General features: G+C 69.5%; 41 protein-coding genes, 1 tRNA gene and 3 pseudogenes. 20 read left to right on the top strand and 25 right to left on the bottom strand.

Features of this window, described 5'->3' with window-relative positions:
- Nucleotides 1–114: pseudogene (locus tag FL344_RS23655) on the bottom strand (isocitrate/isopropylmalate family dehydrogenase); the annotation flags it as partial.
- Nucleotides 115–138: 24 nt separating this feature from the next.
- On the opposite strand from FL344_RS23655, the gene FL344_RS23650 reads away from it, so the two are divergent.
- The 4 genes from FL344_RS23650 (at nucleotide 139) to FL344_RS23635 (ending at nucleotide 6,683) form a co-directional block, all read left to right on the top strand.
- Nucleotides 139–2,124, top strand: coding sequence for a response regulator (locus FL344_RS23650; protein ID WP_141620089.1), 1,986 nt, complete (start codon nucleotides 139–141; stop codon nucleotides 2,122–2,124).
- 279 nt (nucleotides 2,125–2,403) lie between these two features.
- A complete protein-coding gene (locus FL344_RS23645) occupies nucleotides 2,404–4,593 on the top strand; it encodes a serine protease (RefSeq protein WP_228565304.1) in 2,190 nt (729 codons plus the stop codon).
- A 142-nt stretch (nucleotides 4,594–4,735) separates the two neighbouring features.
- Nucleotides 4,736–6,334 carry a hypothetical protein gene (locus FL344_RS23640; protein ID WP_141620084.1) on the top strand — a complete coding sequence of 533 codons (1,599 nt, stop codon included), beginning with the start codon at nucleotides 4,736–4,738 and terminating at the stop codon, nucleotides 6,332–6,334.
- Nucleotides 6,335–6,440: 106 nt separating this feature from the next.
- Entirely contained in the window at nucleotides 6,441–6,683 is a 243-nt protein-coding gene (locus FL344_RS23635; protein WP_140867475.1) for a DUF1059 domain-containing protein, read from the top strand.
- A gap of 12 nt (nucleotides 6,684–6,695) precedes the next feature.
- Here FL344_RS23635 and FL344_RS23630 read toward each other — a convergent pair whose 3' ends face one another.
- Nucleotides 6,696–7,421 carry a double-CXXCG motif protein gene (locus FL344_RS23630; RefSeq protein ID WP_141620083.1) on the bottom strand — a complete coding sequence of 242 codons (726 nt, stop codon included), beginning with the start codon at nucleotides 7,419–7,421 and terminating at the stop codon, nucleotides 6,696–6,698.
- Between the two features lie 6 nt (nucleotides 7,422–7,427).
- On the bottom strand, nucleotides 7,428–8,099 hold the full coding sequence (locus FL344_RS23625) for a TIGR02269 family lipoprotein (RefSeq protein ID WP_141620082.1): 672 nt from the start codon (nucleotides 8,097–8,099) through the stop codon (nucleotides 7,428–7,430).
- A gap of 30 nt (nucleotides 8,100–8,129) precedes the next feature.
- Between FL344_RS23625 and FL344_RS23620 the strand changes: the two genes are divergently transcribed.
- Nucleotides 8,130–9,410: a tetratricopeptide repeat protein gene (locus FL344_RS23620; protein ID WP_228565303.1), complete on the top strand. Its 1,281-nt coding sequence runs from the start codon at nucleotides 8,130–8,132 to the stop codon at nucleotides 9,408–9,410.
- A gap of 7 nt (nucleotides 9,411–9,417) precedes the next feature.
- Here FL344_RS23620 and FL344_RS23615 read toward each other — a convergent pair whose 3' ends face one another.
- Together FL344_RS23615 and FL344_RS23610 are read right to left on the bottom strand one after the other, a co-directional pair.
- A complete protein-coding gene (locus FL344_RS23615) occupies nucleotides 9,418–10,032 on the bottom strand; it encodes a DUF4230 domain-containing protein (RefSeq protein ID WP_228565302.1) in 615 nt (204 codons plus the stop codon).
- 41 nt (nucleotides 10,033–10,073) lie between these two features.
- Nucleotides 10,074–10,631 carry a helix-turn-helix domain-containing protein gene (locus FL344_RS23610; protein WP_141592898.1) on the bottom strand — a complete coding sequence of 186 codons (558 nt, stop codon included), beginning with the start codon at nucleotides 10,629–10,631 and terminating at the stop codon, nucleotides 10,074–10,076.
- Between the two features lie 85 nt (nucleotides 10,632–10,716).
- Between FL344_RS23610 and FL344_RS23605 the strand changes: the two genes are divergently transcribed.
- Nucleotides 10,717–11,445: an SDR family oxidoreductase gene (locus FL344_RS23605; protein WP_141620079.1), complete on the top strand. Its 729-nt coding sequence runs from the start codon at nucleotides 10,717–10,719 to the stop codon at nucleotides 11,443–11,445.
- A complete protein-coding gene (locus FL344_RS23600) occupies nucleotides 11,442–12,467 on the top strand; it encodes an S-adenosylmethionine:tRNA ribosyltransferase-isomerase (protein ID WP_194863220.1) in 1,026 nt (341 codons plus the stop codon). Before FL344_RS23605 ends, FL344_RS23600 begins: the two co-directional genes overlap by 4 nt.
- Before the next feature lie 20 nt (nucleotides 12,468–12,487).
- Here the strand turns inward: FL344_RS23600 and FL344_RS23595 are convergent, their stop codons facing one another.
- The 6 genes from FL344_RS23595 to FL344_RS23570 form a co-directional block, all read right to left on the bottom strand.
- Nucleotides 12,488–13,708, bottom strand: coding sequence for a zinc-dependent alcohol dehydrogenase (locus FL344_RS23595; RefSeq protein ID WP_141592895.1), 1,221 nt, complete (start codon nucleotides 13,706–13,708; stop codon nucleotides 12,488–12,490).
- Nucleotides 13,709–13,855: 147 nt separating this feature from the next.
- The gene (locus FL344_RS23590) at nucleotides 13,856–15,373 is read right to left on the bottom strand and encodes a Ppx/GppA phosphatase family protein (protein WP_141620077.1); all 1,518 of its coding nucleotides are present in this window, start codon (nucleotides 15,371–15,373) and stop codon (nucleotides 13,856–13,858) included.
- Between the two features lie 106 nt (nucleotides 15,374–15,479).
- Nucleotides 15,480–16,382 carry a type VI immunity family protein gene (locus FL344_RS23585; protein ID WP_141620076.1) on the bottom strand — a complete coding sequence of 301 codons (903 nt, stop codon included), beginning with the start codon at nucleotides 16,380–16,382 and terminating at the stop codon, nucleotides 15,480–15,482.
- The gene (locus tag FL344_RS23580) at nucleotides 16,379–17,170 is read right to left on the bottom strand and encodes a hypothetical protein (RefSeq protein WP_228565301.1); all 792 of its coding nucleotides are present in this window, start codon (nucleotides 17,168–17,170) and stop codon (nucleotides 16,379–16,381) included. The genes FL344_RS23585 and FL344_RS23580 overlap by 4 nt, the downstream gene beginning before the upstream one ends.
- Nucleotides 17,171–17,219: 49 nt before the next feature.
- Nucleotides 17,220–18,353: a phosphatidylserine/phosphatidylglycerophosphate/cardiolipin synthase family protein gene (locus tag FL344_RS23575; RefSeq protein ID WP_141620075.1), complete on the bottom strand. Its 1,134-nt coding sequence runs from the start codon at nucleotides 18,351–18,353 to the stop codon at nucleotides 17,220–17,222.
- An 80-nt stretch (nucleotides 18,354–18,433) separates the two neighbouring features.
- The gene (locus tag FL344_RS23570; protein ID WP_225909537.1) at nucleotides 18,434–18,637 is read right to left on the bottom strand and encodes a hypothetical protein; all 204 of its coding nucleotides are present in this window, start codon (nucleotides 18,635–18,637) and stop codon (nucleotides 18,434–18,436) included.
- 177 nt (nucleotides 18,638–18,814) lie between these two features.
- On the opposite strand from FL344_RS23570, the gene FL344_RS23565 reads away from it, so the two are divergent.
- Nucleotides 18,815–19,828 carry a serine/threonine-protein kinase gene (locus FL344_RS23565; RefSeq protein WP_255508242.1) on the top strand — a complete coding sequence of 338 codons (1,014 nt, stop codon included), beginning with the start codon at nucleotides 18,815–18,817 and terminating at the stop codon, nucleotides 19,826–19,828.
- A 14-nt stretch (nucleotides 19,829–19,842) separates the two neighbouring features.
- On the opposite strand, the gene queF is transcribed toward FL344_RS23565, so the two are convergent.
- Nucleotides 19,843–20,211, bottom strand: coding sequence for a preQ(1) synthase (gene queF / locus FL344_RS23560; protein ID WP_026113840.1), 369 nt, complete (start codon nucleotides 20,209–20,211; stop codon nucleotides 19,843–19,845).
- Nucleotides 20,212–20,372: 161 nt separating this feature from the next.
- Here queF and FL344_RS23555 point away from each other — a divergent pair, with 161 nt between their 5' ends.
- Nucleotides 20,373–22,271, top strand: a complete 1,899-nt coding sequence (locus FL344_RS23555) for a hybrid sensor histidine kinase/response regulator (protein WP_141620074.1) — start codon at nucleotides 20,373–20,375, stop codon at nucleotides 22,269–22,271.
- On the opposite strand, the gene FL344_RS23550 is transcribed toward FL344_RS23555, so the two are convergent.
- Genes FL344_RS23550 through FL344_RS23540 form a run of 3 tightly spaced genes read right to left on the bottom strand, consistent with a single transcriptional unit; the run spans nucleotide 22,255 to nucleotide 26,174 of the window.
- Entirely contained in the window at nucleotides 22,255–23,004 is a 750-nt protein-coding gene (locus tag FL344_RS23550) for a carbohydrate deacetylase (RefSeq protein ID WP_141620073.1), read from the bottom strand. The two genes, FL344_RS23555 and FL344_RS23550, sit on opposite strands and share 17 nt — an antisense overlap.
- Before the next feature lie 24 nt (nucleotides 23,005–23,028).
- On the bottom strand, nucleotides 23,029–24,051 hold the full coding sequence (locus FL344_RS23545) for a PHB depolymerase family esterase (RefSeq protein ID WP_141620072.1): 1,023 nt from the start codon (nucleotides 24,049–24,051) through the stop codon (nucleotides 23,029–23,031).
- Between the two features lie 47 nt (nucleotides 24,052–24,098).
- Complete coding sequence (locus tag FL344_RS23540) at nucleotides 24,099–26,174, bottom strand: serine/threonine-protein kinase (RefSeq protein ID WP_255508241.1); 2,076 nt, start codon at nucleotides 26,172–26,174, stop codon at nucleotides 24,099–24,101.
- Nucleotides 26,175–26,380: 206 nt separating this feature from the next.
- Between FL344_RS23540 and FL344_RS23535 the strand changes: the two genes are divergently transcribed.
- The gene (locus tag FL344_RS23535) at nucleotides 26,381–27,673 is read left to right on the top strand and encodes an amidohydrolase family protein (protein WP_141620070.1); all 1,293 of its coding nucleotides are present in this window, start codon (nucleotides 26,381–26,383) and stop codon (nucleotides 27,671–27,673) included.
- 48 nt (nucleotides 27,674–27,721) lie between these two features.
- Nucleotides 27,722–28,252: a peroxiredoxin gene (locus tag FL344_RS23530; protein ID WP_141255587.1), complete on the top strand. Its 531-nt coding sequence runs from the start codon at nucleotides 27,722–27,724 to the stop codon at nucleotides 28,250–28,252.
- 17 nt (nucleotides 28,253–28,269) lie between these two features.
- Here FL344_RS23530 and FL344_RS23525 read toward each other — a convergent pair whose 3' ends face one another.
- A complete protein-coding gene (locus FL344_RS23525; RefSeq protein ID WP_141592885.1) occupies nucleotides 28,270–28,782 on the bottom strand; it encodes a GNAT family N-acetyltransferase in 513 nt (170 codons plus the stop codon).
- A gap of 240 nt (nucleotides 28,783–29,022) precedes the next feature.
- Between FL344_RS23525 and FL344_RS23520 the strand changes: the two genes are divergently transcribed.
- Nucleotides 29,023–30,231, top strand: coding sequence for a glycosyltransferase family 4 protein (locus FL344_RS23520; RefSeq protein WP_141620086.1), 1,209 nt, complete (start codon nucleotides 29,023–29,025; stop codon nucleotides 30,229–30,231).
- Between the two features lie 12 nt (nucleotides 30,232–30,243).
- Here FL344_RS23520 and FL344_RS23515 read toward each other — a convergent pair whose 3' ends face one another.
- The 3 genes from FL344_RS23515 to FL344_RS23505 form a co-directional block, all read right to left on the bottom strand.
- Nucleotides 30,244–32,277, bottom strand: a complete 2,034-nt coding sequence (locus tag FL344_RS23515; protein WP_141620085.1) for a chloride channel protein — start codon at nucleotides 32,275–32,277, stop codon at nucleotides 30,244–30,246.
- 197 nt (nucleotides 32,278–32,474) lie between these two features.
- On the bottom strand, nucleotides 32,475–33,539 hold the full coding sequence (locus FL344_RS23510) for an acyl-CoA desaturase (protein WP_141592884.1): 1,065 nt from the start codon (nucleotides 33,537–33,539) through the stop codon (nucleotides 32,475–32,477).
- A gap of 82 nt (nucleotides 33,540–33,621) precedes the next feature.
- A complete protein-coding gene (locus FL344_RS23505) occupies nucleotides 33,622–35,049 on the bottom strand; it encodes a M50 family metallopeptidase (protein ID WP_141592883.1) in 1,428 nt (475 codons plus the stop codon).
- Between the two features lie 95 nt (nucleotides 35,050–35,144).
- On the opposite strand from FL344_RS23505, the gene dusB reads away from it, so the two are divergent.
- On the top strand, nucleotides 35,145–36,158 hold the full coding sequence (gene dusB / locus FL344_RS23500; RefSeq protein ID WP_141592882.1) for a tRNA dihydrouridine synthase DusB: 1,014 nt from the start codon (nucleotides 35,145–35,147) through the stop codon (nucleotides 36,156–36,158).
- A 61-nt stretch (nucleotides 36,159–36,219) separates the two neighbouring features.
- On the opposite strand, the gene FL344_RS23495 is transcribed toward dusB, so the two are convergent.
- Nucleotides 36,220–37,527, bottom strand: coding sequence for a glycoside hydrolase family 1 protein (locus tag FL344_RS23495; RefSeq protein WP_141620069.1), 1,308 nt, complete (start codon nucleotides 37,525–37,527; stop codon nucleotides 36,220–36,222).
- A gap of 355 nt (nucleotides 37,528–37,882) precedes the next feature.
- Here FL344_RS23495 and FL344_RS23490 point away from each other — a divergent pair, with 355 nt between their 5' ends.
- The 4 genes from FL344_RS23490 to pyk all read left to right on the top strand — a co-directional run bounded on the left by FL344_RS23490 (nucleotide 37,883) and on the right by pyk (nucleotide 42,251).
- Nucleotides 37,883–38,122 (top strand): hypothetical protein, encoded by a 240-nt coding sequence (locus FL344_RS23490; protein ID WP_020478039.1) that lies wholly within the window; start codon nucleotides 37,883–37,885, stop codon nucleotides 38,120–38,122.
- Between the two features lie 97 nt (nucleotides 38,123–38,219).
- Nucleotides 38,220–39,677: an NFACT RNA binding domain-containing protein gene (locus tag FL344_RS23485; protein WP_141620068.1), complete on the top strand. Its 1,458-nt coding sequence runs from the start codon at nucleotides 38,220–38,222 to the stop codon at nucleotides 39,675–39,677.
- 118 nt (nucleotides 39,678–39,795) lie between these two features.
- Nucleotides 39,796–40,716: a hypothetical protein gene (locus tag FL344_RS23480; RefSeq protein ID WP_141620067.1), complete on the top strand. Its 921-nt coding sequence runs from the start codon at nucleotides 39,796–39,798 to the stop codon at nucleotides 40,714–40,716.
- A gap of 101 nt (nucleotides 40,717–40,817) precedes the next feature.
- Nucleotides 40,818–42,251: a pyruvate kinase gene (gene pyk / locus FL344_RS23475; RefSeq protein ID WP_141620066.1), complete on the top strand. Its 1,434-nt coding sequence runs from the start codon at nucleotides 40,818–40,820 to the stop codon at nucleotides 42,249–42,251.
- Between the two features lie 4 nt (nucleotides 42,252–42,255).
- Here the strand turns inward: pyk and FL344_RS23470 are convergent, their stop codons facing one another.
- Nucleotides 42,256–43,758, bottom strand: a complete 1,503-nt coding sequence (locus FL344_RS23470) for an HD family phosphohydrolase (RefSeq protein ID WP_141620065.1) — start codon at nucleotides 43,756–43,758, stop codon at nucleotides 42,256–42,258.
- 173 nt (nucleotides 43,759–43,931) lie between these two features.
- On the opposite strand from FL344_RS23470, the gene rpe reads away from it, so the two are divergent.
- Entirely contained in the window at nucleotides 43,932–44,591 is a 660-nt protein-coding gene (gene rpe, locus FL344_RS23465; RefSeq protein ID WP_141620064.1) for a ribulose-phosphate 3-epimerase, read from the top strand.
- Nucleotides 44,592–44,604: 13 nt separating this feature from the next.
- On the opposite strand, the gene FL344_RS23460 is transcribed toward rpe, so the two are convergent.
- Nucleotides 44,605–44,991, bottom strand: coding sequence for a two-component system response regulator (locus FL344_RS23460; RefSeq protein ID WP_044276566.1), 387 nt, complete (start codon nucleotides 44,989–44,991; stop codon nucleotides 44,605–44,607).
- Nucleotides 44,992–45,244: 253 nt separating this feature from the next.
- Between FL344_RS23460 and FL344_RS23455 the strand changes: the two genes are divergently transcribed.
- A tRNA-Pro gene (locus FL344_RS23455) sits at nucleotides 45,245–45,321 on the top strand.
- A gap of 206 nt (nucleotides 45,322–45,527) precedes the next feature.
- Here FL344_RS23455 and FL344_RS23450 read toward each other — a convergent pair.
- Both FL344_RS23450 and FL344_RS23445 read right to left on the bottom strand, forming a co-directional pair.
- A pseudogene (locus FL344_RS23450) lies at nucleotides 45,528–46,964 on the bottom strand (transposase).
- 221 nt (nucleotides 46,965–47,185) lie between these two features.
- Complete coding sequence (locus tag FL344_RS23445) at nucleotides 47,186–49,213, bottom strand: hypothetical protein (protein WP_194863219.1); 2,028 nt, start codon at nucleotides 49,211–49,213, stop codon at nucleotides 47,186–47,188.
- Between the two features lie 762 nt (nucleotides 49,214–49,975).
- On the opposite strand from FL344_RS23445, the pseudogene FL344_RS23435 reads away from it, so the two are divergent.
- A pseudogene (locus FL344_RS23435) lies at nucleotides 49,976–50,566 on the top strand (transposase); the annotation flags it as partial.
- A 97-nt stretch (nucleotides 50,567–50,663) separates the two neighbouring features.
- On the opposite strand, the gene FL344_RS23430 reads toward FL344_RS23435, so the two are convergent.
- Complete coding sequence (locus tag FL344_RS23430; protein WP_141620061.1) at nucleotides 50,664–51,194, bottom strand: toll/interleukin-1 receptor domain-containing protein; 531 nt, start codon at nucleotides 51,192–51,194, stop codon at nucleotides 50,664–50,666.
- Nucleotides 51,195–51,361 lie beyond the last annotated feature (167 nt).

Raw genomic sequence — 51,361 nt, 5'->3', positions numbered from 1 at the left:
GTTCGCCTTGTGCACGGCGGTGACCTTCTTGCGGCCGTGCTTGCGGGCGTACTCGAAGGCGAAGCGGGCAATCCGCGTGGAGGCCTTCTCGGTGATGATCTTCAGCGACTCCACCTCCTCCAGGAGGAGCGCGAGCGCCTGGCGCGCCTGTGGGCCAAGCGCCTGCGCGCGGAGACATACGACGTGGAGGTCCCCGGCAGGGACCTGCGCGCCCCGCTGCGCCGGTTGCTGGACGAGCTGGCCCGCCTGCTCAGGGACCGGCCCGACGACGTCGTCCGGCTCTGGCCGGAGGTGGTCCGCCCGCACGGCGCCTTCCGCTACACCCAGAACTTCGACCCCGAGGACCTGACGCGTGAGTTCAAGTCCCTGGAAGAGGTGATGCTCCACGTCTACGCGCGCCGCAACGGTGGCTTCATCGAGCCCCAGGTGGCGGAGCTCGTGGCGGAGCTGGTGTGGGAGGCAGACGCCGCGGCCCAGGCGTCCTATGCGCGCATCCTGAAGACGGAGGAGGTGCGCTTTCGTGAAGCGGCGGTGATGGAGTCGGTGCTCAACCAGGTGGACGTGGGCATCATGCTGGCGGAGGTGGACGGCACCGTCTCCTTCGCCACGCCGCCGGTGAGCCGCCTCATGGGGGTGCCCATGCGCGCGGTGGTGGGGGGGCGGGCGGCGAACACCATCAATCCCGTGCTGACGCAGGTGAACGCGCGCCACCTCACGGGTGAGCCCTTCAAGCTGGCCGACATGCCCTTCCTGCGGGCACTCAAGGAGAAGGGGCCTGTGCGTGGGGTGATGATGGTGGTGGAGCGCCCCGGCGGCGACACCGCGGCGCTGGAGCTGAGCGCCACGCCCGTCTGGGAAGAGGAGGGCGAGCTGGCTGGCGCCATCCAGACCTTCACCGACCGCACGGAAGCGGTGAACAAGACGAAGGCGCTCCAGAGCGCGCACGGGGAGCTGCGCAGGCTTCAGGGCCGCCTGCTCCAGCGTACCCGCCAGCAGGCGCTGGGACAGCTCGCCAGCGGCGCGGCGCATGCGCTCAACAACTTCCTCAACGTGCTGCGGCTGCGAATCACCCTGCTGCAACGCGAGTTCAAGCCCGAGCACCTGGAGGCGCTCGACAAGACGGTGCAGCAGATTGGCGAGCTGGTGGCCCGGCTCCAGGAGTTCAACATCCAGCGCACCCAGGAGCAGCCCACCGACGTCCCGGTGGACCAGACGGTGCGCGAGGCGCTGGAGCTGGCGCGCGGCGAGCTGGAGCAGCGCGAGCACCCGGTGTACGTCGACCTGGACCTGGGCGACCCCGGCAACGTGCGCGCGGATACGGGCTTCTTCCGCGAGCTGGTGGTGAACCTCTTGCTCGTCTCGCGCGACCGGATGGAGGCCGGAGGTCGGCTGCACGTCTCCACTCGCACGGATGGCGCCTCGTGGCTGACGCTGCGCATCGAGGACGAGGGCACGCCCTACGCGCCCGATGAGCTGGCGCGGCTGTTCGACCCGCTGCGCCGGGACGCGAGCGCGCCGCAGTTGTCCCTGTTCTTGGCGGTGGCGCGGGCACAGGTGGAGCGCTGGGGCGGCGAGCTGACAGCGGAGGTTCCTGCCTCGGGGACGGGCACGGCCTTCGTGGTGCGCCTGCCTCGCGTGCATGAAGGCGCCGTGTCCACCGCGCCACGTCCGGAGCCGTCGCGCGCGGAGCTGATGCGGCCGACGGGGCCCCGGCGCTTCCAGCAGACGCGCAGCGTGCTGGTGGTGGATGACGACCTCGACAACGCGCGGATGATGGCGGAGGTGCTGGGCGAGGAAGGCTATGAGGTCCAGGTGGCCCACAGCCCCGCGGTGGCGCTGGGGATGTGGGACCGGCGCCGCTACGACGCCGCGCTGCTGGACGCGGTGATGCCGGAGATGAGCGGCTGGGAGCTGGCGCGCGAGCTGCGCAAGAAGACCCCTCAGGCGCTGCTGGCCATCGTCACTGGCATGGACGTGCGTGGACAGAACCGCTCCAACCTCGCGCTGGTGGACGCCGTGTTCCGCAAGCCCATCGACGTGGGCGCGCTGGATGACTTCCTGGGGCAGTCCGACACCGTCGCTTCCGAGAACGGCTCTTCGACTGGTTCCGCGCCACCCGCCTGAGCGCAGCGGACAGGACGACGGGGTGCCTCAGGCGGGCCGGTAGCTCGCGGCGTTACACTTTTCACTCAAAGTGTTGCGGTGCGGGTCACACCGCGAAGCCCGTTCCGCCGGGATGGGCCCGTGTCCGAGGGGAGCGGGTGCTTCCCCATCGCAATCTCCTTGTGTGGATAGAACCGCGAGTGTGGCTCGCCGCTTGCTCCAGTCCGCGGGCCCGCCGGTGCCCGCGGTCCTGATTCGGGCGTCCACCCCCGGTGGTTGCCACCCCCCACGAGGTGCTGCGTGAGATTCAATCTGAGAGGCCTGTTGCTGGCCGGAATGATGCTGGCCGGCGGCGGTGCCATGGCGGAAGAGAGCGCGGTCTGCGAGGGCCGTACGTCACAACCTCCCCTTCAGCGGGATGCCCAGGGGCGCGTGAAGGTGGGCGAGGACGTCGTCGCCACCTTCAAGTCACGTCAGCCCAAGGCGCGGCCGGAGGGCATTCGCGCCAAGGCCGAGCTGGCCTGGACGGACCGCGTCAGCAGCCCGGGTGCCACGTACATCGCGCCGCACTTCAGCCAGTTCGCGCTCGCGTCGGGGGACTACGTCATCGTCCGCGCGCCGGACGGCTCGCGTGAGTACCGCTACGAGGGCTTCGGCAAGGGCGAGGGCAACGCGCCGGTGAGGGGCGGCTTCTGGAGTGGTCACATCTCCGGTGACGTCGCCATCGTCGAGCTGTGGAGCACGGGCGGCCACGCGAAGTCCGGCTACACCATCGACCGGTTCGCTCGCGGCTTCGCCAACCTGGCGGCGCTGGGCGAGGACCTGGACAACAAGGCCCTCTGCGGTCCGGACGACTCGCGCAACGCGCGCTGCTACCAGACATCGGACCCGCGTCAGTACAAGCACTCGCGCGCGGTGGCCCGTCTGCTCATCAACGGCAGCGGGGCCTGCACGGGCTGGCTCGTGGGCAACCAGGGCCACGTGATGACCAACGAGCACTGCATCGCCAACACCTCGGACGCGCTCAACACCGACTTCGAGTTCATGGCCGAGGGCGGCGCCTGTACCTCCGCTTGCAACAGCTGGTTCGGCTGTCCGGGCACGGTGGTTGCCACGAGCTCCACGCTCATCGCCGTGGACGCGCCCCGGGATTACGCCCTGGTGCGGCTGCCCACCAACCCCACGGCCACCTACGGCTACCTCCAGCTGCGCAACACCACCGCGTTCGTGGATGAGCGCATCTACATTCCCCAGCACCCCGCCGCCTGGGGCAAGCACATCGCCCGCAACTCCACGCACGCGTCGGACGCCTCGGGCTTCGCGGAAATCTTCGCCCTCAACCGGCCCGCGTGCTCGCCGGGTGGCCCGCTGGACATCGGCTACTACGCGGACACCCAGGGTGGCTCGTCCGGCTCTCCCGTCATCGCCAACTCCGACCACCGCGTCGTCGCGCTGCACCACTGCGCCAACTGCCCCAACCGTGGCGTGCCCATCACCTCCATCATCTCCCACCTGGGCTCGCTGTTGCCTCAGTGCGCGCTGCGCAGCGCCACCTGCCCGGACCCGTATGACGTCTGGATGCGCGACACCTGGTCCGACACCGGCCTGGAGCCGGACCCCGCAACCGCGGGTCAGGACATGTGGGCCAGCCCGTACATCTGGATTCGCCGCAACCCGGACGGCGTCGCCAACCCGCACGTCCACCAGAACCCCGAGCTGGGCGCGACGAACTACGCCTACGTGAAGCTGCACGGCGGGCCCCGTCCGGGCGCCTCGGGGCGCCTCAAGCTGTACTACGCCAACGCCTCCACCGGCCTGGCCTGGCCCACGGACTGGACGCAGTTCGGTGACGTCGCCGTCAACGGCTTCACGCCCGATACGCACATCGTCCAGGCGCCGTGGAGCAGCCTGCCCGGCGAGGGCCACTACTGCCTGGTGGCGCGCTGGGAGTCCGCATCCGACCCCATGTCGTTCACCGAGACGACGAACGTCGACGCCAACGTCCGTCAGAACAACAACATCATCTGGCGCAACGTGAACATCGTGGACCTGGAGTCTGGCAGCGAGGAGGTCCACTTCATCGTGCGCAACGTGCACGAGGGAATCCGGGCGCTGCGGCTGGCCGTGCGGGTGCCGGAAATGGACCGGCAGCGGCCCTTCCCGGGGAATGGCGGCCGTGTCGTCGTGCGTCTGCCGGACGAGCTGTTCAGGCGCTGGGTGGAGGCGGGCGGCAAGGCCGAGGGCATGAAGATGCTGCGCGAGGGCGAGTTCGAGGTCGTGTCTCCGGAAGGGGGCGTGTTCCACGAGCTGCCGCTGGCCTTCCGCGAGGAGCACCAACTGCGGATGTTCTTCGAGCGCTCGGCGGACGCCACGCCGGAGCCCTACCACCTGGAGGTCGTGCAGTTCGACCAGGACACGCCTGAGCGTGAGAGCCTGGGCGGCATCGGCTACGACATCTACACCCACGGCGAGCCGAAGCCGAAGCAGTAGCCGTCGCTTCGCCTGACGCGGCTTCGCTCGCGTGCCGTCCTGGCGCGGGCGGAGCCGTGACGTGTTTGCATCCGTCCGTCGCCGTGCTTTGTCTGGTCTCCGGCGCGGCGGTTCCCGCCGCGTCCTTTCCCGGAGGCAGTGCGTGCGGGTGGATGACCTTTGCCTGGTGCTGGTGTCCTCGCTGTTGCGGGAGGACCGTGCCCGGTGGCCTCAGCGGCTCGAGGCGCTGGAAGAGGAGCTGGGCGAGTCCTGGGCGCTGCGGCGGCTCGAGGTGCCGAGAGCGTACTCCCTGGGGGTGCGGCTCCTGGATGGGCGTGAGCTCCCGCTCGCCGCGTGGCTCGACTCGTTCAAGGAAGGTGGGGGGCGCTCCGTTCGCGTGGTGGACCTCGGCGCGTCCTCATCCGATGCGCTTCCCGCGCACATCGCCGCCGCGTTCGCCAACTCGGGAGGCGTGGTGCTGGAGGTGACCTCGGGTGGGGCGTCCTCGCTCTTCCTCCTGCGAATGCACTCCAGCCGCCCGCACCTGCTCACCGCGCGGCAGTTCGTGGACTTCGCCCGTGCGCAGTCGCACGCGGACCGCGTCTTCGAGGCCTGGGCGGAGTCCATCTCCGAGAACAACCAGCTCAACGACCGGCCCGCGGTGCCGGCCTCGGAGGTGCCGGACTACCTGGCCTCGCCGGACGGGTTCGTGCACTACGACTTGCGCGGCGGGGAGCTGGTGGAGGAACTCCAGGTCACCCTTCGCCGTCACGGCGCGGACGTGACGATTCCAGACGCGCTCCGGGCCTGCTTCTACACCAGCGACCCGGACGCACTGTTTCGCGAGATGCTGTCTCCCGAGCAGCAGGCGGAGTTCGTCCCGTCGGAGGAGCAGCTCCTCCTCACCGACACCACCACGCCCCAGCAGTTCGCTGACCTGGTGGCCGCGCAGCCCTTCGCCGCGGATGCCTGGACGCGCATCGCCCGGGACCAGAACGCGTTCCTGGCGGAGGGGGAGTCACCCGTGACGGCGGAGGGTTTCGAGGCCCGGCTCCGGACGATGGCGCCGGATGGGCTCCAGTCGATGCTGATCGGCAACCTGATGCTGGCGTTGCAGCAGGCGGCCCGGGCCCATGGCGCGGAGTTGGTCATCCCCGAGTCCTTGCGCGGATGTGTCCGGCCTGCGTTCTCTCGGGAAGAGGACCCGGGGCGGATTCCGGGCAAGGAGTTGCTGCGCCTGCAGCCCAATCCCGACGTGTACCAGATGTACCTGTTCCACGAACTGGCGGCCGGGCCCGCGCCCGTGTCCGAGGGGCCGTCCTGGGACGAGGCGCGGCGTGGCTTCACGAAGGCACTGCGGGAGGCAGTTGCCTTCTCGGCCGCGCAGGGCTCGAACTTCGCGGATGCGTTCAAGCTGGCGCTCTTCGCGCTCGAAGGGCAGGCGCCGCGCTACGACGAACTGTCACCGGAGCGGGTGCCGGATTACCTGGAGGCGGTGAAGGCCGCGGGCTTCGACGGGCGGCCGGTGCAGGTCTTCGAGGACAGGCTGGGCTCGCTGGGACTGCTCCAGTCGCTGGGGATGTCCGAGGAGAAGCTGCGTGGACTGCTCGCCTACCTGCTGTCTGATGTATTTGGCGGCATGGGCTCGTGGAACGACCAGTACTTCGAGACGCCCGAGGCGCAGCAGCAATTCGATGCGGTGTCAGCGCGGCTGTTCGGCGAGCGGAGTGTGTTCTTCGTGGCCACGCTCAACGCGCGCTGAGGCGGGAGGTGTGATGGTGGGCACGGCAGCCGGGCCCTGGCTGCCTGTCCCTCCCTTGTGGCGCTGGATGACGGTGTCCACCTCTGAGGGAGGAGGAGACACCACCATGTCACGCAAGACGATGGACTGCCGGAAGGCGCCCAGTGACACCCACTGCACGCTGACGATTTCGGGCGAGGAGGACGAGGTATTCCAGGCGGCCATCTCGCACGCCGTCTCCGCGCACGGCCACGAGGACTCCGGTGAGCTGCGCGAGATGATTCGCGGCATGCTCGAGGACGAGGCGCCCGAGGCCAGCATGGGCCGGCCCATGTCGATGCAGGAGCCGCAGCAGCCGAGCAGGCACTGAGGGACGCGCCTGTCAGCGCGTGGGCAGCTCGCGGAACGAGACTCCATCCAGTTCCAGGCGGCGCACCGTTTCCATGAATCGCTCGGTGCCGACAATCATCGTGGCGAAGTTGCCCACCCGGAACAGGTCCACGTCCGCTGGGAGCGAGGCCGCGTCGAGGATGGGCTCGTCGGGTCGACGGAACCCGAGGCGTCCGCAGGTGGCGCACCGAGGGGGCAGGTCGGGAGGCATGCAGTCCGCGTGCAGTTGGCCACGCGGGTCGAGCTGAAGCTCCAGGAGTTCGGGGGCGTCCTTCTGCCGGAACCGCAGCGCTGTTCGCGCGCAGAGCAGCCCGCGGATGCCTTCCTTCCGAAGTCGCTCCAGTTCTTCGTGGCGAATCAGCAGCAGACTGCTGCCCAGCCATGCGAAGGAACCGAACCGCCCGGAGGCGGTTCCCACCAACGGGCCGAACGTCGTCCCCGGGGGAAGCAGGGCACCTGGCGGTGCCAGGGGCCGTACCAGCTCCCGGAGCCGTGAGAACTCGGTGAATGGCTCAGGCCTGGCTTTCAAGAAGGCGCTCTGCTCGGGCAGGACGGACAAATCAACGGCGGGATACTGGTGTCCTGAACTGGCCCAGGTTTCACCGCAGCCCGGGCATCCCGCAAGGCCGGGCAGCCCCCATTTGTGCGCGGCGTTGAGGCTGCCGTTGGTGTGGGCTTGCACCGTCGAGTCTTCGCGCAGCCAGAAGAAACGCGTCATTCGTCCTCATGCTCCAGGGCGAGAATAGTAGGGCTGGATGGGACCGCCCATGAGCTCAAAGCGGTGAATCAGCTCCCCTGCGTGTCTGAAAATCTCGGTTGGGGTCGCACCCTCGTTCGCGTCTTTGAACTCACGCCAGGCCCTGTTCCACTCGCCGCCGCGTTCGCCGCCCCGGTGAATCCGCTGATGGACGTGGCGTGGAATGGGCATCGTGTAGTCGTGGATTTTCACTCCCTGCCGTTCGAACCAGCGGGCGAGGTCCTCTGCCTGCGGGAAGATGTGGTGTTTCTCCCAGCGCCCAGGCGTGAGTCGAGGTGGCGCTGAGAAGAAGCGCTCAGGGGTGCCATTCCAGTTGGGGAACACCATGACGGCGCCCCGAGGCAGGTGCTGTCCTCCGCCCCAGTGCCTCCGGGGGCCTCTGCCGGGAGCCGCGACCGCCGCGGGCGGGCGAGCCGGTGGGAAGCGCGCGAGCTCCACCGCGCCGTCCAGGTCCTGACACCGGTAGAAGCCACAGGCGTCTCCCATGCACAAGAGCGAGACGCACTGGTCCTCATCTGGCGTGGCGCACGCCTCCTCGGCGCCGTTCCATGCTGGCTGAGTGGACGCCTGTGGAGCCGACGCGCAGCCTGCCCACGGTGCCGTGAGCAGCAGTAGCCAGAGTGACAGGAGTGTTCGCATGGTTTGGGGAACCTATCGTCCAGCGCCGAGATGGTCGTTAGAGTCCCACCAGTGAGTGCCCCCCTGGACCTGGAGCGCGTCCGCCGCAAGGTGGAGGCGGGTGAGATTCTGAGCGACGCGGAGCTGGCCCTGCTCCGTGCCGAGGCGCAGCGTGGCACCGGCTCCGCCTTGCGCCTGGCCCTGGCGCACGCCCTCATCAACGCGGGCGCTGAACGTGAGGCGTTGCCCCTGCTGGAGAGCCTGCGGCGGGACTTCCCACGCGACCTGCCTGTGCGGCTGGGACTGGCGCGGGCCCTGCTCGGACTGGAGCGCCACGGCGACGCGGAGCGGCTGCTGACCGAGGTCCTGGCCCAATCGCCAGGAGACCCGGAGGTGCTCAAGGTGCTCGCGGTGCTGGGACTGCGGCGCGGTGAAGCGGACAAGGCGCGTGCCTATGTCGCGGATGCGCTGGCTCGCGACCCCTTCGACGCCGAGGCGCGGCTGCTGAAGGAGGAGCTGGAGTCCGTGGACCTGCCGCCTCCGTCCGTTCCTCAGGAGCAGGTGCTGCGCCCGGAATTCACCGCCGCGCTCACCGCTGCGCTGGGCCGCGCCCGGGTGGCGTTCCGACGGCAGGGAAAAGACCTGCTCGTGAAGCTCGCGACGGGCGGTGTTGGACGCGTGGACGTGGGCTCGCTGTACGCGGCCTATCAGGAGTCCCCGGGCACGCAGGGGCTCACTGCCTACGCGGATGCGCTGGCGGCGCGGCTCGGCGGGTTGTCCTCCGGCCTGAGCGCGGAGGTCGCGGCGTTGGAAGCGCGGCTGCGTCCGGTGCTGCGCCCAGCGGACTTCGCGGCGCGCGCCGTAGGCGCCTTGCACCGGCCCGGTCCCGCGGGTCTGGAAGTCTTCTACGTGCTGGAGGACGCGGAGTTCGTGCGCTACCTGCCCGAAGCCGCATTGGCCCCCGCAGGACTCACGCCGGAGTCGGCGGACGCGGCGGCGTGGCGCAACCTCGCCTCGCGTCTGGCTCCGGTGCGGCCCGTGCTCGTCGACCAGGGGGAAGTCCGGTTGGCGGGGGCCTTCTCCGGACTCTGGGCCGTCGCGGAGGGGGATGGCCACGACGCCGCGCGGCTGCTCCTGCCTTCGCAGCGCAAGGAGTTGGCGCTGCTCGCGGGAGAGGGCCCCCTGCGCGTGGCCCTCGGACGGCGGGAGCTGGTGCTGGTCTGCCGCGAGTCGGATGCCGCCGCGTGTGAGGCGCTGGCGCGACTCGTGCCCTCGCCGGATGGAATCCCGGGCACCTTCCGTCTGACGGAAGAGGGCCTGTTCGTGGTGTGAGGTGGTTTCAGCCCGCCGTGCCCCCGGGCAGGTGGTCCACGAACAGCACCTCGCGGTAGCCCAGCGTGAGCAGCAGCGCCCGCAGCGAACGCTCCGCTGACTCCCGCGCCCGCCGCTGGAGTTTCCCGTTCGAGCGGACCTCCTGCTCGAAGGCGAGGCGGGCCTTCTCCAGCAACTGCGCCGTCTGCTCGCTGTCCAGGTTGGAGTCGATGACCTCCGTCTCGCCGGGACGCAGCTCCACCTTGACCTCCATGGGCGGCAGCACCACGTAGACGCGCGTGCCCGTCACCTGGAGATGAGAGCGGTCGAAGCGCTGGAAGTCGAAGCCCAGGTGCGCGTTCGCGAAGACGATGGCGCGGCCATGCGGATTCTGGAGCGCGTAACGCGCCCAGTTCAGCACGTCCTTCCAGAGCGCATCCGTGGCCTGGGGCTCCGGCGTGAAGGTCACCTTCTTGTAGAGCGCGACCTCCAACGTCTCCAGCCGCGCCACATCCCGCATCTGCTGCACGACGGACGGAGTGTCCGGCAGCGACGGCGATGCGGGCTTCATCAACACCCAGGCTCCCAGCGCGCCGAGCGCGGCGCCCAGGACGACGGTGAGGACTCGCGAGAGGTGCGCCATGAGCCCCAGTGTACCTCCCCGGGCAGGCGCTTCCGGCGAACTCATATCGAAGGCGCCAGCAGGACGACCGAGTAACCCACGGCCGTTCGTGCTCCAGGATTCTCGTACGAGTGCTTCTGGTCCCCCCGGAAGACGACCACGTCCCCGGGCTGGAGGTGGAAGCGCTCCCCACTGGCGACGAGCACCAGCTCTCCCGACTCACACGCCAGGTACTCCCGAGTGCCGGGGGTGTGCGGAACGCCGGTGATGCGCACCTGCGGCGGCAGCTCCACGCGGTCGAACTCCATGCCCGGCAGTGGGTCCGGCAGCAGCTTGCGCAGAATGCCGCCACCACGCGTCCGGACGGGCAGGGTGGCGCGTGGGTAGTGCCGGGCACTGGCGCGGGGCTTCGCAATCAGCTCCTCCAGCGACACCTGGAGCGCGGCGGCCACGCGGTGCAGCACGGACAGTGTCGGGTTGGCCGCGCCGGACTCCAGATGGGCCCAGGTGGCGCGCGGCACGCCCGCAAGCCGGGACAGTTGCGCCTGTGTGGCGCCTCGCGCCTCGCGCAGGGAACGGATGTTGCGGGCCAGTCTGCCGGGCAGGTCATCGTCGTTCATGGATTGGCAATCTGCCAAGCCCTTGGACCATATGCCAACAGAATGGAGAGCGGCGTGTATCTCCCGTCACAAGGAGAACGCACGAATGATTCGCATCGACAAAAGCATCCTGATTACGGGCGCGAGCCGGGGACTGGGGCTGGCGCTGATGAATGGATTGGCTCGCCGAGGCGCGCGGGTGGTGGGTGTGGCGCGTCATGCCGCGGAGATGGAGGCCGCTGCGGAGGCGCTGCGCTGGGAGGGGCTGGAGGCGCACGCGCTGGCCTACGACGTGGGGGACAAGGAGGCCATCTACCCGATGGTGGGCGCGGCCACCGCGCTGGTGGGCCCACTGGACGTGCTGGTCCACAACGCGAGCACGCTGGGGCCCACGCCGCTGCCGCTGCTGCTGGACACCGCCTGCGAGGACCTGCAGCGCGTGCTGGAGGTCAACGTGGTGGGCCCCTTCCGCCTCACCAAGGCGGTGGCCGGGAACATGGCGGTGCGAGGCAAGGGGCTGGTCATGCACATCACCTCGGATGCGGCGGTGTCCGCCTATCCCCGCTGGGGCGCATACGGCGTGTCCAAGGCCGCGCTGGAGCACCTGGGGCGCGTCTGGGCCGCGGAGCTGGAGGGCACGGGCGTGCGCTTCGTCTCGGTGGACCCCGGGGAGATGGACACGCGGATGTACCGCGACGCGGTGCCGGATGGGGACTACTCGCAGTTGAGCCGCCCGGAGGCGGTGGCGGCCCGGCTCGTGGAGTGGGTGGCGTGGCAGTCGGAGTCGGTGCCCTCGGGCGCCCGCCTGGAGGCGGCGAAGCTGGAGGCTGCATGAAGCCCGCGCGCTGGCCTGCGGACCGCCCCGAGGAGGGCCGCCTGCTGCATGTGGAGCCGCGCGCCCGCCGCTATCGCGACACCCGCGTGGCGGACCTCCCGTCGCTGCTGCGCGCCGGGGACCTGCTGGTGGTGAACGACGCCGCCACGCTGCCCGCGTCGCTGGTGGGGCGAACGGAGTCCGGAGAGCGAATCGAGCTGCGCCTGTTGTCACGCGAGCCGGACGGCACCTGGACAGGGGTGCTCTTCGGCGCGGGGGACTGGCGACGGCGCACGGAGGACCGGCCACCGCCGCCGGTGCTGGCTGTGGGCGAGGGGCTCGTGGTGGGAGGCCTGAAGGCGCGGGTGGTGGCGGTGCTGCCACCGTCTCCCCGGTTGCTGCGCGTGGCCTTCGATGAGACGGGGGCGGCGCTCTGGTCCGGGCTCTACCGGAGCGGGCGTCCGGTGCAGTACGCGTACATGGAGGCGCCGCTGTCGCTGTGGCATGTGCAGACGGCGTATGGCGCGCGGCCCTGGTCCGTGGAGGCGCCCTCCGCGGGGCTGCCCCTCTCCTGGAGCGTGCTGCTGACGCTGCGCAAGCAGGGCGTGCGGCTGGCCTCGCTCACCCACGCGGCGGGGCTGTCCTCCACGGGAGACGCGGCGCTGGACGCGGCGTTGCCTCGGCCCGAGCGTTCCGACATTCCCGCCGCCACGGTGGAGGCCGTCCTGCACACGCGCGCTTCCGGGGGACGGGTGGTGGCGGTGGGCACCACCGTGGTGCGGGCCCTGGAGGGCCGCACGGCGCGGCACGGCGGCTGGCTGGTGGCGGGGGAAGAGGTGACGGACCTGCTGCTGGGGCCGGGCTTCGTCCCACGGCTGGTGCACGGCCTGCTCACCGGCGTGCACGAGCCGGGGAGCCACCACCATGCGTTGCTCCAGGCCTTCGCGCCGTTGCCGCTGCTCCAGGAGGTGGCCGCGCACGCGGAGGCGCGCGGCTACCTGGGGCACGAGTTCGGAGACTCGTGCCTGCTGCTGGACGCGTGAGCGGTGTGGGGCTCGGGGCCCTACTGGAGCTGCGTGGGCTCCAGCTCCACCTTCACCCAGCCGGGCTTGCGCGCGTCGAAGTTGCGGTACGCGTCGATGGCGCTGCCCATGGGCTCCACATGGGACAGGATGGCCGTGGGGTCCACCACGCCAGTGCGCACCAGCTCCAGCAGCTTGGGGATGTACTTGCGGTGGTTGCAGTTGCCCATCTTCATCGTGAGGTTCTTGTTCATCGCCATGCCGATGGGGAACGTGCGCACCTGCGCCGGATAGACGCCGATGATGGACAGGGTGCCGGCCTTGGCCAGTCCCTCCACGGCCCACATCAGGGCCTGCGCGGGCGCGTCACCGGGCACCCAGTTGTCACCCTTGGGGTTCGTCTTCGGGGCGGCTTCCTTCACCTCGCGTTTGAACTCGGCCTTCTCCTGGTGGGCCTTCTTCGCAGCCGGGCCGTGGTGCGGATGCATGGCGTCCACACCCACCGCGTCGATGGCGCGGTCCACGCCAATGCCGTTGGTGAGGCGCTTGAGCGTCTCCAGCGGGTCTTCCTCCTCGAAGTTGATGACCTCGGCGCCCTGGGCTCGCGCCAGGTCCAGCCGGTCCTCGTGGCAGTCGATGGCGAAGACGCGGCCGGCGCCCAGCAGCTTCGCGCTGACGATGGCGAAGAGGCCCACGGGCCCGCAGCCGAACACCGCCACGGTGTCCCCGGGTTTGATTTCCGCCAGCTCCGCGCCCATGTAGCCGGTGGGGAAGATGTCGGAGATGAGGATGGCCTGCTCGTCGCTGACGCCCTCGGGAATGCGCACCAGGCCCACGTTCGCGAAGGGCACCCGCACCTTCTCCGCCTGCATGCCGTGGAAGGGCCCCGTCTCCTGGGGACCGCCGAAGAAGGCCGTGCCCGCGCTGGGGCCGTTGGGGTTGGCGTCGTTGCACTGCGCGTGGTACCCGGCGCGGCAGTACGAGCAGTTGCCACAGGCGATGGTGGACGGGATGACCACCCGGTCGCCGATGTTGAGGTTGCGGACGTCATCGCCCAGCGCCTCGATGACGCCCACGCCTTCGTGGCCCAGGATGGTGCCCGGCTTCATGCCCGGCATGGTGCCGCGAATCATGTGGAGGTCCGTGCCGCAGATGGCGCTCGCCGTTAGGCGGACGATGGCATCCGTCGGCTTCTCGATTCGCGGCTCCTCCACGTCGTCGAGCCGGATGTCCCCAATCCCATGGAAAACGACAGCCTTCATTGCGCGCGCTCCTGCCCCCTCGGGGCCCCAAGACGAAAAGGGCCTGCGCGGACGCAGACCCGCGTGACTTGGAGCCTGGGCATCGCCCCGGGTGAGGGCAAAGCGAGCGCCGCCCCCTCTTCTGCCCGACGGCCGGGGGAGCGGGGGCTAGCGGCCGCTGGATGCTTGGTGGACGTGGAAGGTGAGCCGCTTGCCGAAGACGCGGCGGAAGTTCACGACCTCTCGGTCCGCGTTCCACAGCTCCAGGTCCACGGGGTGCCGGGTGTGCAGGTGCAGCGCCACGCCATCGCGGCCGTTGGTGGCCTTGAAGTCCTTGATGGGCTGGTGGTGGCTGACGTCCAGCGAGTTGGCCACGCGCAGCAAGGTGGCCAGCTTGCGCACCGTCCTCGCCTCGGCCGGGTTGAGGCCCGCCATGCCGGCGTGGGTCAGCTCCGGCGGGCTGCGCCGGTGGTAGCGGGCGACGCGCGCCACCAGCTCGCGCTCGCGGTCGGCGAGGCCCGGCAGGTCGGCGTGACGGATGAGGTAGTACGTGTGCTTGTGGTGCCGCTCGTAGCTGACGGCGTGGCCCACGTCGTGGAGGAGGGCGGCGACCTCCAGGTGGGAGCGCACCGACAGCGGCAACTGGTGCAGGGCGGCCAGGTTGTCGAACAGGGTGAGTGACAGCCGGGCGACCTGGCGGGCGTGCTTCTCGTCGAAGTAGAAGCGCTTGCCCAGGGCCAGGGCGGCGTCCGCGAGGCTGTGGTCCTGGCGGTGCTCATCCTGTCGGTAGAGCAGGTCCACGAGGATGCCGTCGCGCAGGCCGCGGTTGACGACGCTGACGGACTCGACGCCCAGGTGCCTGGCCACGCCTTCCAGGATGACAGCGCCGGAGACGATGATGTCCGCGCGGCGCGGGTCGAAGCGCTTGCGGCGGCGCTCGGGAGGCATCTGCGCCAGGGTGTCCACCGTCTGCGTGAGCTGCCGGACGGTGGCGTTGCCGCTGTTCTCCGCGGCGGCGAAGGACACCACGGCGTTGATGGTGCCGGACGAGCCGAGCGCCACGCGGGGGACGTTGGGCACCGTGGGGGGCAGCGTCTTTTGCAGCACGTCCGAGACGAAGCTGCGCATGAGGCGCAGCTGCCGGGGCGGCACGGTGCGCGAGGCGTCGAAGACCTCGGTGAGGCGCACGGAGCCCAGCGCGAGGCTCCAGAGGTTGTCGGGCTTCTCGCCCATGGCGGTGGCGATTTCGGTGCTGCCGCCGCCGATGTCGATGAGGAGCGAGCGCGTGTGGGACGGCTTGCGGTGGAGCACGCCCAGACAGATGAGGCGGGCCTCTTCCTTTCCGCTGACGACCTCCAGGTTGAGGCCGGCCTCCTCTCGCACGCGGCGGACGATGTCGGTGCTGTTCTTGGCCTCGCGCATGGCGCTGGTGGCCACGGCGCGCACCTGGGCCTTGTGGCGGCGGCAGAGGGCGGCGTAGCGGCGCAGGGTGGCCACCAGGCGCTCGGCCGTCTCCTCCGGCATGGAGCCGGTGGCGAAGACGCCCTCTCCCGGGCGGATGGCGTCGCGTTCCTGGTGCAGCGTTTCGAGCGCGCCGTCGGCGTCTGGCCGCGCCAGCTCCAGACGGACGGCGTTGGTGCCCACGTCAATGGCGGCGAGGACGGGCGGAGGGCGGCGAGAAGGCATGGGTGGTTCTCGCCGGAGTCTACGGGGCTCCGGTGGTAATCGCAGCGGGAACCGCACTGGCAGGTTGGCCCCTCGCTTCAGTGCGTGACAGCCCTGTATCGGTTGCTCAGTCGAGGAAGCGGCGTTCCCAGCGGCGCTGCGCTTCCGCTCCGAATCCGAGCAGGTGCTCCTCGCGATACATCCAAGGCTCCAGCGCACGGGCCAGTTCGCGATAGGCGGGGAGCCTGTCGCCCTGGTCCATATCTCCGGCTTCTGGCCGTTCCCCGAGCGTGACGACGGCTCGACCGTCATCCAGGGCCTGCACCGTGGTGCTCGCCGCGCCCAGGCGAGCCTGGAGGCCCATGGCACCGTTCAGTTCGTCCAGCACGGGCTGGCCCAGGAAGGTGAGCCAGGAAGGCCCTCGGAGTCGCGTGCCCAGCTTCCAGGAGAGCCCTCCCAGGTCGATGATGTCGAGCCCCGGGTAACGGAAGCGCCACGCATCGGTTTGCTGCTCGACGCCCACGAGGTCGAGCTCCCCATTGAACGAGAGGCCCGCGTGTCCGGAGCAGAAGGGCAGCGGTCGTGCCAGCTCGAGCGCGAGCTCGCGAATGCGTTGGGGACCCCAGGCCTCCATGCGTTCAGTGGGCAACCAGAATCCCAGCGCGGAGACGGCGCCTGGGGCTTCGGTGGCGGCGGTCTGGAGGTCCTTCCCGTGATACTCGAACGCGTGAATCGCTTCCTCGTGGGGACCGCTCTGGAGCCGGACCACGGCCCAGTCATCGGCCTGGAGGTCGCTCCGGACGTGCTGCCAGCCCGACGCATCCAGCGGGTGCCAATCCCCTTCTGAATCGGCATATCTGCCAAAGACGTCAGCGCCGACCGCCTCCCGAAAGGTCTCCAGGGCATGCAGGACATGCTGCGCCACGGCGGCATGCGGCCGATGCATGTAGAAGCAGATGTTCAGGCCTTCCCGAAGGACGAGGTGCCCATTGCGGGCATGGACGCGAAGGCGAGGGTAGTGCTCGGTCATGGCAGGACTCCCCACCGGGGAATGATGCGGAAGGCTCGCGCACCCACCGCCAGTTCGTACATGAACTTCTGCGTTCGGCCCGCGTGCGGATGTCCTCTGGGGTAGACCTTCCACTTCGATGGGTCATCGCCCAGGCAGGGGAACTTGAAGTCGTACACGACGAGTGCCTGATGGGGGCTTCCCGCGTGAATGACGACATCGGGGATGAGCGAGCCCTTCAGTTCGCTGCCGCGGCCCTGCTGCACGAGCGCCTGTACCTCTTTGTCGCTGAGTGTTTCCCAGGTCTGGGTTCGCGGATCGCGATGGTATCTCGGCTCCACGCTGAACCCTCCTGGGCGTTGCTTGCTCAGCTCCCGCCAGGCGCAGTCGAGCGCCATCCGGTGCATCTCGATTCCCAGCTTCATGGCTCGGGTGACGGGCTGGCCTTGGGCATCTCGGCCTACCTCTTCCCTGCATTCCTCCGAGGTCGGATTCCGGCCACCGAAGCGTTCGAGCAGGATGGTCGAGCGGGCGTCCTCGGCACAACGCGCGAGGGCCTCTTCCATGGCATCCCGCTCCTCCGCCTTCAGCAATCGCAGCGCCGCGTCGCCCGCGGTGCCAATGGAGGCCGCCACCCGCAGGGCCCGGGTGCCAGGGAGGACGGCCTCCTCGCCCGCCATTCGCGCGCACACCGCCGGATTCTGCCGGCACGCGCTGGTCGCTGAGTCGAAGCCGTAGCGCTCCGGCCGCGCCGCGCAACCGGCGACCAGGCCACTGACCACCAGCGCCATCCACGGACGTCGCGGCATGTCCCCTCCCGTGCAGGGCCATGGTGGCCGCGCACACACGGGGGACACGCTACCGCTTCCGCCGCCGGCCCATGAAGCTGGCGAAGCGCTCCGCGAGGCGGGCGACGGCCAGCCCCACGATGTCCAGCAGCCACTGCTGGAGCCCGGAGCGAGCGCAGTCCTCCAGGTACACCCGCCGCGAGCCGCGCAGGTGCTTGTCGAGCCACCGCTGCGCCTGCGCCGCCGCGCCGGGTTCCTCCACCTCCACCAGCGTCTCCAGGTTCACCAGCGACAGCGGGTCCAGATTGAAGCTACCCACCAGCAGCTTCTTTCCGTCCACCAGCGCGGCCTTCGCGTGCAGCGTGGAGTCGGTCCACTCGTGGATGCTCACCCCGGCGCGCAGGAAGTCGCGGTACAGCCGCATGGTCGCCGCGCGCGCGAACACCACGTCGCTGCGCCCGGCCAGCATCAGCCGCACCGTCACGCCTCGCCGCGAGGCGCGCTTGAGCGCCCGCATGAAGCCCTTGTCCGGCAGGAAGTACGCGTGCGCCAGCACCACCTCGCGCTGCGCGCCGTCAATCGCCTGGAGGTACCGCTTGCGCAGCCGGTGCCCACCCGCGAAGCCGGACAGGAACAACTTCACCGCGCCCGACTCCAGCGCGGAGGCCCCCGCGTGCAGCGTGGCCCCCAGCTGCTGGCAGATGTCACCTCGCAGCTCCAGCGCCAGGTCGGCCCAGCCGGGCTGATTCCCATTCGCCGCGTACGCGTCCCCGATGTTGATGCCTCCCAGGAACGCCACCGAGTCATCGACGAGGAGAATCTTCCGGTGGTTGCGCCAGGAGCGGCCGGTGCACAGCGAGGTGAGCGGGTTGTACACGCGCACCTTCGCCCCCGCGGCCTCCAGCGTCTGCGTGAGGTGCCGGCTGGCGCCAATGCTGCCCCAGCCGTCCACCACCACCTTCACCGCGACGCCCCGGTGCGCCGCGGCCACCAGCGCTTCGAGGAACCTCGCGCCAATGCCATCCCGCTCGAAGGTGTAGACCTCCAGGTGCACCCGCACCTGCGCGGTGGCAAAGGCCTCCAGCATCCGCGGGTACGCCTCCGTCCCGCCGTCGAGCAGGGTGACGCGCTCCTCACGAACCTCGTTGAGGGGAAGGCGGACGCCAGGAGCGGCCAACGGCGGCAGTGAGGCTTCGGCGCGCATGAGCGCCTTCCACCCTACCGCTCCCAGCGTCTCGACGGGACAGCCTCACCGTGACATGGGGGCCGTCCCGCCACGAGCCGTCAGCGCCCGTCGTGCTTCCGCGCGCCCTTGCCCTTGCCCTTGTGCTTGCACTCGGTGCCGTCCCAGTACTGGCTCGGGTGGCAGTGCTTGCTGCTCCGCTTGGACTTCTTCGACTTGGGCGGACGCGAGTCGTAGTGGTGATGGTGGAAGCAGCCACTGAAGGTGAAGAGCGCGAGAACGGGGAGGAGGAGACGGGCTTTCATCGTGCGGGGCCAGGACATGAATGCTCGGACCCGGCCCGGCGGCGCGCGGCCACATTCCCCCCATCGACGCTGTGCGCCTGCTTCGATAGCCTGCGCGCCGTGCCCCCTGCTGCGAAGCCCGTTCGTCATCGGAAGATTGGTGCCTACCGCGTACTCGGAGAGCTGGGACGTGGTGGCATGGCCCTGGTGTACCGAGGCCTGCACGAGATGCTGCAGCGCGAAGTCGCCATCAAGGAACTGCTCCCGGATGGCCAGCGCGACAGGGAGACGTTGTCGCGTTTCCGGCGCGAGGCGCTCGCGCTCGCGGCCTTCCGTCACCAGAACATCGTGACGCTCTACGACATGGTGGAGAAGGGTGAGAGCCTCTTCATGGTGATGGAGCTGGTGGACGGCCCCACCCTCCACACGCTCATCAAGGAAGGCCCGCTGCCAGCGGACGTCACCGGCGTCATCGCCGCGCGCATCGCCAGCGCGCTGGACCACGCGCACTTCCGCCACATCATCCACCGCGACCTCAAGCCCGCCAACGTCATGCTCACCAAGTCCGGTGAGGTGAAGCTGATGGACTTCGGCATCGCCAAGGACGTGGGCATGGAGGCGCTGACCCAGCAGGGCATGGCGGTGGGAACGCCGTCGTACATGTCCCCGGAGCAGGTGACGGGCGTGCCGGTGGATGGCCGCACCGACATCTTCTCGCTCGGCGTGCTGCTCTACGAAGCCCTCTCCGGCGCGCGGCCCTTCCATGGCAAGACGGCGGGCGAGGTCTTCGCGAAGATTCGCGACGGCAAGTACACGCCGCTCTCCAAGGTGGCGCCCAACGTCCCCGCGCCGCTGGTGCGCATCATCCAGCGCGCCATGGAGGTGAGGCCGGAGGACCGCTTCCCCGACGCCGCCGCCATGCGCCGTGAACTGGACGTCTTCCTCGCGCAGGAGGTGCAGGTGTCCCACGCGGCGCTGCTGGTGGCCTTCCTGCGCCACCGTCAGAAGCTGACGGAGACGGAGGCCCAGCAGCTCATGCGGCCGCACGAGCTGGACGCCGCGGTGGAGGTGTTCGACACGGGGCGCTCCCGCCAGGGCGGGAAGCTGAGGTGGGCCCTGGCCGCCGCCATCGCGTTGATGACGGCGGCGGGCACCGGGCTCTACTTCACCCAGGCCCAGTGGGCGCCGCTGGTGGAGCAGCTCACCCGCTGAGGCCGGCGGGTGGCTCAGGCCTGTTGCTTGGACTTGTCGTGCGTGACGGTGACGATGGTGCCGATGCCGCCGCGCACGAAGAAGTCGCCCACCACGGTGAGCTTGCGCGGCTGGATGGCCTTGATGATGTCGTCCGCGATGGTGTTGGTGACCTTCTCGTGGAAGGCCCCCTCATTGCGGTACGCCCACATGTAGAGCTTGAGGCTCTTGAGCTCGATGCAGCTCTGGTCCGGCACGTAGGTGATTTTGAAACGTGCGAAGTCCGGCTGACCGGTGAGCGGGCAGAGACAGGTGAACTCCGGGACGTCGAACACGATTTCGTAGTCGCGATCGGCGGCGGGGTTGGGGAAGGTCTGAAGTTCCTTGGACGGCTGCGAGGGCATGGCGCTGTCGTCTACCACACCAACGCCGCGTGTCATCCCTCCCTTCGATGTCCGCCTGCCAACGCGCCTGGCGTCCAGCAGGGGGGAATCCTGGGGAGGGCCCGGTTGCCGCGTGGGCAGGGGCCCATAATCAAGGGGAGCCTCTACCCCTGCCCGAGCACATGCCGCTTCCCTCCGACGTCGAAGATGCATTCTCGTGCCTGCCGCTGGCGCTGGTTCGCGTCGGTCCGGACCTGCGTGTGCAGTGGTGCGAGGAAGGATTCGCCCACAAGACGGGCGTGGCGCTGCACGCCGGTGGCGACCTGCGGGACGCCCTGGAGCGCACCCGGAGCCTGGACGCCCTGGAGCGCGCCATCCGGGACGGTGCGTCCCACACCGGCCACGTCATCACCCGCGCGCTGCGTCAGGTCCGGGTGCAGGTGAAGCCCGCCTCGGCGGGCGAGGCCGCGGGCGTCTGGTTGGTGGTGGAGCCCTCGGGCGTGGACGACGAGGGGGCCTTCTCCCAGGCGGTGCAGGAGATTGCCCGTTCGGTGGGGGAGACGCTGGAGGTGGACAGCGTCTGCGCCGCCGCCGTGGTGGCCCTGGTCCGCTGCGCGCACGTGCGCCGCGCCGAGGTCTTTCTCTGCGAAGAGGAGGGCGGGAGCCTGCGCCGGGTGGCGGTGTCGGACCTGGCCGGCTCGGAGTCCCCCGAGGCGACCTTCGACTCCCAGTCGGACCCGTTCCGGCAGGCACTGGCGCTGCGTCAGGCGCAGCTGGGCATCCAGCGGGGCTATGGGGATTCCATGGGCTCCATCTTCGCCGCGGTGCCGCTGTGCGCGCCGCGCCGGACGGTGGGTCTGCTGCTGCTCTACAAGGAACAGGGCACGTCCTTCTCCGTGCGGGAGCTGGACTTGTGGAGCGCCGCGGCGAACCAGTTGGCGGTGGCGGTGGAGAACGCGCGCCTGCTGCGCGAGGCCAAGGCGGCGCTCCAGGTGCGCGAGGAGTTCATCTCCATCGCCAGCCACGAGCTGAAGACGCCGCTCACGCCGCTGAAGCTGGGCCTCTTCACCATGGAGCGGCGCCTGTCGTCGGGCCAGCCGGTGGACCTGGCCACGGTGCTCAAGTCCAAGCGGCAGGTGGACCGGCTGGTGGGGCTGGTGGATGACCTGCTGGACGCGTCGCGCCTGGACGCGGGGAGGCTGGCCCTGGACCTGGCGCCGCTGGAGGTGGGGCAACTGGTGGCGGAGGTGGTGGACCACTTCCGCGCGGCCTTCGAGCGGCCCTTCGCCGTGGAAGTTCCCCGTGAGCGCGTCTGGGTGCGCGGGGACAGGGACAGGCTGGAGCAGGTGCTGGTGAACCTGCTGGAGAACGCGCACAAGTACAGCGCGCCGGAAGAGCCCATCGTCGTGACGGTGGAGCGCTCCCCGGGCGAGGCGCGCATCCACGTCCAGGACCACGGCATCGGCATTCCGGGCGCGGACCAGTCGCAGGTGTTCCAGCGCTTCTATCGGGCGCGCAACGTGTCGCACCGCCACTTCGGCGGACTGGGGCTGGGCCTCTTCATCAGCCACTCCATCGCCCGGCTTCACGGTGGCGCGCTGTCGATGCGCAGCGCGGAAGGGAAGGGCAGCACCTTCTCGCTGAGCCTGCCTCGCATGGCGCCGCACGACGTGAGACGGCTGCCCCAGCGGCTGTTGCTGCTGGACGAGGACCAGACCCAGGAGGCCGCGGCGGAGCAGGTGCTGCTCTCCGAGGGCTTCGAGGTGCTGACGGCGCGCGACGGGGCCGAGGCGCTGCGGCGAGCCACGCACCTGCCAGTGGACCTCATCGTCCTGTCCACCAGCGCCACGCAGGGACAGACGAGCGTCTTCCTGGAGACCTTCGCCACGCTGCCGCGCGCGCGGCCGGTGCCCATCCTGCTGGCTGGGGATGAGCGCCCCTGGTGGGCACATGAGGGCACGTCGTTGTGTACGCGCCCCTACCGGCCCGAGGACCTGGTGACCCGGGTGCGCAACGCGCTCGCCGTGGAGCGGCGGTCCACGGCCGAGGCGCCGCTGGACCTGCTCAGCTCCCGGACGTGAGCACGCGGAAGTCCACCGGGACGATTCCCGCCTGGGCCAGGAGCTCGCGCGCCTGGGGGTGGAGGAAGGTCTCCAGCTCGACCTCTCGCTGGGCCGCGTAGCCGCTCTTCAGCGTCTCCGGCCGGTAGCCCGGGTGGCACATCAGCTCGATGACGCCGTCCTGGGGCAGGGCGGCGAGCTCCGACGCGAAGCGCTCCAGCGTCCAGTACGCCTCCGCGCCCGCGTCCCCCACGAAGTGCGCGTTGGTGGCGACACCCTGGGCCCCCAGCGTGCGCCGCATCTCCGCGTCGATGGAGCGCACCGGGACGCCCACGCTCCGCGCCGCCCGGGCCAGGCCCTCCAGGACTCCCGCGTGCAGGTGCAGGTGCTTGTGTACGTCCACGTGCGTGGCCGGCTGGCCCAGCAGGCCCGCGAGCCGTGCGAGCTGGGCGAAGGACTCCGCCTCCACCACGTCCGCCGGCAGGCTGCCCGCGCGCGCCTCCACGAAGCCGCCGTCCTCGCCGAGCAGCTCGCGTGGGAAGCCACTCCACACGGGCGTGCCCCGGGCGAGGTTGAGGTGCAGGCCGATGGAGAGTCCCCGGGCCTCGCGCGCGGCGGCCTCGGAGAAGGGCGTGTTCACCATGAAGGTGGCCGACGAGACGACGCCCTCGCGCATGGAGCGGAGGATGCCGCGCGTGACGGCCGGGTCGTAGCCCAGGTCGTCGGCGTTGATGATGAGGGCGCGTGACGGCATGGCGGGGTTCTCCTCGCGGTGGGCTCAGGGCCGGGGGCGTGTCTGGAAGAACTTCCACGCTTCCCGCGTGGCGTCCAGGTGGGGTGTGCCGCCGTGGTTGAAGTCCGTGAAGCCGGGCCAGGTGTGCTGGCCGCCCTGCACCGTGCACAGGGACGCGGTGGCGGACTCCGGGCGGCACCCGGTGGCGGCGGTGCAGGTGCTGTCGCCCTGCTGGTACGTCTCCACGGTGGGGCCCGTACAGCCGTTGCGCTCGGCCCAGCGGCGCACGGACTCCTCGGCGGACGGGTAGGTGCCGCCGAAGGGGCCCAGGTTGCTGCCACCCTGGTAGCGGATGACCGGGTCGGCGGTGCCGTGCATGTGCAGCACCGGCACGGGGCGCGACGGGTTGCAGGGCGTGGCGCCCTCCATGCCCGCCACGGGGGCGATGGCGGCGAAGCGGCTCGCGCGCTGGCAGGCCAGTTGGTACGAGAAGAAGCCACCGTTGGAGAAGCCCGTGGCGAAGGTCCGGCGCGTGTCCACGCACACGCGCGTGTCCAGGTCCGCCAGCAACGTGTCCACGAAGCCTACGTCATCGACCTTGGCCGTCCAGGCGGGGCCGCAGCACGCGCCCGCGTTCCATCCCCGGTAGGGGCCGTCAGTCCCCTGGTGATTGATTTCGGAGGCGCCGAGGCCCCGGGGATACACGGCGAGGAAGCCCTCCGTGTCGGCCAGCGGGGACAGGCGCATCAGCCCCTCCATCTCCACCTCGTTGGAGCCGAGGCCATGGAAGGCCAGCACGGCGGCGGTGGGCCGGGTGGCGTCGTAGCCCGGGGGGACGTGGACGCGGTAGTGGCGGGTGCGCCCGTCGTGCTCCACCGTCCAGTCGTAGGTGCCGGGCCCTACCGTGAGGCCGGTGCAGGCCGTGCGCTCCGGCACCGCGGGCTCCTCACCCGTGGGAGGGACGATGCCGGCATCCTCCGTGGGCCGGCGCGAAGTGTCCGAGGACGAGCACGCCGTGGCACCAGCGAGCAGGACTCCGAGGGCGAGGCGAGTGCTGCGAAAGCGCATGGCCTCGAAGTTAATGGGCCGGAGCCGTGACGCACGAAGTGTCGGCGTCATTTCACCGCGACGCACTCCGCGGCCAGGGCCTCCGCGCGCGTCGGGAAGCGCTCGGACAAGGCGCGCTTCACCTCGGTGACCCCCGCCGTGTTGCCGGTGTGGGCGTGGAGCTGGCAACGGGAGGCCAGCGCCCGTGGGTCCTCGGGAGAGAGCCGGTCCGCTTCGACGTAGGCACGCTCGGCGCCCGCGGTGTCGCCTTGCCGGAAGAGCACGGCCCCCAGGTAGTAGTGCGCCACGGCGAGCTTGGGCGCCTTCCGAATCGCGCGCTTGAGCAGGGTGGCGGCCTCGTCCACGCGCTGCTGTCGGAAGCGCACGAAGCCGAGCTCGGCGAGGCTCGCGGCGTCATCGTGGGAGCGCGTCCACGCGGAGAGCACGCTGGCGGCCTCCTCCAGCCGGCCACTCTGCGAGAGCAGCAAGCCGTAGCGGGGCGTCACCTTCGCGGAGCCGGGCTTCCGGGCGTGGACCGTGGCCAGCGCGGCCAGCGCGCCCGGGATGTCCCCCTGACGCTCGCGCAGCTCGGCCAGCGCCAGCGGTGGGCGGAGGTCCTTGGGGGCCAGCGCGGTGGCCTCCTCGATGGCGCGCTCGGCCCGCTTGCCCAGTCGCAGCTCCGTGGCGGCGCGCGCGGCGATGAGGTGCGCCTCGATGTCCTTGGGAAAGCGCGCAGCGAAGCCATCCGCCAGGGCCAGGGCCTGCGCGTGCGCGCCGGCTTCCAGCAGCAGCGCGCCCGCCCGGCTCAGCTCCTCCGCGCTTGCCCGGTCATCCGACGCCAGTCCCTCCAGGGCAGCCGCCTTCGCATCCGCCGTGGAGGCGGACTCCGCCCGGGCCAGGCGCTCGGCGGGGGGCGCTGCGGGACGCGTGAGGAACCACGTCGCACCCGCGCCCGCTGCACCCAGCGCGAGCACGCCCGCGATGAGCGGGACCAGGCGCGAGCGTCGCCTGCTCGGGGTGTGTTCATCCGCGGCGGTGGAGGCGGCCGTGCTCGTGGGTGCCTTCCGCGTGGCGCCCGCCACCGTCGCCGCGTCGGGGTTCGTGGTCCGGGAGACCTGGGGCCACGCGGTGGGAGCGTCGACTACGCCCAGGATGGGCCGGGTGTGGGGCGCCGGCGTACTTCCGTGGGACGGGTCCGCGAGCCGCGCGCGCCGCAGGGCCAGTCGCTTGGGGTCGCGGTCCGGAGGGAAGAGTGAATCCACGTAGGCGGCCAACTGCTCGGGTGTGGCCATCTCCGCTGCGCCACCAATCGACTCGATGGCGGCGATGAAGTCTTCCAGGCTGTCGAAGCGCGCGGCCGGCTCTCGGGCCAGCGCGGTGAGGCACACCAGCTCCAGCGCGGTGGGCACGGACGGGTCGAAGGCGGTGGGCGGCTTGGGGCGTCCCTCCGCGATGCGGCCCAGCACCTCGTCGGCGGACAGTCCGGTGAAGGGCCGGCGGCCACAGAGCTGTTCGTAGAGCATGACGCCCGCGGCGAACAGGTCGGCGCGGTGGTCCACCGGCTTGCCGGCAATCATCTCCGGCGACATGTAGAAGAACTTGCCCTTGAGGGTGCCGGGCTCCGTGCCCGAGCCCAGCGCGTCCGCCTTGGCGATGCCGAAGTCGATGACCTTCACCGCGCCATTCACACCCACGTGGATGTTGTCGGGCGTGAAGTCGCGGTGGACGATGCGCAGCGGCCGGCCCGCTTCATCCACGGCGCGGTGCGCCGCGTCCAGGCCCCGGCAGGCCTCCACCAGCACGCGCAGGGTGATGCCCAGCGGCACGCGGTGTCCGTGCTCGGCGGCCTCCTGACGCAGCTCAGCGAACGAACGTCCCTCCAGCAGCTCCATGGCGATGAAGGGCTCGGTGCCCTCCATGCCCAGCTCGATGATGGTGACGACGTTGGGGTGTCTCACCTGCGCGGTGATGCGGGCCTCGTTGAGGAACATCTGCACCACGCGCCGGTCCGAGGCGAGGTGCGGCATCAACCGCTTCACCGCGACCGAGGGCCCACGGCTGCCGTCGTCCTCGATGCGGCGGCCCAGGTACACCTCCGCCATGCCGCCTGTCGCGATTCGCGCGGACAGTCGGTAGCGACCCACCTGATAGGGGTTCTGCTCCGGCTCCAAAGTGCGCGCAGTCTACGTGTAGGCGCCCGTCCGCGCACAGTGTTGTGGCCATTACGGCGGGTGGGGGTCCTCTACCTCCCCGCTCGCGCGAGGGAGCGGGAATGTTAACGTCCGTCCTGTCTCATGGGCCTGGCGGGAGGTGGCCCAGACACACGCACGCGCTGCGGCCGGAGGGATGGTTGGGCACAGTCCTCAAGGGTGGTTACGTCGTCGAACTGGAGCCGGCGCTGGTCGAGCGCGTGGACCTGCGCATCGAAGGAGAGCGAATCGTCGCCCGTGGGCCGGACCTGACGCCGGGCCCGGATGACGAAGTCGTGGCGCTGTCGGGCAAGCTCGTCTTCCCGGGGTTGGTGAGCGCGCACCACCGCCTGTACGCGGTGCTGGGCCGTGGCATGCCGCGCCCGCCGCTGGAGACCTACCAGGAAATCCTCGAGCAGGTGGCGTGGCCGTACGAGAACGCGCTCGACCTGGACGCCGTGCAGGTTGCGGGCTGTGCCGGAGGGCTGGAGGCGCTTCAGTGCGGCACCACCACCGTGTGCGATTTGCACTCCTCGCCCAAGGCGATTTCGGGCTCGCTGGTGCGGCTGGCGCGCGGGCTCCATGAGGTGGGGGTGCGCGGCGTGCTCTCCTACGCGGTGTCGGATCGCCAGGGTGCGCTCGGCCGCGAGGAGGGGCTGGAGGAGACGGTCAGCTTCGCGAAGAAGGCGAAGGGGCGCTTCCGGGGGCAGGTGGGCGCGGCGCCGTGCTTCACCATCGGGCCGGATGCGCTGTCAGGGCTCTCGGAGGCGCTGAAGGCGCTGGGCGATGGCGGCCTGCACCTGCCACTTGCGGAGGACCCGCTCGACGAGCGCCTGTCCAACGAGAACTACGGTGCCTCGCCCGTGTCACGGTTGCTGGAGGCGGGCCTGCTGTCGCCCAAGAGTCAGTTGGCGCACGTGGGCCATTTGGACTGGGCGGACCTGGCGCAGGTGATTGCCACCGGTGCGTGGCTGGTGCACACGCCGCGCGCCAACCAGGGGCTGGAGGTGGGGTACGCGCCGGCGCTGAAGTTCGGGGCCCGCGCCACGCTGGGCGCGGATGGCGTGTCGGCGGACCTGTTCGCGGAGGCGCAGGCTGCGTACCTGCGCTCACGTGAGGCGGGACAGCCCATCGATGTGCTGCGCTACCTGGCCAACGGGCACCGCATGGCGTCGCAGATTTTCGAAGCATCGGTGGGGCCCATGCGCGAGGGCTCGCTCGCGGACCTGCTCATCCTGGACTACCTGCCGGCCACGCCGCTGACGGCGGAGAACCTGGCCTGGCACGTGGTGTTCGGCCTGGGCAGCCGGCACGTGGAGGCGGTGATGGTGGATGGTGTGTGGCGCATGTGGGCGCGCCGGCCGCTGTCGGTGAGCCCCTCCGTGGTGGCGGAGCAGGCGCGCGAGGCCGCGTCGGCGGTGTGGGCGCGGATGGCGGAGGCGGCGAAGAAGTAGCCCGCCTCTGCCTTGTCCGGGGGCGGGATGTCCTGTCTAGTCCCGCCCATGCTCGTGCCATTGCTCGTTGCGGGATTCTTCAGCGGTGCCATTCCCCAGGCCGGAGAGACGGCGCCGGACTTCACGGCGAAGGACTCCGCGGGGAACGTCTACACGTTGTCGGAGATGGTGAAGAAGGGCCCCGTCATCCTGGCCTTCTTCCCCAAGGCCTTCACGGGCGGCTGCACCCGCGAGCTCAAGGCGTACCGGGACCGTTACGCGGACGTGGAGAAGGCGCAGGGGCAGGTGTTGGCCATCAGCATGGATGACGCGGAGACGCTCACGCGCTTCAAGACCGAGCTGAAGGCGCCGTTCCCGTTCATCCCCGACCCTGAAGGGAAGGTCGTCTCCGCCTATGACGTGAAGATGCCGCTGCTGTCGGTGCCGAAGCGGTACACGTTCGTCGTGGGGGAGGGCCTGAAGATTCTCAAGGTCGAGTCCGGCAACGACGCCATCAACCCGCACGGAGCGATTGTCGCGTGCCCGCTGCGCAAGCCGGCCGGCGCTGACGCGAAGACGCCGGATTCAGGCACGAAGTAGCCGCGCAAGGCACGTGGCTACCGTCCCTGTGCGGGCGCCACGCGCTGCCGGCTGTCGAAGACCTGTGCGGGGGAGCCATCGATGAAGGTGTCCTCGAAGGCGCCCCCCGTGTACTCGTCGATGACCCTGCGCCAGAAGGCGATGGCGGGGCGGTTGCGCGGCAGTTGGGACAGCTCCCAGATGCCGGGGAAGAGGTCGAACACGGCCCTGGCCGCGAGCCGTCCCAGGCCGATGCGCCGCTCGTTTCGCAGGATGAAGAACTCGCTCATCCGGAAGTCGCGTCCAGGCGTCATGTAGGGGAAGGGGGACTGGCCCACGAAGGCGAAGCCCACGACGCGGCCCTCCCAGCGCAGCAGCAGGGGGTGGACCTCGGGGGCTTGAATCAGCCACGTGGGCAGGAAGTCCGGCCGCCAGCGCCCCTGCTCGTCCAGGGCGTAGTCGACGCCGAACTCGCTCAGGTCGTGGAGGTAGAGTGGGTAGAGGTTTCGAAGCAGCGTGTGCTCGGACGGAGTCGCTCGGAGAATCTCCATGGAGGGCCTCTCGTGTTCCCAGCATGACCCTTCGGGCGTCTGTCGGCCAGGGTGTAGCGGAAGGTATCTGCCGGGCCCGGCGGACGGACGAGGAGGGGCCTGGGCGGGGCTTCGCCTCTTCATCCATCGGATGTCATGCAGGGAAGGGGCGCGGTGGGGCAATCCTCCCATGGAGGCGCTCGGCCTACGTTGCCCTCCACGAGTCCGGGGCTCTGCGGGGGGACCATGAACAGTCAGCGGATGCGCATGGCGAGTGGAATGGAAGGTCAGGAGACCCATGCCCCACCCCACGAGGGCAGGCATGCGCACGGCAATGACGTCACGTCGAGCCGGACGGTGCGGCGGGTGCTGATGACGGCCGACGCCGTGGGCGACGTCTGGACGTACGCGCTGGAGCTGACCCGGGCGCTCGCGCCGCACGGGGTGGAGGTGACGCTGGCGACCATGGGGGCGCCGCTCACCAGCGCGCAGTGGGCGGAGGCGCGGGGCATTCCCAATCTCACCGTGGAGGAGGGGCGCTTCCGGTTGGAGTGGATGGAGGACCCGTGGGACGACGTGCGCGCGGCGGGTGACTGGCTGCTCGCGCTGGAGCGCCGCGTGCGTCCGGACGTGGTGCACCTCAATGGCTACGTGCACGGGGCGCTGCCGTGGCTGCACCGGCCCCTGGTGGTGGGGCACGCCTGCCGCCTGTCGTGGTGGCGGGCGGTGAAGGGTGAGGACGCGCCCGCGAACCATGCGCGCTATCGCGAGGCCGTCACCGCGGGCCTCGGCGCCGCGGGCCGGGTGGTGACGCCGAGCCGGGACCTGCTCGAGTCCCTCCAGATGCACTATGGCCCGCTGCCCGCCGCGGAGGTCATCCCCCATGGGCGGCGCTCGGACCGGGTGCCGCCTCGCTCGGAGCGGGAGCCCTTCATCCTCGGCGTGGGCAGTCCGTGGGACGCCGCGAAGAATGTCGCCGTGCTGGACGCCGCCGCGCCCCGCCTGGGTTGGCCGGTACGGCTCGCGGGAGACGCGCGCCATCCCTCCGAGCGGAAGGCGGAGCCGCGCCACCTCCAGTGGATGGGGCACCTGGAGCCGCATGTCCTGGCGGAGTGGATGTCGCGCGCATCCATCTATGTGCTGCCGGCCCGCTACGCGCCCTTTGGCCTCACCGCGCTGGAGGCGGCCCTGTCCGGCTGCGCGCTGGTGCTGGGCGACATTCCGGCGCTGCGCGAGGTGTGGGGAGATGGAGCCGCGTGCTTCGTGCCCCCGGACGACGTGGATGCCCTGGTGGAGACGCTGGAGCGGCTGCGCGAGGACACCGGGCTGCGCACCCGGCTGGCCTTGCGCGCGCGGGCGTGGGCGCTGACGTACACGCCCCGGCGGATGGCCAGCCGCTACCTCTCCGCCTACGCCAGCCTCGTGGGCACGCAGGGGGTGCTGTCTCCAGCGGGCACCCCCACGCACTGAGCGGGTGGGGCGTCAGCTCGCCTCGGTGGGGCTGACCGGGTAGTTGCCCGACGCGTGGGCCTGGGCATGTTTCGAGAAGAGGAACCTGCGCACCGCGGCGCGGGTGAGCAGCCCGCAGGTGGGGCTGCCCACCGGGACGCTGACGGGCAGGGCATCCACGTCCTCGTGGTCCATGACGTGGAGGGCATGGGACAGGTTCGCGTCGGGGGAGAGCGCGGGCAGCTTGCGCGCCAGGTCACTGGCCACCAGCAGCGGGTACACGGATTCATCGCGCCACACTTCGCGCAGTTGCTCCACCTGCACGGTGCCGTAGATGCGGCCCACGGTGTCCAGGACGGGCAGGGTGCCCGCCTCGGAGGTGAGCAGCAGGTCCGTCAGCGCCCGCAGCGGCGTGCCCGCGGGCACGGGTGTCAGGTGGGTCATCAGCGAGCGGACGGGGGTGGCCTCCAGCAGGTCCGTGTCGCTCTGGACCTTCGGCGTCTTCCGCTCGGTGAGGTAGTGACAGAGCGCCGAGGCGATGGTGCACGTCACCATCAGCGGCAGGATGATGTCGTGGTTCCCGCTCAGCTCGTACAGCATCATCATTCCCGTGAGCGGCCCGCGGGTGAGCGCCGCCACCGCGCCGCCCATGCCCACCAGGGCATACGCGCCACTGGGGCCGGTGCTCTCCGGGAAGAAGTAGTGCACCAGGGTGCCGAAGGCGCCGCCCGCCATGGCGCCAATGAGCGCCGCCGGGAAGAACGTCCCGCCAGAGCCACCCGAGCCGATGGTGAGGGCCGTGGCCACCAGCTTCAGCAGACACGCGGTGATGAGGAACAGGAAGGGCAGCCGTCCCAGCGCGGCCAGGTTGATGTAGTCGTGCCCGCTGCCCCAGACAGTGGGGCTGGCGAAGGCCAGGATGCCGGCGCACAGACCGCCCAGCCCCGCGCGCAGGGGCAGCGGCTTGCTGCCCAGCCACGGGGACAGCCGGTCCTTCACATGGCCATGGAAGTAGTGCTCCACGCCGTGCAGCAACTGCACGAAGGTGAAGGCGAGCAGCCCACAGGCGATGCCCAGGCCCGCGTAGGCCAGCACCTCGCCGCCACTGACCAGCTCGTAGGGAACGTGCCGGAGCATGGCGGACTCACCCATGACGCCCTGGCTCACCAGGGTGCCGGCCACGCTGGCCAGGATGATGGGGGAGAAGACGCGCAGCTCGAACTCGCGAAGGATGATTTCCATCGCGAACACGGCGCCGGCGATGGGGGCGTTGAAGGACGCGGAGATGCCCGCGCCCGCGCCGCACGCCAGGAGGATGGACAGCTCCTTGCGGCTGAAGCCCAGGACCCGGCCCACGGTGGAAGCGAACGCCGCGCCGCCGTAGACAATGGGCCCCTCGCGGCCCGCCGAGCCGCCGCTGCCAATGGTGATGGCGGACGCCACCAGCTTCAGCAGGCCCCGGTCCGCCGGCAGGGCGTTGGCGCCACTCTTCACCGCCCGCACCACCTCGGGGACGCCGTGGCCATGCGTCTCCGGCTTGTCCCGCAGCAGCCGGCCCACCACCACGCCGCCCAGCGTGGGCGCCAGCAGCATCAGCCACCACGGAAGGTGGGGCAGCGCCTCGGGCAGGTTGTGGCTGTGGCCGAACACGCTATTGAGCGCGGACAGCGCCACCAGCGGGTAGTAGAGCGACAGCCCGCCCAGGGCCAGCAGGGCCAGCAGGCGCAGCCGGCGCTTCACCTCGTCACGGGGCCCGCCAGGCTCGATGATGCGCGCCAGCAGCAGCGCGCCGGATGCCAGGGGCACGCCGATGAAGGCGTACTCCGGATGCCAGCGGGCCGCGGCGAACGCCTCCATGAGCGACTGGAACTGGTCCTGGCGAAGCGTGTGCTTCAGCGAGGCTGCCCCGAAGGTGAGCCCGCTCACCAACCCGATGAGGTTGGAGAAGATGCCGGCCGCCAGCCCGCTGTACAGACCGACCACCGCGCCCGCTACCGGTAGGACGGAGGGGCCGGGCAGCCGCAGGCGGTTGGACGCTCTCAGCGCGGCGTGGACGAAGCGGCCCATCGCCGCGCGCAGTTGTGCCCAGAGGGCGCGCTGGGCCGCCGCGCTTGATGCGGGTACATCCCCTGCATTCATTGCAGGTCCCACTAACAGTGGGTCAGGCGCCACTCAAGGTTCGTGACGCGGACGTGTGCAGGGCGGCCAGCCGTCGGGTCGCGCCCATGACAGGCGCGTCACGGTTTCGCTTCAGCTTCGAACGGCTACCGCCGCTTGAGCATGGCGGAGGGGGGCGGCGCGGAGGTGGGCAGGTGGTCCGCAGCGGTCGTCAGGGCCTCTCGCACCTTGTCGCCCGCGGCCTTCGCGGCATCACTGGCGGCCCGGGCCGCATCCCCCGCGGCCTTCGTGGCCACGAACTGGGCCCGCGCGCCCGAAGCACCCCAGAAGCGGGTGGGGGCCGCCAGCGCCGCGCGCTCCTCGTCGGTGTACTTCTGGAACGCGAACTTCGTGGCCTCGGAGGGAAGCCGCAGCCCCTCCACCACCTTGAACCAGGAGAGCACCTTCAGCGAGTAGTAGCTGAGGTCCACCTCCCACCAGAACCAGCCCTGGTTGGCGGTGTTCTGATGGAAGTGGTGGTTGTTGTGCCAACCCTCGCCCAGGGTGACGAGCGCCAGCAGCCAGTTGTTCCGGCTGGTGTCCGTCGTCTTGTAGCGGCGCTTGCCGAAGATGTGGCTGAGCGAGTTGATGGTGAAGGTGCCGTGCCACAGCAGGGTGGTGCTGACGAAGAAGCCCCACACCAGCATGGAGAAGCCGCCGATGAAGTAGAGCGCCACGGCCAGCAGGACGGGCGGCACCAGGTGGAAGCGGTTGAGCCACACCAGCTCCGGGAAGCGGGCGAAGTCCTTGATGCCCTCCATGCGGGTGTCGTTGTACTTGTCGGAGAGAATCCACCCCGCGTGGCTCCACCAGAAGCCCTTCTGCAGGGGCGAGTGGATGTCCTCCGCCTGGTCCGAATAGCGGTGGTGGTGGCGGTGGTGCGCCGCCCACCACAGCACGCCCTTCTGCGCGGACATGCTGCCCACGAAGGCGAGGATGAACTGGAAGACGCGTCCCGTCTTGAAGGCCCGGTGGGAGAAGTACCGGTGGAAGCCCGCGGTGATGCCCCACATGCGCACGACGTAGAGGCCGACGCACACGGCCACGTCCACCGGCTTCGCGCCGACGGCGAAGACGAACAGGCACATCAGGTGGACCGCGAAGAAGGGGATGGAGGAGAGCCAGTTGAGGCGCTCATCCGCCGCGGGCAGGGCTGGGGACGGTGTCTGCAAGGGAGCCTCGTGCGCTGGGTGGGCCGAGCTGGAACGTGCTCAGCCTCACCCCGCATCAACACCCCCGCCTGTCATCCCTCTGTCAGGAGGCGGCGGATTGCCGCAGCTCCGTCAACCACTCCTCGAATGCGGGGTACCCATGGAGCGGCGCCAGGTCCTCGTCCGAGGCGGCATAGGCCCCATCGGTGAAGCCCAGCTCCGTGGCGCGGCGCAGCAGCCGCATCGCGTCAGGCACGTTGCGCGCGCGGGCATGGGCGCAGGCCGCGTCATAGGCCAGCGTGGCGCTGGGCGCGTGATGCAGCGCCGCCTCGCCCACGGCCGCGGCTTCCGAGTACGCGCCCCGGATGAAGAGCACCCGCTCCGCGCAGGAGAACGCGGCCTCCGGGTCCAGGCCCGGGAGCTTCAGGGCCTCCGACTCGCGGCCCATGCGGATGAGCGTGCCGGCGTACTCGTGCATCACGGTCCGGTCCGACGAGGACTGCCAGGCCTGCTTCCACCACTCCACCGCGCGGGCGTCATCGCCCACCAGGGAGAAGGACGCCGCGACCGCGTGCGGCTCCACGGGCAGGCCCTGCACCTGCGAGAAGTGGTCCAGCGCCTGGCGGCCCTGGCCCTCCTTCAGGGCAATCCAGCCCATCAGGTGGTGGGCATGGCTGGCCACTCGCGGCGTCAGGCCCTCGTTGGCCTCCAGCACGGACGCGCCCAGCCGCCGCGCCTCGTCCATGCGGCCCGCGTCGAGCGCGGCCCGGGCCTCGCGCAGCTTCTCCGCCAGCGGCCCTTCCAGTGGGACGCTCTGCGCCTGTCCGTTGCGCAGCGCCTCCGCCACCACGCGGAAGGACTGCATGCCGTACATGGCGAAGATGAGGGTGAGCAGGAGCCAACCCGACCGCAGGCCGTACACCACGGCCCCCACGCACACCAGCAGCGCCAGCCCCTGCGCCAGCACGAAGCCGCGCCGTGGACCGAACACCCGCGTGGCCAGGGTGGTGGTGATGCGCCCCCCATCCAGCGGGAGCACGGGCAGCATGTTCAGGAACGCCCAGAAGAAGTTGGCGATCATGAAGGTGAGCAGGAAGAAGTCGAGCGCGGGCGAGCGGCCCTCGAGCAGGAGGTAGCCCACCCCGCTCGTCACCCCCAGCATCAGCCCGAAGAAGGGGCCGGCCGCGGTGATGAGCAGGTCCCGCTTCCACGGGAGGGGGCCAGGCGCGTCGGTGGGGAGCGTGTGGCCACCCATCCAGACGAGCGCGATGCTTGGCCGGTAGCCGAACAGGCGGCTGGCCAGCGCATGCCCCATCTCATGGATGAGCACGGACACGAAGACGATGAGCATCCACGACAGGATGTAGACCACCATCGCGCTGGCGTGGCCCAGGGGGGGGGCTCCATCCACCTGGCGGAACGGCCAGCCGTTCTGGGCCGCGGGGACGGAGCTCCAGGCCAGCATGCCGGACACCAGCAGGTGGCTGGGGTGGACTTCGACGGGAATGCTCCCGAGGCGAAAGCGGAACATGGGGACGGACCTTAACCGTTAGGACCTCCGGGCGCAGGCACTTGCTCACCGTCTCCGCCATGTCCCGGGCAAATCCGCTAGGTTCCCCGCCCTTCATGCCGCAGCTTGGTCCTTACACCCTGCCGAATCCGTACATCCTGGCCCCCATGGCCGGGGTGAGCGAGATGCCCTTCCGTGTGCTCGCCTTCCGTCTGGGCGCGGCGCTCTGTCCCACCGAGCTCGTCAGCTCGCAGGGGCTGATGCGCGCCAACCAGCGGACGTTGAAGTACCTGCGCTACGACGCCGAGGTGGAGCGGCCCTACTCGCTCCAAATCTACGGTGGCGAGCCGGACGCCATGGCTCGGGCCGCGGTGGTGGGGCGCGAGGCGGGCGCGCAAATCATCGACATCAACATGGGCTGCCCGGTGAAGAAGGTGGTGAAGAACGGGGCGGGCAGCGGCCTGCTCTGTGACGTGCCCCGCGCGGCGGACATCGTCCGGCGCATCCGCGAGGCCACCGGCCTGCCCGTCACCTGCAAGATTCGCTCGGGCTGGGACGCCCGCAGCCTGAACTATCTTCAGGTGGCTGGCGCGCTCCAGGAGGCGGGCTGCGCGGGGCTGGCCATCCACCCCCGCACGCGCGAGCAGGGCTATTCGGGGCAGGCGGACTGGAGCGTCATCGCCGACCTCAAGCGCCACTTCCCGGAGCTGCCCATCATCGGCAACGGGGACGTGAAGACGCCCGCGGACGCGGTGCGCATGCTGGAGACCACCGGCTGTGACTTCGTGATGATTGGCCGCGCCGCGCTGGGCAACCCGTGGATCTTCCGCGAGCTGCTCGGAGGCCCGCCCGCCACGCCGCGCGAGCGCTGCGAGCTGGTGCTGGAGCACTTCCGGGCGCACCTGGACTTCATGGGGGACCCGCTGGGCGCCGTGCGCTCCTTCCGCAAGCAGTTGGCGTGGTACGCCCACGGCCTGTACGGCGCCGCGGCCTTCCGTGCGGAGGTGAACGGCCTGGACCTGCCGTCAGCGGTGGAGGACTGCGTGCGCCGCTTCTTCGCCGCGGCCCAGGTGGACCTGGCGGGCCCCGGTGAGGAGCAGGACGTGGACTACCGGGCGGCCCTGGGCTGAGGGCACGGCGCTTCTCTATATATAAGGAGGGAGCGCGTGCCCTTCGTGGGCGGCGCGCCGCTCAATTGCCCGAGGGGCGGACGGCGTCTGGCGGTACCAGCTTCCGTCCGGTGGCCACGGCGCGGAAGTAGTCACACGCGGGCGTGGGGCTGCGGCGGAGCGTGTCGAAGTCGACGTGGTAGAGGCCGAAGCGCGGGCCCCAGCCCTCCAGCCACTCGAAGTTGTCGAGCAGGCTCCAATAGAGGTAGCCGCGCACGTCCACGCCCTGCGCGCGCGCGGCCAGCACCTGGGCCAGGTGGGAATGGAGGTAGTGGGGGCGGCGGGCGCCGGCGCGGTCATCGATGCCGTTCTCCGTAATCCACACCGGCTTCCCGTAGCGCTTCACGTCGCGCAGCGTCTGGAGGAAGCCCTCCGGCCAGTCCTCCCAGCCGATGTCGGTGAGGCCCCGGCCATGGACGTCCCGGTACTTGAACTCGATGAAGGGCGGGCGCGGCACGAAGCGCAGGTGCGCGCGGGTGTAGTAGTTCACCCCGATGAACTCCACGGAGTCGCGCGCGCCAGGGATGTCCACGCGCGTGGAGGCCACGCCCGGCATGGTGACGCGCAGCTTGCCGGTGGCCAGCGCCTCGTGGAACGCATGGTTGTAGGCCTGGGCCCCGAGCCTCACCAGCGCGCGGTCCAGCGGGTGCCACCAGCGGTCCGGCGCGAAGGCGAGCATGTTCTGGGAGATGCCCAGCTCCACGCGGCCCAGCCGGGACAACAGCTCCTCCCGGGCGGCCACGTGCGAGCGCACCAGGTTCTCCATGGCCCGCATGGTGGTGGGGCCATCCGCGAGGCCCGGAGGAATGGCGCCCTGCAGATACCCCCCCAACAGCAGCACCATGGGCTCGTTGAAGGAGATGACCAGCGCGTCCAGCCCCTCCAGCAGCGCCGCGCACCGCTTCGCGTACCGCCGGAAGACGTCCACGCTGGCCGGCTGGTGCCACGGCGTCTCCCGGTGGAACCAGGTGGGGTGCGTGAAGTGGTGGAGCGTCACCACCGGCCGCAGGCCATGGGCCTTCATCTTCAGGAGCCGCTCCCGGTAGGCCTCCAGCGCCGCCTCGTCGAAGCGCCCGCGCTCCGGCTCGATGCGCGCCCACTCCAGGGAGATGCGGAACGCGGTGGCGCCCACCGCCCGGGCCAGGGCGTAGTCCTCCTCGTAGCGGTTCCAGTGGTCCACCGCGGGGCCGCAGCGAGCGTCCGGCTCCTTCAGCTTCCCGGCGCGTTCCCACTCGGCCCAGTCGTTCTCGATGCCGCCCTCCACCTGGTACGCGGCGGTCGCGACGCCGAAGGTGAAGTCCGCGGGGAAGGTCTGCTCGGTGGCGCTCATGTGGTGGTGAACCGTAGACGCCGCACCCCACGACGAAAAGCGCCGCGTCGCTCGCGCGCATGCGCCGCGGCATGCGCCGACGTCGTGCTCGAAAGTGGCCGAAACGTGTCCGGAGCCGGAAACTCGGCCTCGCGCGCGACACCTCGGATGCGCTCGCGAGTGTCCGCGAGGTGGCGTTCGGCACCTCCGGACGCGCTCGATGCCGAAAAATCGGCCTCGCACGCGATGCAATACATCACCATGCGTTGACACACTGGCATGTCGCCCGTACCATTCACTTCAAGCACTCACTCCCATCAAGAAGAGTGCAGGGCCTCGGTTGACCTGGGGCCAACCACTGAACTGGAGGATTCTGATGGCCGCTAAGAAGAAGACCGCTGCGAAGTCCGCGACCAAGAAGGCTGCCAAGACCGCGAAGGCCACGAAGGCGGCGAAGTCGGCGAAGAAGACGACCGCTCGCAAGACGGCTGGCAAGACCGCGACCAAGAAGGCGGCCGCCAAGAAGACCACCCGCAAGGCGGCCAAGAAGGCCCCGGCTCGCAAGCGCACCACCAAGGCCAAGACGGTGGCGGCCCCGGTTACGCCGGAGTCCTGAGCAGTCCCGTCGTCATGAGCGGACGGTAGTTGACGTCCGGTGAACGGCTCGGCGAAACCCGCCGGGCCGTTTTCATTTTCAGGACCCGGAGTGCCCCATGTCGCTGCGTCCCGTGGAGCTGGAGCAGGTGGTGGCGGAGCTGGCGGAGCGCCTCACTGGCGCGGTGGCGCAGAAGGCCTGGTGTCCCCTTCCCAGGCTCGCCTACGTGGAGCTTCGCGTCCCGGGCAAATCCATCCTGTTGTGCCTGTGCGCGGAAGGCGACCTGGCCCGGGTATCCGTGGCGGATGATCGCTTCCCCACGCCGGGCGAGCCCGCCCCCTTCCAGCGGTGGCTGCGTCAGGAGCTGACAGGCTTCAAGCTCCTGGGCGCCCGCTTCATGGAAGCCGAGCGCGTGGTGGCCTTCGACTTCGAGCGCGAGGACGTGCGCCGGCGCCTCCTCCTGGAGGTGGGCGCGCCCGGTGGTCTGCTGCTGCTCAGCGACACTGGCCGCGTGCTGATGCTCTCCGGTGAGGGCTTCGCGCAGCGCCGGGGCCTGCATCCGGGCGCGGCGTGGACGCCGCCGGAGCCGCCGCCGCCCGAGGCCCGCGAGAAGGCTCGGAGCCAACCCTCGCGGCTCGCTCCCCAGGACTCGGATGCGCTGCCGTATTCCCAGGCCGCGGAGCGGCTGCTCGGAGCGCGCGACAAGGCCAGCCGCTCGGAGACCATCCGCCGCCGGTTGGCGCAGCCGTACCGCGCGCGCCTCAAGCGCGCCTCCCGCACGTTGGAGAAGGTGCGCGCCGAGGCGGCCCGCGGCCCGGACGCGGAGAAGCACCGCGAGGTGGGCGAGCTGCTGGCGCAGAACCTCTACCGCCTCAAGCGGGGCGCCACCGAGGCGGTGCTCACCGCCTATACAGAGGAGGGCGCGAAGGAGGTCCGGGTGACGTTGGACCCGAAGCGCACCCCGAAGGAGGAGGCGGACTGGCACTTCCACCAGTACCGGCGGCTGCTGCGGGGCGTGGAGCAGGCGCGTCACCGCGAGGCGGAGCTGGCGCGCGAGGTGGCGCACGCGCAGCAGGCGCTCACGCAGATTGAGCGGATGGAGGACGCTGCGCTGCTGTCGCAGGCGGAGGTGCTGCAGCTCCCCAGTGGGGGCGAGGGCGCGCGGGAGGGCCGGCCCTTCAAGGAGTACGTGGGCCATGGCGGGGCGCGCATCTGGGTGGGGCGCGGCTCGGAGGACAACGACGCGCTCACCTTCAAGGTGGCCAGGCCCTGGCATCTGTGGCTCCACGCGCGCGGTGTCCCGGGCAGCCACGTGGTGCTGCCGCTGGAGAAGGGGCAGGAGGTGGCGCAGGAGGTGTTACTGGATGCGGCGCACCTGGCGCTGCACCACTCCGGGGCCAAGGGCGAGCCGCGCGGTGAGGTGAGCTACGTGCCCGCGAAGTTCGTGCGCAAGGTGAAGGGCGGCGCGCCGGGGCAGGTGACCTTCACGCGCGAGAAGACCTTCGTGGTGCGCATGGAGACCGAGCGCCTGGAGCGGCTCCTCAAGTCCCGGCACGCGGAGCCGCCCGCACCGTGAGGGCGCGTCGTACGCTCGCCTGCCTTTCCCTCCTGTTAGTGGACGCTGCGTGCGAGCGCGGTTGACGGGCTGACGGTGAGGAGGCGGGCAGGGGACCGCCGCCCTTGAGTCCCCGGAAGTGCGGGGTACGATGCGCAGCCGCGTGTCCCCCGAGCAATTTCGCCAGACGTCGCTCTTCCCTCGAGGTCTCTCTGCCGCCAGCCGCGCGACGGAGGGAACGGCCGCACTCCGGCCCGAGGAGGGACCTGCCGCGCCCGTGGCGCCCTCGCCGCGGCCCGTCGCGCCGCCCGTGCCCATGCCGCAGCGCAACCTCCTGCCCGACGAGGCACCCCGCATCGCCACGCGTCCGCCCACGCGGGAGGAGCTGTGGTCCCGGGCTGAATCGCTGGCCTGGCGGCTGAGCGCCGAGCTGGGCATGCCGGTGCGCCTGTCGGTGACGGACAACCGCTCCACCATGGTGTCCTTCCGCCGGGGCTCCGCGGTGCTGGCGCTGCGGCTGCACCACATGTTCCTGGACGCGCCGGAGCCGGTGGTGCGCGCGGTGGCGGACTACGCGGGCCGGGGACACCGCACCGCGGGCGCCATCCTGGACGAGTACATCCGCGGTCAGCAGCCGCGCATCCGCCAGATGCGCCGCGAATCCGACGCGGACCTCAACCCGCGCGGGCGCTGTTTCGACCTCCAGGCGCTTTACGACGCCACCAACCGAGATTTTTTCCAGGGCCTCATCCAGGCCCGGATTGGCTGGGGGCGCATGCCTCCGCGCCGCCGTCGCAAGTCCATCCGCCTGGGCGTCTACGACCACCAGACGCGTGAGATTCGCATCCACCCGGCGCTGGACACCCCCGAGGTGCCTTCCTTCTTCGTGGAGTTCATCATCTTCCACGAGATGCTCCACCAGCTCTTCCCGAGCACGGGCCGGGGTGGCCGCCGCGTGCATCACCCGCGTGCCTTCCGCGAACGCGAGCGAACATTCCCGCATTACGCCGCCGCACTGCGTTGGGAGCGGGAGAACCTGGGCGTGCTGTTGCGCGGCTGAGCGCCGCGTCGTTCGCTGGCTCATTTACCGTTTTACCGAGCGAAGCGGCCCATGCAGCGTGCTTGACGCTGCCGTGAGGGAAACCCATCCTCACGAGCTCTATGCGAAGAGCGAAGATTGTCTGCACCCTCGGTCCCGCCAGCCAGAGCCAGGAGATGCTCGAAGCGCTCCTGGAGAACGGCATGGACGTGGCTCGCCTGAACTTCTCCCACGGCAGCCACGAGCAGCACGCGGAGAACATCGCGAAGCTGCGCGCCGCGTCGCTGAAGGTTCGCAAGGCGGTGGGCATCCTCGGCGACCTGCAAGGCCCGAAGATTCGCACCGGCCGTTTCGTGAAGGGCAGCACCGAGTTGAAGGAAGGCGGCACCTTCCACATCACCACGGACGAAACGGTTCCGGGCACGGACGAAATCGTGTCCACGACGTACCCGTTCCTGGCCGCGGACGTGAATCCGGGGGACCGCATCCTTCTGGATGACGGCCTGCTGGAGCTGAAGGTCCTGGAGACGGACAAGCAGAAGCTCATCCGCACGGAGGTCATCCACGGCGGCACGCTGAAGAACAACAAAGGCATCAACCTGCCCGGCGTGGCGGTGCGAGCGGAGGCGCTGACGCCGAAGGACCGTGAGGACCTGGTGTTCGGCATCAAGGCCGGCGTGGACTACATCGCGCTGTCCTTCGTGCGCCAGCCGTCCGACCTGGACACCGCGCGCCAGGCCATGGCCGAGGTGGGCCGCACGGTGCCCATCATCGCCAAGCTGGAGAAGCCGGAGGCCATTGCCCGGCTGGACGCCATCCTGGACAAGACGGACGGCGTGATGGTGGCGCGCGGCGACCTGGGCGTGGAGATTCCCCCCGAGGAAGTGCCGGCCGTCCAGAAGGACATCATCCGGCGCTCCAACCTGCGCGGCCTGCCCGTCATCGTGGCCACGCAGATGCTGAACTCCATGATTGATAACCCGCGCCCCACGCGCGCCGAGGCCAGCGACGTGGCCAACGCCGTGTTCGACGGCGCGGACGCGGTGATGCTGTCGGGCGAGACGGCCAGCGGCAAGTTCCCCATCGAGTCCGTGCAGATGATGGAGCGCATCATCCTGGCGGCCGAGTCCTCCGCGCGCACGACGCAGTCGCTGATGCGCGTGCTGGAGACGCCGCTGGGGCTGCCCAACCACTTCCCGGACGTCATCGCGCGCGTGGCCTGCGAGGCGGCCAAGGCGAGCAACGCCTCGCTCATCGCGGCCTTCACGCTGTCGGGTGTGACGGCACGCCTGCTGTCGCACTACCGGCCCACGGTGCCGATTGTCGCCTTCAGCCCCAACCAGGAAGTGCGCCGCCGGCTGTCGCTGCTGTGGGGCGTGGTGCCGCGCGTGCTGGAGCCCACCCAGGACACGGAGGCCATGGTGAAGCGCGTGGAGGAAGAGCTCCTGGCGCGAGGCCTGGGCCGCAAGGGCGACCGCATCGTCATCGTGTTCGGCGCGCCGGTGGGGCAGCCGGGCAAGATCAACAGCCTGCGCCTGCACACCATCCAGGGCTGAGCGGCTACTTGATTCCCTGGAGGACCTTCCGGGGGATGTCGGCCTCGATGAAGACGGCATAGAGCGCCGGGTCCAACTGCCCGGCGTCGGACTCGCGCCGGAGGATGTCGAGCGCGAGCGTGTGCGGCACGGCCTTCTTGTAGGGCCGGTCGCTGGCGGTGAGCGCGTCGTAGATGTCGCAGATGGACATCATCCGTGACTGGACGGGGATGTCCTTCTCCGCGCGGGGGTAGCCGGTGCCATCCAGCTTCTCGTGGTGGGCGTAGGCAATCTCCGGCACCCGGCGCAGCGTGCGCGTCCACGGAATCTGGGACAGGAAGCGGTAGGTGTGTTCGACGTGGCTCTCGATTTCGCGGCGCTCCTCGGGAGAGAGCGTGCCGCGTGCGATGGAGAGCGACTGGATTTCCCCCGGCAGCAGCAGCGGCTGGGCCTTGTCGTGGGCATCCAGGAAGCGCAGCGCGCCCAGCTCGTGGAGCCGCTCGAAGTTGCCCTGCGCGAGCACGGTGGGGCGGTTGCAGGAGAGGATGAACTCCAGCACCTCGTCCAGCTGCCACGACTCGCGGGCGAGCCGCTCCTCTTCCTCGGCCTCGATTTCCGCCAGGTTCGCCTGGCCGCGAATCTTCACCGCCTCCAGGCGGCGGCGGTAGCTCTGGAGCTGCAAGTCCTTCCGGGCGAGCTGGAAGCGGGCGCGCAGGCCTTCGAGCTCATGGGGGTAGAGCTTCTCCGCCTTCACCAGCACGGGCTCACGCACGCCCACCTTGCCGAAGTCGTGCAGCAGTGAGGCGTAGCGCAGCTCCTGAATCTCCCCGGCGGAGAAGCGCGTGTGGGCGTAGGGGCCGGTGGACAGGTGCTCGAGCGCCTGGGCCATGGCCACGGTGAGGTCGGCCACGCGGCCGGAGTGGCCGGCGGTGGTCGGGTCTCTGGATTCGATGGCGACGACGGAGGCGGAGACGAAGCCCTCGAAGAGGCGGTTGATGTCCTCGTGGAGGAGGGCGTTCTCGATGGCGCCCGCGGCCTGGGCGCCCAGGGCGAGCAGCAGCTCCTCGTCCTCGGCGTTGAAGCTGGCGCCGTCCAGCTTGTTGAGGGCCTGGATGACGCCCGTCACCTCGCCGCCGGCGTCGCGCATGGGGACGCAGAGGATGGTCTTCGTCTGGTAGCCGCTGGAGACGTCGAACGAGCGGTTGAAGCGAGCGTCGGCGTAGGCGTCAGGGATGTTGATGACGGCGCCCGTCTGGGCCACCTGTCCGGCGACGCCGCTGCCCACCGGGAGGCGGATTTCGCTCTTGGAGCCCTGGGCCACCTTGCTCCACAGCTCGTTGCGCTCGCGGTCCAGGATGAAGAGCGAGCAGCGGTCCGCCTCCACCACCTTGGTGGCCTCGAAGAGGATGAGCGGCAGGAGCAGGTCGAGGTCGCGCTCGGCGCTCATCGCCTTCGCGACATCCAGGATGGACGTGAGCTTCGCCAGGCGGCGGTTCAGCTCGGGCTGTGGGGCGGGTTGAGCGAGCACCAGGCGGCTCCGTGAGAAGCGGCCAGCGGCCGCGAAGGGCTACAAAGTTCTAGCACGGGTAGACAGCACGCTGCCTCGGGGGACCCACCTGGCAGGTCCCTGGCTGTCTGGTGGACGTCGCCGCGTTGCGTTCGGCCTTAGCCAGCGCGCGGGTTGCGGTTATGAAGCGCGGCATGAGCCGACGCCCCGTTCGCATCTCTCCTTCGCTTTTGTCCTGTGACTTCGGCCGTTTGGCCGAAGAGGTCCGCGCCATCGAAGCCGCTGGTGCGGATTGGATTCACGTGGATGTCATGGATGGCCGCTTTGTGCCGAACATCACGATTGGCCCCGTGGTGGTGGAGGCCATCAATCGGGTGGCGACGAAGCCGTTGGACGTGCACCTGATGATTGTGGAGCCGGAGCGCTACGTGGAGGCCTTCGTGAAGGCGGGGGCGGACGTGCTGACGGTGCACGTGGAGGCCAGTCCGCACCTGCACCGGACGCTTCAGCAGATTCGCAATGCCGGGGCGAAGCCGGCGGTGGTGTTGAACCCGGGCACGCCGCTGTCGGCCATCGAGGAGGTGCTGGGCGACGTGGACATGGTGCTGCTGATGAGTGTGAACCCGGGCTTCGGTGGGCAGGGCTTCATCGAGTCCACGGTGGAGAAGGTGCGCCGGCTGCGCGGGATGTTGGATGCGCGCGGGCTGAAGGACGTGGACATCGAGGTGGACGGCGGCATCAACGCCACCACGGCGAAGCGGGTGGTGGAGGCCGGGGCCACGGTGCTGGTGGCGGGCAGCTACGTCTTCGGCGCGAAGGACTACGCGGAGGCCATCCGCTCGCTGCGCTCGTGAGGCGCGGCGGACTTCAGGTGCGAGGGCGCGCCACGGAGGAGGCGAGCCGGGCGACGCGGGTCATGAAGGTGGGGTCGAAGGGCTTCACCTCGTAGTCGTCGGCGCCGAGCTCGAAGCAGACGTGGCGGGTGAACTGGTCCTCGACGGCGCTGAGGATGATGACCTTGCAGTCACGGGTGTTGGGGTCCTGCTTGAGCTGGGCGAGCAAGTCCCGGCCGTCCTGGTGCTGGTTGATGTCCAGGATGATGACGGCCGGCCGGTGTTCGCGGGCGAGCTCCAGGACGCGCTCGGACGTGGTGTCCGAGATGCAGTTCAGCCCGGACCGTTTCCCCTCGCGGGCGAGGGCGGAGACGATGAGGGGCTCGTCATCGGAGATGAGGACGACGGGGGGCGGCGTCATGGCATCGCGGTGCAACAATGCAGGCTGCCTCGTGAGTGTAGCAGGGGGGGAAACTGTCCGGGAGTACAGGAAATTCGTGGTCTTGGGAAGCGGAGTCGGGGGCCACCCGGGCATCGCCCGGCTGCCCGCTCCCTCTGGGCGGGGAGGGGCGGAAGAAAAGGTGATCCGAGGACGTTGACTCGGCTGGGCGGCTCGGGTACTACCGCCCGCACTTCGCCGGTCCCGAGAAGGACCGTCCGGCGAGGCGACATATCGGGGAGTGGCTCAGCCTGGTAGAGCACTTGGTTCGGGACCAAGGGGTCGCAGGTTCAAATCCTGTCTCCCCGACCACGTCATGAAGCGGGCTGGAGATCGCAAGGTCTCCAGCCCGTTTCGTTTTGGGGTTTTTCGGTTTCGTGCCTTCCGGCATCTGGATGGCCGCTGACTTGGCCGCCGGGCTCAGGTGCATGAGTTTCGCCCGCTTCCGTGGCTCTCCCGCACTTTGTGTGGTGAGGCCACTCACGGTGAGCCTCAAGGTAGATGTCGCGTGAGAGGGGTCAGCCGATGCGCATCAACTCCTGCGCTGCTGGGGGGAGGTTCGAAGCGGGACCGAGACGGACGGAGCCCGCCGGAGTCCAGTCGCGAGTGTGGCGACTCCAGCGCTCGGGTGACGGGCTTTTGCACGCTGGTACACTTGGTGGCGTCGGGCCAGCAGCGCTGCTTCCCGGCCGAAGTGCCTGTCCTTGGGCGTGACGAAGCGGATGGCGGAGTGGCGGTGCTCGGTGTTGCACTAGGCCACGAAATGCCTCACCCAGGCGCTCGGGTCTTCAGCGGACGCGAAGGGGGGCTGCGGGAATGAGGGGCGGTACTTCAGCGTACGGAAAAGGGCCTCGGAAAAAGCGTTGTCGTCCGAGACACGGGGCCGGCTGAAGGAAGGCGTCACGCCCAGCCACTGCAGGGTGGCTCCCTGTATGGGGCCGCCATTGTCTGAATGCAGCACCAGCCCCTCGGGGCAGCCGGCCTGCTGCCAAATGCGGCGGATGAGGGCCGCGGCATTTTCGGACGGCTCCTCTTCGTGCACCTCGAAGCCCATGATGCGGCGGCTGAAGACGTCCACCATCAGGTACAGGTAGAGGAAGGCCCCCTTCACCGGGCCCTTCAGGTAGGTGATGTCTCAGCTCCAGACTTGGTTGGGGCCGGATAGCGGTGTGCTCGACGCGGGGCCTGGGCGTGGGCGCCTTGGTGCGGCCTCGGTGGGCCAATTGCCCATCTTCGCGCAGCACTCGGTAGAGACTCGCCTCGCTGGCGACGTACTCACCCAGGTCGGCTAGCCGGGGGACAATCTGCTTGGGCGAGGCGTCGCGAAACTCCTCGCTGTTGGCCACCGTGAGGGTGCGGCGCCGCTCCACCTCGGACAGCCGGTTGGCCGGCTAGGTATGCGGGCCGTACCTGCGGTCCTCGGCGGAATCGCTCCGAGCCGCTCGCAGCCGGCCTTCAGCCGGGCTCCCTTCTCCAGCGCTTCGTCGACAAGCGCGAGCGTCATTTCTCGCGCGTCCCGTCCGCTGCGTCGTCCTCGTCGCCCGAGTCCTTCTCGTCCCAACCCAGCGCCTGACGTTTTTTCGAGCACCAGCAGCGCTGCCGCCTCCGCCAGCGCCTTCTCCTTGCGGCGCAGCTCGCGCTCAAGCTCTTTCACCCGGTTTTCCGAGGCGGCCAGCCGTCGACCCTACCCCGCCGCCAGGGCTGCGGACGGCACCTCCTGCGCTCCCAAAGCCTCGTCCTCCATCCCGTGCGCCTCCGCCAACACGCGGAGCTTCTCCTCGGGCGTCCATTTCTTCGGGCTGGCGGACTTCCTCTCCTCGGGCGGGGGGATGGCCGCTACCCTATTCGCCTCCCGCAACCACTGCGACAGCGTCGACTGAGAGATGAGAGACTCCCTCCTAGCGGGCCAACGCCGCGGCACTCACCGCGCGGGGGCCCACCATCCGCTTCAGCATCTGCGCATTGAATGCATCCGTGACGGCACTGCTTCCTGCCTGCTCTCGCCACCAGGGGCTAATCAGCTCGGCCGGTCAGCCAGGGCCACAACTTCCCTGACATAGGAAGAGGGGAACGTTAGCCCCCCAGAGAGGTGTCTCCAGAAACCCTGGGGCGGAGGAGATCCCAGTTGCAGCCGGGGGCCCTATGCCCCCTGCGCGAGGTGATAGAGCCGAGAAAATCAGTCTAGCAGCGCCGTAACGATCTGCTGGACCGCGGTCGAGACCTCTTCGAGCCGTGCCGGGAGTTGCTGGGCGATAGCGGCGCCGAGGGGCGTCGCATGATGCTCGCCCCACATTTCGAAATGGGCCGCTACGCGATCCTTGTATCGGGGCTGCTTTACGCCAGTACCCCACTCCTGGTAGCAGCGGACCCATAGCAGGTCGTCGGCGAGCATCTGCTCCTTGGCGGCCTGCACGGCGGCGGTCGTGAAGCCTTGCACGAAGGCGTCAAGTTGGCGGCGCTGCTGTTCGATCTCAGCGTCGATGAGCTTCGCGCTGTCGCTGTCCTCAAACATGTCGCGCTGGCGCAGTTCCTCAGCCTTGACGTGCATGGTGGTGAAGAGCGGCTCGATACGACGCGTCAGCGCACGTGACGTTGCGAACTCAAGCAGAGCCCATGCGTTCTGGGTGCCGTCGCCTTTCCATTGGACGAGCGAGCGTAGCGACGAAGGGTGCAGTTGCTGACATTCATCGGCAAATGGCCGCAGGAGATTGGCTCCCAGTGCACGCAAATTGCCTCTCGATACTATGATGGCGGCCTGTACTGAGGCGCCCAACTCCTTCACGACCTGATTGTAGAGCGCCCGGCGCTTTGCATTTGCGAGTGTGCGAAAGAACTCGCGAGCTTGGGCCGCCGCATCCTCAAGCAATCGAGAGTGGGCCGCCGCTAGCCGTGCTAGCGACTCCTCCAAGAACACGTGCAGTTCTGGCGTGCCCCCATCGAGTATGTTCACGCACCGCACACGCTGGCGGGCGTCGTCCACCGTCCAGCGCACATCGGGCGCTGGCCAGCCGGGGCAGCCAATCTGAACGAGGTTCTCGGCGCAGCGGTCCTCCTTCGTCTCCCGCTCGGTCTCCTTGTCTTCGAAGTTACCCGCGCCGGCGCGGCCCGCATCGACGATGGCGACCACCGTGCGCTCAGCAAGCGTTTCGCCGAAGTAGCCGCGCTCCTCAACCATCTGTGTAAGCAGCTCAACGGCGGGCGCGGGCGGCTCGTTGAATGAGGAGGCGAGCACAAGCAGGGTCCATGGCTGCTTCAGCAACGCGCGCAGGTCGGCCCGATCCGCCAACGGGTACGCCCGCCGCGATCCCGGCGCAGCATCCTTATCGGTAGTGACCGCCGGCAGCCCCAGCGTGTCCACAAGGGGCACAGCATGCCCATTCCAGTGCAGCGCCTCGAACGGTCCCTGGATAACTACGCGGCGCGGGAAAGGCTGATCCGCGAGTTCCCCCTTGAAGAGGCTCAGCAGCATATGTCGCAACCAAGTGCGCGGCTCGCCGTCCGGTAGCCACTGGATGCGGCGCCGCTCGGGCAGTCGCGTACGTTGCAGCACGTAATCGACGAACGCCTCCTTGCTCTCAAAGTTGCGTGCCTCCTCGACGGCGTGGTGCACTGTGGTCGTCTTGCCCGAGCGGCCGCCGGTCAATTTTCCCGCGCCGCTCGCTACCTTTTCCTGCTTGAGCCCCGTGAGCCCCCACAGAACTCGCTCCAGATCGGGCTGTAGACGGGGCGGGCGAGCAGTCGGCGACGGCTCGCCCGAAGGATCGTCGGTCTCGTCAGTGCCGGAGGGGGAGGATGCTGGAGAAGATAGATCATGTGCCTTGTGCCAAGCCCACTCGGCGAATTGCTGCACGAGTCGCCCCGTATCCTCATCCCGCTCCGGTTCGACTTGCACCTCCCACTTACCCGGGCGCAACACGATCTCGCAAGGCGTGGTGCCACCGTTGCCCAGCGGCAACACTGCTTGCTTGTTGAGCTGCGTGGGCGAGGCGTCCGACGAAGGCAGCTCGCCGTCCAGCCACAGCCCTGACAGCCCGTTGATCAGCGTCGACTTGCCCACGCCCTTGTGGGCGACAAAGGCCACCTGCGGCGCAGGTTGTGCCAGCGTTTCCAGACGCCCGCGCAGCGCGACCTCAAGCTGGTGGGCGCGCTGCGCGAGTTCCGGGAATCGGTTGCCATCAGCCGAGGACTGATAGTCGCGCAGCATGTCGGCGAGGCGCTGGGGAGTATTCTCTGGGGCAGGACTGAACTGGGGGTGGGGCATGTCGGCTCCGGAGGAATGAGTGTTTGGGTAGAAGGGGTTGCTTATGCCTTGCGCTTGACGGTGAATCCCATAGGTGTGACGGATTCGGCGGATTCGGCGCTCGCCCAACGGAAGGGCAGATTGCTGCGACTGCGATCCATGGCGACGATGAACCTATGCATCGCCTCACCGCCAAAGTAGCGGAAGGCGCTCTCTCGAATCTGGAAGTGGCGCATCGGCTCAGAACATACGAAAGATAAAGGGATCTGCATATTGGAGCTTTCAGCAGGCCGAAGTGACGAGGTGGGCGCATGCGGAAGGAGGTACGAGATATGCTCGATAGGGCACGTGTCCTCCGCCACGCTGCAGCATCTGCCCAGATGCCAGCCGCCGCTCTTCAAGCTGCGCCACCATCAACTGCCTTTGGCCGCCATGCTATGGTGAGCCTTCTCCATGACGTATCCCTCTGGCCCCTTACCCAACTGCCCTGCAGGGGGAAGTCCAGTATATCTAAACCAACGCTCGTGATTCTCGATCGCGGTTGGTGAGCGGGCGGGCGCGCGGGGCGACAGGAAGAGGCAGGGGCACATCCCGTTCGGCTCTGTGTGCGCGGAATACCAGGAATCAGAAAGGCCCCGCCCAGGGACAAAGGTAGTCCCCGTCTTTCGGCTGCAGCGCCGCTCTCTCATCCGCTGGGGTGAAAGGAGCGGCTGCCCACTCACCCTGCGGCGGTGCATGGCGGTGGTGGGAGCCCCCTGGCTGGAATTGCTGCGCCAGCTTCTGGAACGAGGGCTGAGGGGCGTGCGTCTCGTCATCGCCGACGGGCACGCGGGCTTGGCCGCCGCGGCCTGGCAGGCCCTGCCCGAGGCGAAGCTGCAGCGCTGCACGGTGCACCTGACGCGCAACGTCCTCGCCAAGGCCCCCTGAAGACTGCGAGGACGGCTGGGCAAGGAGACGTCGGCCGTCTTCGAGGCGGCCTTTCTTCAAGACGCCAGGAAGCGACTGGAGGCCCTCCAGGAGGGGCTGGGGCGGCAGGTACCCGAAGCCATGGAGTGCCTGCGCGAGGGCTTCGCCGCCGCCACCTGCTTCTTCGCCTTCCCCAAGGCCCACTGGAAGCGCCTGCGCAGCACCAATGGCCTGGAGCGCCTCCATGGCGAGGTGAAGCGCCGCATCCGCTCCGTGGGGGCCTTCCCGGACCGCGCCAGCGCCCTGCGCCTCATCATCGCCGTCGCCCTCGAAGTCACCGGCATCTGGGATGACCGCCGCTACCTCGACATGCCCTTGCTGAATTCAACCCCTGACATCGCCGCTGATTGACCCCGCCAAGGAGCCTTCCTCCCCCGAACCCCCTCCCGACCAACTACACACGATTCGGGACTTGACCCTCAGCAGTACTGAGTCCCTTCATGGGCGGTCAGTCCAACATGCCCTTCAACTGCTTGGCGATTTCCTCAATCGTCTTCCTCGACGTATCCGCAGCTACCCTGTCCGCAAGCATTGGAGCTCTTGCGAGAAGCTCGTCGTATGTAAGATGGTGCCATATTGGCAGGATTTTCTTAACGCCACGGACTTCAATGGCATTAAGAGCGGCCAGTTCGAGTTGTGGCCATTCCTTGTCGAGAAATTTCTTACTAAGGATGACCACTCCGTAACGCGAAGCGGCGATTCCTTTGTTGATTTTCCTCATCAAGCTGTCGCCAAGCTGCAGGGAAAATTCGTCGTACCAGACTTCGCACCCCATCGCCGTAAGTGCTTCGTAGAGGGGGCGGGCAACTTCATCCTTATCCTCGCTGGCGTGGGAGATGAAGAAGTCATGCGGCTTCGTCTCTTCGGTTGATGCTGTCATCAGGGCTTGGCTGGGAGTCAGCAACTCACTCATTTGCCGCTGAAACTCGCGCTCCTTCTTAAGTTGCTCGTTGCGTTGGCGCTCCACCTGCGCTGCCATGCGCTTGCGCTCCTTCTCCCTGGTGGCGTTGAGCGCGGCCCTAGGGGCTGTCCCTGATCTCGTGTTCGAGAGCCGACCCGGCGTGCCGGCTATCTGGCACGTTGGGGCAGAGCCTCAATCGGAGTTGCTGCCTAGCGCTAGGCATGATCAACGCGGGCTGTGCGCCG

Source organism: Myxococcus sp. AB036A, from assembly GCF_006547355.1.
GTDB classification, from domain to species: domain Bacteria; phylum Myxococcota; class Myxococcia; order Myxococcales; family Myxococcaceae; genus Myxococcus; species Myxococcus virescens.
Note: the sequence above shows the minus strand (reverse complement) of the source record. Positions and strands in the feature narration are given on the sequence as shown.

Coding starts and splice junctions, on each gene's coding strand:
- FL344_RS23615 (WP_228565302.1), bottom strand. CDS start 10,032: ATGGCGCACCTCTCGCGAGTCCTCACCGTCGTCCTGGGCGCCGCGCTC.
- FL344_RS23525 (WP_141592885.1), bottom strand. CDS start 28,782: ATGGAGATTCTCCGAGCGACTCCGTCCGAGCACACGCTGCTTCGAAAC.
- FL344_RS23530 (WP_141255587.1), top strand. CDS start 27,722: ATGCTCGTGCCATTGCTCGTTGCGGGATTCTTCAGCGGTGCCATTCCC.
- FL344_RS23550 (WP_141620073.1), bottom strand. CDS start 23,004: ATGCCGTCACGCGCCCTCATCATCAACGCCGACGACCTGGGCTACGAC.
- FL344_RS23460 (WP_044276566.1), bottom strand. CDS start 44,991: ATGACGCCGCCCCCCGTCGTCCTCATCTCCGATGACGAGCCCCTCATC.
- FL344_RS23625 (WP_141620082.1), bottom strand. CDS start 8,099: ATGCGAACACTCCTGTCACTCTGGCTACTGCTGCTCACGGCACCGTGG.
- FL344_RS23595 (WP_141592895.1), bottom strand. CDS start 13,708: ATGAAGGCTGTCGTTTTCCATGGGATTGGGGACATCCGGCTCGACGAC.
- FL344_RS23555 (WP_141620074.1), top strand. CDS start 20,373: ATGCCGCTTCCCTCCGACGTCGAAGATGCATTCTCGTGCCTGCCGCTG.
- FL344_RS23490 (WP_020478039.1), top strand. CDS start 37,883: ATGGCCGCTAAGAAGAAGACCGCTGCGAAGTCCGCGACCAAGAAGGCT.
- FL344_RS23495 (WP_141620069.1), bottom strand. CDS start 37,527: ATGAGCGCCACCGAGCAGACCTTCCCCGCGGACTTCACCTTCGGCGTC.
- FL344_RS23545 (WP_141620072.1), bottom strand. CDS start 24,051: ATGCGCTTTCGCAGCACTCGCCTCGCCCTCGGAGTCCTGCTCGCTGGT.
- pyk (WP_141620066.1), top strand. CDS start 40,818: ATGCGAAGAGCGAAGATTGTCTGCACCCTCGGTCCCGCCAGCCAGAGC.
- FL344_RS23620 (WP_228565303.1), top strand. CDS start 8,130: ATGGTCGTTAGAGTCCCACCAGTGAGTGCCCCCCTGGACCTGGAGCGC.
- FL344_RS23575 (WP_141620075.1), bottom strand. CDS start 18,353: ATGCGCGCCGAAGCCTCACTGCCGCCGTTGGCCGCTCCTGGCGTCCGC.
- queF (WP_026113840.1), bottom strand. CDS start 20,211: ATGCCCTCGCAGCCGTCCAAGGAACTTCAGACCTTCCCCAACCCCGCC.
- rpe (WP_141620064.1), top strand. CDS start 43,932: ATGAGCCGACGCCCCGTTCGCATCTCTCCTTCGCTTTTGTCCTGTGAC.
- FL344_RS23610 (WP_141592898.1), bottom strand. CDS start 10,631: ATGAACGACGATGACCTGCCCGGCAGACTGGCCCGCAACATCCGTTCC.
- FL344_RS23445 (WP_194863219.1), bottom strand. CDS start 49,213: ATGCTGCGCGACTATCAGTCCTCGGCTGATGGCAACCGATTCCCGGAA.
- FL344_RS23635 (WP_140867475.1), top strand. CDS start 6,441: ATGTCACGCAAGACGATGGACTGCCGGAAGGCGCCCAGTGACACCCAC.
- FL344_RS23580 (WP_228565301.1), bottom strand. CDS start 17,170: ATGCCGCGACGTCCGTGGATGGCGCTGGTGGTCAGTGGCCTGGTCGCC.
- FL344_RS23630 (WP_141620083.1), bottom strand. CDS start 7,421: ATGACGCGTTTCTTCTGGCTGCGCGAAGACTCGACGGTGCAAGCCCAC.
- FL344_RS23570 (WP_225909537.1), bottom strand. CDS start 18,637: ATGAAAGCCCGTCTCCTCCTCCCCGTTCTCGCGCTCTTCACCTTCAGT.
- FL344_RS23605 (WP_141620079.1), top strand. CDS start 10,717: ATGATTCGCATCGACAAAAGCATCCTGATTACGGGCGCGAGCCGGGGA.
- FL344_RS23515 (WP_141620085.1), bottom strand. CDS start 32,277: ATGGGCCGCTTCGTCCACGCCGCGCTGAGAGCGTCCAACCGCCTGCGG.
- dusB (WP_141592882.1), top strand. CDS start 35,145: ATGCCGCAGCTTGGTCCTTACACCCTGCCGAATCCGTACATCCTGGCC.
- FL344_RS23520 (WP_141620086.1), top strand. CDS start 29,023: ATGCGCATGGCGAGTGGAATGGAAGGTCAGGAGACCCATGCCCCACCC.
- FL344_RS23585 (WP_141620076.1), bottom strand. CDS start 16,382: ATGACCGAGCACTACCCTCGCCTTCGCGTCCATGCCCGCAATGGGCAC.
- FL344_RS23505 (WP_141592883.1), bottom strand. CDS start 35,049: ATGTTCCGCTTTCGCCTCGGGAGCATTCCCGTCGAAGTCCACCCCAGC.
- FL344_RS23565 (WP_255508242.1), top strand. CDS start 18,815: ATGGCCCTGGTGTACCGAGGCCTGCACGAGATGCTGCAGCGCGAAGTC.
- FL344_RS23590 (WP_141620077.1), bottom strand. CDS start 15,373: ATGCCTTCTCGCCGCCCTCCGCCCGTCCTCGCCGCCATTGACGTGGGC.
- FL344_RS23485 (WP_141620068.1), top strand. CDS start 38,220: ATGTCGCTGCGTCCCGTGGAGCTGGAGCAGGTGGTGGCGGAGCTGGCG.
- FL344_RS23430 (WP_141620061.1), bottom strand. CDS start 51,194: ATGGCAGCGCAGGTGGAGCGCCAACGCAACGAGCAACTTAAGAAGGAG.
- FL344_RS23600 (WP_194863220.1), top strand. CDS start 11,442: ATGAAGCCCGCGCGCTGGCCTGCGGACCGCCCCGAGGAGGGCCGCCTG.